This window comes from Streptomyces macrolidinus (assembly GCF_023887685.1).
GTDB classification, from domain to species: domain Bacteria; phylum Actinomycetota; class Actinomycetes; order Streptomycetales; family Streptomycetaceae; genus Streptomyces; species Streptomyces macrolidinus.
Window position 1 is genome coordinate 227,286 of record NZ_JAMWMR010000003.1, and the last position, 57,671, is coordinate 284,956.

Below are 57,671 nucleotides of genomic sequence, written 5' to 3' on the forward strand. Positions count from 1 at the left end.
CGGCTGACCAGCTCGACGGTGACGGCTTCTCGCAGTACGGGGCCATCGACCAGGGGTACACCCTCGCCGGTGAGAAGGCCCTGCACCCGGTCGCGGTCTCGGCGTTCAAGACGGCCAAGATCAAGAACATGTGCCAGTCGGTCGTCACGCCGAACATCCCGGTGCTCGGCTCGGTGAGCCTGGTGCTGAAGGCGGGCGGCGGCAGCACGCCGGTCAAGGCCGAGAATCTCTTCATCGATGTCGAGGACCTCAACGCGGACGCCACGTTCAAGAACATCAACATCGGTGTGTCCGGCGGCGCACTCGCGAACGGCCCCGGCCCCGCGATGAAGCAGAGCGAGATCGACAACAAGCAGGCCAACCCTGCCGGGTTCGCCCAGCAGGCCGAGTCGGCGACGCTGAAGAACGTGAAGCAGACGGCGTGGGCGACCACCGCCGGCACCTTCAAGCTCAGCGGTCTGAAGATGTCGCTGTCCGCGGGCACCAAGGAGTGCTACTAGGCACCCCGGGGCGGGTGAGCGGCCCTGTGGCCGGCTCGCCCGCCCACCCCTTTCGCACCACCAGTACGTCTCACAGCAACACCGTTCCAGGGAGCTGTTTCCATGAGCGCCGAGTCGCCTGGGCAGAACGAGCACTACCTCCGAGTCATCCGGCGGAAGTTCCGTGACTGGAGGGGCACCCGTCCGTTCTGGGCCGGACTCTTCGTCCTGCTGGGCGGCTTCCCGATCATGTACTTCCCGTATGCGAACCTCCAGTTCGGGCATCTCACGCTCGCCATGTCCACCACCGCGGGGGCAGGGTCGCTCATCATCGGCGTGCTGCTCATCGTGCTGGGCATCAGCCTCTGGTTCCAGCGGCATGTACGGACCTTCGCGGGAGTCGCGGCGATTCTCCTGGCGTTGGTGTCCATCCCGGTCTCCAACTTCGGCGGCTTCCTGTTCGGCTTCCTGTTCGCCCTGATCGGCGGCGCGATGGCGGTTGCCTGGGCACCGGGCGAGCCCGAGCCCGAGGCCAAGTACGAGCGCGGAGCCAAGTACGAGCCCGAGCCCGAGCCCGAGCCCGAGGCCCGACCCGCGGCCGTGCCCGTGGAGTCGGCCGGTGACGCCCAGGGCGAAGCCCCCCGGACCGCGCCCGAGGAAGCCGCGGACGGGGTGAGCGAGCCGAACGATCTGTCAGAAACGAGCCCGGCGAACGGGGCGAACGGGAGGCACAGTGCCGGCTGACGAGGTGGCCCGTGGGACTGATGCGGAGACGTCCCGCGTGAGAACCGGGCCGCGCCACGCGGCCCCGAGGAAGCCGCTGTTCACCAGATTCCATATGCCCGCGGGCCGGGCGATAGCCCTGGCCGCGATGCCGACGGCGGTCCTCATGGGCCTCGGACTCAACTCCACGCTCGCCGCGGCCGACGACCACCCGGCGGCCCGGAGCCTGACCGCCGACGAGTACCAGGACTGCGTGGAGGCCCTGGCCGGTTCGAAGGACTCCCCGGACCCGTCCACCACCCCGTCGCCGTCCGCCTCGCCCGAGACGTCGGCCTCCGCCGGTACGGCGGACCAGGCCCCGTCGACCACGGGCCAGGCCCCGGCCACTCCTGACGCGGCGTCGAAGAGGGCGACGGACACGGTCCCCTCGGCGGAGGCGGGCGCGCGCGCCAAGACCGCGCCCACCCCCGACGCGGCCCCCACTCCGACTCCGGATCCGACCCCTTCCGCGTCGGCGAGCGGCGGCAACCTGCTGGACGACATCGGCAACGCGCTCAAGGACGCCCTCACCCCCGGCGGCGCCCCGTCGGAGAGTGCCTCCCCCGAGCCGTCCCCCTCCGCCACCGCGACCGAGGACGGCGCGACCGAGGACGGCGCGAAGGCCGTCGCGGACCCCGCCGAGAGGACCGTCACCGGTACGGCCGACGACACCGCGAAGGACACGGCGGGCACGCCGGACCCGCGGCCCGGAACGGACGCCGAGGCGACCCCCGGCCCGACGGCCGACCCCGGGCAGCCGGATCCGTCCGCGACCCCGGACCCGTCCGCGACCCGGAGCCCGTCCGACAGTGCGAGCCCCTCGGCGGACGAGTGCCCCGTGGCCACGGACGACGAGGGCGGTGTCGAGGACACCGTGGCGCTGCCCGACGACCCCTGGCACCTGGAGGCCAGTTCGCTGCTGCTGAAGGACGCCGACTACCAGGGTGTCGTCCAGGTCCGCACGGCGAACGGGACCGTCAAGAAGGCCCTGAAGTACGTCGTCTCGGGCGGCACCGACATCGGTGACCTGCACCAGATCGTCGACGGTCCCGGCGGCCTGAAGTACCACGTCCAGGCCGGGAAGGGCACGACGTCGACCATCCGCGACGGCGACACCGTGATGTACACGGAGAGCATCTCGGGCAATCTGTTCGGCCTGATCCCGGTCACGTTCAGCCCGGACAACCCGCCGCCGCTGAACATCCCGCTGATCTACTTCACGAAGGTGAAGATCACCCAGGCCGGTCAGTTCGGCGGCACGCTGCATCTGCCCGGCATGCATCAGTACGTCACCGGCGCCAACTGAGCAGCCGACAAGGCCCGTTCGGGAGCCGTACACCGTCGAGGGCGCCCCCTGCGTACAGGGGGCGCCCTCGACGGTCGTCCTACGTCAGTGGTGTTCGCCGCCCAGGTGGTGGACGCGGACCATGTTGGTGGTGCCCGGTACGCCGGGCGGGGAACCGGCCGTGATGACCACGATGTCACCGGAGTTGAACCGCTTGAGCTTCACCAGCTCCTGGTCGACCTGGTCGACCATCTCGTCGGTGCTCTTCACGAACGGCACCAGGTGCGGCTCCACGCCCCAGCTCAACGTGAGCTGGTTGCGCGTCGATTCGTCCGTGGTGAAGGCGAGGACCGGCTGTGTCGCCCGGTAGCGGGAGAGCCGCCGCGCGGTGTCACCGGACTTGGTGAAGGCCACCAGGCCCTTGCCGCCGAGGAAGTCCGCGATCTCGCACGCGGCACGGGCCACCGAACCGCCTTGCGTCCGCGGCTTCTTGCCCGGCACGAGGGGCTGGAGGCCCTTGGAGAGCAGCTCCTCCTCGGCCGCGGCGACGATCTTCGACATCGTCCTGACCGTCTCGACCGGGTACGCGCCCACGGAGGACTCGGCCGAGAGCATGACCGCGTCGGCGCCGTCCAGGATCGCGTTGGCGACATCGGACGCCTCGGCGCGCGTGGGACGGGAGTTGGTGATCATCGACTCCATCATCTGGGTCGCCACGATCACCGGCTTGGCGTTGCGGCGGCACAGTTCGATGAGCCGCTTCTGCACCATCGGCACCTTCTCCAGCGGGTATTCGACGGCCAGGTCACCGCGGGCGACCATCACCCCGTCGAACGCCATCACGACGTCCCGCATGTTCGCCACCGCCTGCGGCTTCTCCACCTTGGCGATGACCGGGACGCGGCGCCCCTCCTCGTCCATGACGCGGTGGACGTCCTTGACGTCGTCGGCGTTGCGGACGAAGGAGAGCGCGACCATGTCGCAGCCCATGCGCAGCGCGAACCGCAGGTCGTCGATGTCCTTCTCGGACAGCGCCGGGACGTTCACCGCCGCGCCGGGCAGGTTGATGCCCTTGTGGTCGGAGATGATGCCGCCCTCGACGACGGTCGTCCTGACCCGGGGGCCGTCGACGTCCAGCACCTTCAACTCGACGTTGCCGTCGTTGATCAGGACCTGGTCGCCCTTGGAGACATCGCCCGGCAGTCCCTTGTACGTCGTCCCGCAGATCGACTTGTCGCCCGGCACGTCCTCGGTGGTGATGACGAACTCGTCACCGCGCACCAGTTCCACCGGGCCCTCGGCGAAGGTCTCCAGACGGATCTTCGGACCCTGGAGGTCGGCGAGGACACCGACGGCCCTGCCGGTCTCCGCCGACGCGCCACGGACGCGGTCGTACCGTCCTTGGTGCTCTTCGTGCGAGCCGTGGCTGAAGTTGAAGCGGGCGACATTCATGCCGGCTTCGATCAGCGCGACGAGCATTTCGTGGGAGTCGACCGCGGGGCCGAGAGTACAGACGATTTTCGAACGGCGCATGGCGCGATCCTATCGGTTTGTTTCGCTTCGGAATATTCCGTCTGACGGGCCAAACAGAGCGATACAAATGGGCGGACGGTCGCTCAGACGTCAGTTCCCTTTCCGGTCGGCTTCCGATCGGCTTGCGGATCAGCTTCCTTTCCGCTTCTCATCGGCTCCCTCGCCTCCGATCAGCGCATAGGTCTGTGTGGCGATCTCCCATTCCTCGTCCGTGGGCACCACCGCGACCGCCACCCGCGCGGACGCGGGCGAGACCAGCCGCGGCTCGTCGCTGCGTACGGCGTTCAGATCGCCGTCCACCGCCAGGCCCAGCCCCTCCAGGCCCGCGATGGCGGCCTGCCGTACCGGCGCCGCGTTCTCGCCCACCCCGGCGGTGAAGACGACCGCGTCCACCCGGCCGAGTACCGCGTAGTAGGCGCCTATGTATTTCCTCAGCCGATGGATGTAGATGTCGAAGGCGAGCCGCGCTTCCTCGTCGCCTTCGTCGATCCTGCGCAGGATCTCCCGCATGTCGTTGTCCCCGCACAGCCCGAACAGACCGCTCGTCTTGTTGAGGAGAGTGTCGACCTCGTCCATGGACATTCCGCCGACACGTTGCAGATGGAAGATGACGGCCGGGTCCAGATCGCCGGACCGCGTGCCCATCACCAGGCCTTCCAGCGGGGTGAGCCCCATGGAGGTGTCCACGCACCGGCCGCCCCTGACCGCGGAGGCGGACGCCCCGTTGCCCAGGTGCAGCACGATGACGTTGACGTCCTCGGGCCGCTTGCCCAGCAGCGCGGCGGTCGCCCGGGACACATAGGCGTGCGAGGTGCCGTGGAACCCGTACCGCCGCACCCGGTAGCGGTCCGCGATCCGCGCGTCGATGGCGTAGCGCGCCGCGGACTCCGGCATGGTCGTGTGGAACGCCGTGTCGAAGACGGCGACCTGCGGCAGATCGGGGCGCAGCGCCATGGCCGTACGGATGCCGGTGAGGTTGGCCGGGTTGTGCAGCGGTGCGACGGGGACGAGCCGCTCGATCTCGGTGATGACGGCGTCGTCGATGAGGGTGGGCTCGGTGAAGAACATGCCGCCGTGCACCACGCGGTGGCCGATGGCGGCCAGGTCCGGTGAGTCGAGCCCGAGCCCGTCCCGGTCCAGCTCCTCCGCGACGGTCTTCAGAGCGGTCTCGTGGTCGGCGATCGGCCCGTTCTGCTCACGGGTCTCGCCCGTGGCGGGCACCGTGTGCGTGATCCGGGACGTCTGCTCGCCGATGCGCTCGACGAGACCCACGGCGAGACGGCTGCGGTCCCGCATGTCCAGGAGCTGGTACTTCACCGACGAGGAGCCGGAGTTGAGGACGAGGACGCGGAACGGGCTCACTGGGCGGTCGCCTTCCCTTGCGGTGCCTGGGCCTGGATCGCCGTGATGGCGACGGTGTTGACGATGTCCTGGACGAGGGCGCCCCGGGACAGGTCGTTGACGGGCTTGCGCAGGCCCTGGAGGACCGGGCCGACGGCGATGGCGCCGGCCGAGCGCTGCACGGCCTTGTAGGTGTTGTTGCCGGTGTTGAGGTCCGGGAAGATCAGTACGGACGCCTGTCCCGCGACCGCGGAGCCGGGCAGCTTGGTCGCCGCGACGGTGGGCTCCACGGCGGCGTCGTACTGGATCGGGCCCTCGATCTTCAGGTCGTCACGGCGCCGGCGCACCAGCTCCGTCGCCTCGCGCACCTTGTCGACGTCGGCGCCGAAGCCGGAGGTACCGGTGGAGTACGACAGCATCGCGATGCGCGGCTCGACACCGAACCGCTCGGCGGTGGCGGCCGACTGGATGGCGATGTCGGCGAGCTGCTCGGCGTCCGGGTCGGGGTTCACGGCGCAGTCGCCGTAGACGAGCACCTTGTCGGCCAGGCACATGAAGAAGACCGAGCTGACGATCTTCGCGTCGGGCCGGGTCTTGATGATCTCGAAGGCGGGCCGGATGGTGGCGGCCGTGGAGTGCACGGACCCCGAGACCATGCCGTCGGCGAGACCCTCCTGGACCATCAGGGTGCCGAAGTAGTTCACATCGGCGACCACGTCGTACGCCAGCTCCACCGTGACGCCCTTGTGGGCGCGCAGTGCGGCGTACTTCCCGGCGAAGGTGTCGCGGAGTTCGGAGGTGGCCGGGTCGATGAGCTGCGCGTCGCCGATGTCGACGCCGAGGTCCGCGGCCTTCTTGCGGATCCGGTCGGCGGGCCCGAGCAGCGTGAGGTCGCAGACGCCGCGGCGCAGCAGCACCTCGGCCGCGTGCAGCACGCGCTCCTCGGTGCCCTCCGGGAGCACGACCCGGCGCCGCGCGGAGCGGGCCTGCTCCAGCAGCTTGTGCTCGAACATCATCGGGGTGACCCGGTCGCTGCTCGGCGCGGACACCCGTGTGAGGAGATCGGCGGTGTCGACGTACCGCTCGAAGAGCCCGAGCGCCCGTTCCGCCTTGCGCGGGGTGGCCGCGTTCAGCTTCCCCTCCAGGGCGAAGAGCCGGGCGGCGGTGGGGAAGCTGTTGCCGGGGACGGAGAGCACCGGGGTGCCGGGGGCGAGCCGGGAGGCGAGGGCGAGGATCTCCTCGCCGGGCACCTCGTCCAGGGTGAGGAGCACCCCGGCGATCGGCGGGTTGCCCGCGCTGTGCGCGGCGAGCGAGCCGATGACCAGGTCCGCGCGGTCGCCCGGGGTCACGACCAGACAGCCCGGGGTCAGGGCGGCGAGGAGGGTGGGCAGCATCGCGCCGCCGAAGACGAAGTCGAGCACGTCCCGCGCGAGGCCCGCGTCGTCGCCGAGCACGACCCTGGCTTCCAGGGCGTGGGTGATCTGGGCGATCGTGGGGGCCGAGAGGGCGGGCTCGTCGGGCAGGACGTGGCAGGGCACCGGGAGCCGGGAGTCCAGACGCTCGGCGATCTTGTCCCGGTCCTCGGCGGCGACCCGGTTGACGATCATGGCGAGGACGTCGCAGCCCAGGCCCGCGTACGCGCGGTAGGCGTTGCGCGTCTCGGCGCGCACCGACTCGGCGCTCTGGCCGCGCCCGCCCACCACGGGTATGACGGCCGCCCCGAACTCGTTGGCGAGCCGGGCGTTGAGGGCCAGTTCGTCGGGGAGCTGGGTGTCGGCGTAGTCGGTGCCGAGGACGAGGACGACGTCGTAGTCGCGGGCCACCCGGTGGAACCGGTCGACCAGCGTCGCGACCAGTTCGTCCGTGCCCCGCTCCGCCTGCAGCGAGGACGCCTCCTCGTATCCGAGGCCGTAGACGGTCGCCGGGTCCTGGGAGAGCCGATAGCGGGCGCGCAGCAGTTCGAAGAGACGGTCCGGCCCGTCGTCGTGGACGAGAGGCCGGAAGACCCCCACGCGGTCGACCTGTCGGGTCAGGAGCTCCATGACTCCCAGCTCCACGACCTGGCGGCCGTCGCCGCGGTCGATCCCGGTCACGTACACGCTGCGCGTCACGCGTGATCTCCGTTTCGTCGCTCGGGGTGGCAGGCCTCGGGCGGGCCCCCGAGGCACTCCACGAAACCGATTCCGGATGCATGTATGGGGTGATGCGTATATGCGGTGCATATGGGGTTGTGGGTCCCGTGGAAATTCTCCCCATACGGGTGAGTGGGACCCTCTTGACAATACCCTTGGCGCTGGTTAGGGCGCCCGTCAGGGCGGCTGTTGTCAGCCCACGCCACCTGCCGCTTGCCGTGAAACAATCGGACTGGGTCACCGAAATCCACAGCGAGCAGGAGAAACAGCACGATGCGCATCGGAGTACTCACCGCAGGCGGCGACTGTCCGGGCCTGAACGCAGTGATCCGGTCAGTGGTGCACCGTGCGGTCACGCATTACCGCGACGAGGTGATCGGCTTCGAGGACGGCTACCGAGGACTGCTCGACGGCCACTACCGAAGCCTCGACCTCGACGCGGTCAGCGGCATCCTGGCCCGCGGCGGCACCATCCTCGGCTCCTCACGCCTGGAGCGCGACCGTCTCCGCGAGGCCTGTGAGAACGCCTCGGACATGATCCGCGACTTCGGTATCGACGCGCTGATCCCGATCGGCGGCGAGGGCACGCTCACGGCGGCGCGGATGCTGTCGGACGCGGGCCTGCCCGTGGTCGGCGTCCCCAAGACGATCGACAACGACATCTCGTCCACGGACCGCACCTTCGGCTTCGACACCGCGGTGACCGTGGCCACCGAGGCCATGGACCGGCTGAAGACCACCGCGGAGTCCCACCAGCGCGTGATGGTCGTCGAGGTCATGGGGCGGCACGCGGGCTGGATCGCCCTGGAGTCCGGCATGGCCGCCGGTGCCCATGGCATCTGCCTGCCCGAGCGCCCCTTCGACCCCACCGATCTCGTCAAGATGGTCGAGGAACGCTTCGCCCGCGGCAAGAAGTTCGCGGTGGTCTGCGTCGCCGAGGGCGCGCACCCGGCCGACGGCACGATGGACTACGGCAAGGGCGAGATCGACCAGTACGGCCACGAGCGCTTCCAGGGCATCGGCACCGCGCTGGCCTACGAGCTGGAGAGACGGCTCGGCAAGGAGGCCCGGCCGGTCATCCTCGGCCACATCCAGCGCGGTGGCACACCGACCGCGTACGACAGGGTGCTGGCCACGCGCTTCGGCTGGCACGCGATCGAGGCGGCGCACCGCGGCGAGTTCGGCAAGATGACCGCGCTGCGCGGCACGGACGTGGAGATGGTGCCGCTGGCGGAGGCGGTGACCGTGCTGAAGACGGTCCCCAAGGACCGGATGGACGAGACGGAGTCGGTCTTCTAGAGCTTCTGGAGCTTCTGAGATTCCGGAGCGTCTCGGGCTTCCGGGGGCCTGTCCTCATCCCTTCATGGCCCCGCCCAGCGCGAACCCCCCGCCCAGTCGTCGTGCGATGAGGACGTACAGCAGGATCACCGGGGTCGAGTAGATGACCGAGAACGCGGCCAGTTGACCGTAGGCGACCATGCCGCGGTTGCCGAAGAACTCGTTGATGCTCACCGACGCGGGCATCTGGTCCGGGGTGAGCAGCAGCATGAAGGGGACGAAGAAGTTCCCCCACATCATCACGAACGAGAAGACGGTCACCACCGCCGCGCCCGGTGCCATCAACGGCAGCACGATCCGTACCAGCGACTGCGCCGAGTTCGCGCCGTCCGTCCACGCCGCCTCCTCCAGCTCCTTCGGCACGCTGTCCATGAAGTTCTTCATCAGCCAGATGGCGAAGGGGAGTTGGGAGGCCGCGAAGAAGAGGACGGTCCCCTGCAAGGTGTCGATCAGGTTCACCCGGACGTACAGGGCGTACACCGGCACCATGATCGCGGTGATCGGCAGACTCGTGGCGAACAGGATGGTCAGCAGGAACGGCCGGTTCAGGCGGGAGGGGAAGCGGGAGAGCGGGTAGGCGGCCAGCGCCGCGCACACCACCGTCAGCAGGGTTCCCCCGCCGCACAGGAGAAGGCTGTTGAGCAGCGGGGTGAACGTGATGTCCGGCTTCAGCACGGCGGTGAAGTTGCCGAGGGTGAGCCCGTCGGGGGCCTTCACCCGCAGATCCGCGTGCGGATCCACCGAGGACAGGATCACCCAGGCCAGCGGCAGCACGAACGCCGCCGCCACGACGAGGAGTCCGGCGTCGGCCGCCAGCCGGCGACCGGTACGGCGGGACGCGAGCGGGGAGGCCATCTCACACCTCCGTACGCAGCAGCCGCAGATACACGAGCGCGAACAGCGAACCGACGAGCAGAAGCAGCAGCGCCACCGCCGTGCCATAGCCGATCATGCTGTTCTGGAAGGCCTGTTCGTACATGAACAGCGGCAGCGTCTGGCTCTTGTTGCCCGGACCACCGCGGGTCATCACCCAGATCAGCCCGAAGACCGAGAGCGTCTGCAAGGTGTTGAGCATCAGGTTCGTGCCGATCGAGCGGCGGATCATCGGCAGCGTGATGTGCCACAACCGACGCGGACCTGACGCGCCGTCGACTTCGACCGCCTCCGTGATCTCCTTCGGGATGTCGTCGAGCGCCGCCGAGTAGACCAGCATCGAGAACGCCGTGCCGCGCCAGACGTTCGCGAACGAGACCGCCAGGATCGGCAGCGTGAACAGCCAGTTCTGGCGCGGGAGATGGAGCCAGTCCAGGATCGCGTTCAAGGTGCCCTCCCGGCGGAAGAACGCGTAGAGCAGGAACCCCGCGACCACTTCGGGCAGCACCCACGCCGTGATCACGATGCCGCCCGTCAGCGTGCGCACCGGCTTCGAGGCGCGCCGCATGAGCGAGGCGAGGGCCAGGCCCAGCGTGTTCTGGCCCACCAGCGAGGACAGGACCGTGAACACCAGGGTCAGCCATACGGCGTTGAGGAACGCCTCGTCCCGGAACGCGGTACGGAAGTTCGCGAAGCCGACGAAGGAGGAGTGGGCCTGCCCGGTCAACTGCAGGTCCGTGAAGGCGATGTACGCGCAGTACGCGATCGGGCCCGCCAGGAACAGGAACAGCAGGACCACCGCCGGGGCGACCGGCAGCGCGCGCGTCAACGAGCGTGCGCGCACGCCTCGTCGGGCGGTACTCATGGGCCGGTCACCTGGTCGCCGGTGGCCGCCTTGAGCGCCTCGTCGTAGTCACGCGCCGCCTTCTCCACCGACGCGTCACCCGTCGTCACCCCCTCCATGGCCTCCTGGATGGCCGTGGAGACCTTGGGATAGGCGGGGTACGCCGGCCGGTAGTGCGTCGTGCTCACCAGGTCCGTGAAGAACTTGATCCCGGGCTGTGCGCTCGCGTACGAAGGGTCCGCGGCCACGTCCTTGCGGACGGCGATACCGGAGCTGGCGATGTACCACGCGCGGGCGTTCGCCTCCGTCTGCATCTGCTCGATGAACCTGAACGCCAGGTCGGGGTTGCCCGCCTTCGCGGGGATCGACCAGGTCCAGCCGCCGGACACGCTCACCTTGCCGGGGGCCTGCCCGTGCTGGGTGGGCATGGCGGCGAGGCCCAACTTCTCGGACCAGTCCGGCCATTCGTGCCCGCTGCCCGGCAACCAGTCCTGCGGCAGCCAGGATCCGTCCAGCGCGATGCCCAACTTCCCCTTGGGGAGCAGCTCACCGCGGACGATCGTCTGGATGTTGGGGTCGAGGGCCTGGGAGACGTCCGGGCCCAACTTCTCCTGGTAGACGGTGCGGACGAAAGCGAGCGCGTCCTTGAAGCCCTGGCCCGCGGTGCGCCACTTCTTGCTCGTCCTGTCGTAGAGCGGGTCGGACGTGCCGTCGCCCGTGCCGTACAGGAGCATCTCGAAGCCCTGCATGGCGGCGGCCTCACCGGCGGGCTTGCCCGTGTAGACGTTCAGGGGCGTGACACCGGGAACCTTCCGCTTGATCGCGCGCGCCGCGGCCAGCACGTCGTCCCATGTCTTCGGCTGCCAGTCCACCGGCAGCCCGGCCTTCTCGAAGATGCCCTTGTCGAACCAGAGGCCGCGGGTGTCGGTGCCGTCCGGGACGCCGTACGTCTTCCCGTCCTCGGCCCGCGCCGCCGTCTTCGCGGTGTCGATGAACTGGTCCCAGTCCTTCCACTTGGCCAGATAGGGGTCGAGAGGCCTCAAGTAGCCGCTGGTGATGTCCGAGTTGATGAGGAAGGTGTCCTCGTAGACCAGGTCCGGGGCGGTCTTCGGGGACCGCAGCATCTGCTGGACCTTGGTGTAGTACTCGGAGTCCGGCGCCTTGATGGGGATCAGCCGGACCTTCTTGCCGGGGTTCGCCTTCTCGAACTGCTTCTTCACCGCGGCGAGATAGTCGTCCGTGACATGGATCGAGTTGTCCGTGGACTGCTTGAAGGACACCTTCACCGTGTTCGCGTCGCTGCCGGAACCGGAGCCGCAGGCACTGAGGGCGGTGGCGGCGAGCGCGAGCGCGACGAGCGCGGTGAGCGGAGCGGAGCGGTAGCGGGAGCGGGAGTTGGCGGCGGTGGAGCGGGAGCGGGCGTCGGTGGGGCGCACGGGCACGACCTCCTACGAGCTCACGTCGTTGTGGCCGGGATGGCTGCTCTGCTCGGTGAACGTAAGAGGGGCGCTCTGGTCAGGTCAATGTGTGTGCGGCGGCTTGTGGGGGCACGGAGGTCGCTCCGCATGGTGGTTCGGGCCCCACCCGTATCAACAGCTCCTGATCCAGCGGTACATCAGCTCAGGCCGCCCCACCTGCCCGTACAACGGACTCCGTCCGGCCCGCCCCGTCTCCACCAGGTGTTCCAGATAGCGCCGGGCCGTGATCCGGGAGATGCCCACGCTCTCGCCGACCCCCGAGGCGGTGAGCCCCTCCTCGGCACCGCGCAGCGCCTCCGTCACCCGCTTCAGCGTCGGCGCGCTCAGCCCCTTCGGAAGCGCCGAGGGACCCGGCGCCCGCAGGGTCGCCAGCGCCCGGTCCACCTCGTCCTGGCCGCTCGCCTCGCCCGCCGTCCCGCGGAACGCCGCGTACCGCACCAGCCGGTCCCGCAGCGTCGAGAACGTGAACGGCTTCAGCACGTACTGCACGACCCCCAGCGAGACACCCTCGCGCACCATCGCCAGATCCCGCGCGGAGGTCACCGCGATGACGTCCGCGTGATACCCGGCCGCCCGCAGCGTCCGCGCGAGATGCAGACCGTGCACATCGGGCAGATGCAGATCGAGCAGCAGCAGGTCCACCTGGATCCGGTCCAGCATGCGCCGCGCCTCCGCGCCCGTGTGCGCCTTGCCGACCGCGACGAAGCCCGGCACCCGGCCGACGTACAGCACATGGGCGTCGGCGGCGACCGGGTCGTCCTCCACGACGAGGACGCGGATGGGCTCGGTCATACGTCACCTCCGTGCGGGGCAGCCCCGGTCACCGGCGCCGCCGCCGGGACCGCCCCCACCGTAGGCAACGGCAGCCGCGCCTCGAACTCGGCCCCGCCTTCGGCCGCCTCCGCCACCGTGAGGGAGCCCTCGTGCCGCAGTACGGTCTGGCGGACCAGGGCGAGGCCCAGGCCACGGCCGCCGGGACCGCTCGCCGCCTTCGTCGACCAGCCGCGCTCGAACACCGCCTCGGCGTGCGCGGGGTCCACCCCGGCCCCCGTGTCCGCGACCCGCAGCACCAGCTCCGGCCCCGCCGAGTACGCCGTCACCGTGACCCGGGCGCCCACCGAACCCTGCGCCGCGTCCACCGCGTTGTCGATCAGGTTGCCGAGGATCGTGACCAGGTCGCGGGCGGGCAGCGACTGTGGCAGCAGCCCGTCGTCGATCCGGCTGTCCGGTGACACCACCAACTCCACGCCCCGCTCGTTCGCCTGCGCCGCCTTGCCCAGCAGCAGGGCCGCGAGGACCGGCTCGTCGACGGCCGCGACCACCTGGTCCGTGAGGGCCTGCGCCAGCTCCAGCTCGGCGGTGGCGAACTCGATCGCCTCCTCCGTACGCCCCAGCTCGATCAGCGAGACGACCGTGTGCAGACGGTTCGCCGCCTCGTGCGCCTGCGAGCGCAGCGCCTGTGTGAAGCCCCGCTCCGAGTCCAGCTCGCCGATCAGCGACTGCAGCCGGGTCACATCGCGCAGGGTGACGACGGTGCCGCGCTGCTCGCCGCCGGAGACCGGGGACGTGCTGACCATCAGGACGCGTGTCGCCGTCAGATGCACCTCGTCGGCCCGTGGCGCGGAGGACAGCAGCGCGCTCGTCAGCGGCATCGGCAGGCCGAGGTCCGCCACCGAGCGGCCCACCACCTCACCGCTCACCCCGAGCAGCTCCCGGCCGCCGTCGTTGATCAGGGCCACCTGGAACCGGCCGTCCAGCATCAGCAGCCCCTCGTGCACGGCGTGCAGCGCGGCCTGGTGGTAGTCGTGCATACGGCTCAGCTCGGTCGCGTTCATACCGTGCGTGGAGCGGCGCAGCCGCGCGTTGATCACGTACGTGCCGATGCCGCCCAGCAGCAGGGCGCCGCCCGCGACCACGACCAGGGTCGTCACCTGCTCCTGGAGCTGGGCCGACACCGCCTCCACCGTGATGCCCGCGCTCACCAGGCCGACGATCCGGCCGTGGTCCCGGATGGGTGCGACCGCCCGGACGGACGGGCCCAGCGTCCCGGTGTACGTCTCGGTGAAGGCCTCGCCCTTCAGCGCGTCGGCGGTGTGACCGAGGAAGCGCTCGCCGATCAGCGAGGGGTTGGGATGGGTCCAGCGGATGCCCTGCGGATTCATGATCGTGACGAAGTCCACGCCCGTGTTCCGCTGCACCTGCAGCGCATACGGCTGGAGCGTGCGCGTCGGGTCGGGGGTGCGGATCGCCGCCCGTACCGAAGGGGAGTCGGCGAGCGAGCGGGCCACCGCCATCGCCTGGCGCCCGGCCGCGCTGCGGGCCTGGTTGTGGTCGTTGACGAAGGTGAAGAGCGCGTATCCGGCCACCAGCACCGCGATCAGTACGGCCTGCATCGCGAAGAGCTGGCCGGCCAGGCTGCGGGGTCTTCGGGGGTGGGGCACACGCATGAGTCAAGTCTGCCTCGCCGTTCTGGCTGGTTATGTCGGTGTGAACTAAATGAACAGAAGCGTGACCGCCTTCACATGGCGGGAGATAGTCGCCCCATCCCCCCAGGAGCGCTCCGCTTCCCGGCCTGCCGGGAACGCGCTTCTGGTCTGCCGGGAACGCGCCTTCTGGTCATCGGGAGGCACGTCTTCCGGTCTTCCGGGAGTACGCCTCCCGGTCCCCCCGGGAGCATGTCTCCCGGTTTCCCCCGGGCGTGAGCCGCACGCCTGACGATCCGACGACGACGTCGAGGAGGGCAGCCGTGTCCAGCACACCCCAGGCGGCACCTGCCGCGCCCGCAGCCAAGCGGGACCGCACCCACTATCTCTACATCGCGGTGATCGCCGCCGTGGTGCTCGGAATCGCCGTGGGCCTTCTCACGCCGGACTTCGCCAAGGAGCTGAAGCCGGTCGGCACGGGATTCGTGAACCTGATCAAGATGATGATCTCGCCGATCATCTTCTGCACGATCGTGCTGGGCGTCGGTTCCGTGCGCAAGGCCGCGCAGGTCGGCAAGGTGGGCGGGCTCGCCCTCGGCTACTTCATCACCATGTCGTTCGTCGCGCTGGCCATCGGCCTGGTCGTCGGCAACCTGGTGCACCCCGGCAGCAGCATGCACCTCACCGAGGCGGTCAAGGGCGCGGGCCAGGCCCAGGCGGAGGCGGGGTCGGAGGGCCCGGTCGACTTCGTCCTCGGCATCATCCCGACCACGCTCGTGTCGTCGTTCACCGAGGGCCAGGTCCTGCAGACCCTGCTGGTCGCCCTGCTCGTCGGCTTCGCGCTCCAGGCCATGGGCCGCAAGGGCGAACCGATTCTGCGCGGGGTGGAGCACATCCAGCGGCTGGTCTTCCGCGTCCTCGCCATGATCATGTGGGTCGCCCCGATCGGTGCCTTCGGCGCCATGGCCGCCGTCGTCGGTGAGACGGGCCTCGACGCCCTGAAGGCGCTCGCCGCGATCATGTTCGGCTTCTACGTCACGTGTCTGCTGTTCGTGATCGTGGTGCTCGGCGCCCTGGTCCGGCTGGTCACCGGCGTCAACATCTTCCATCTGCTGAAGTACCTGGGCCGCGAGTTCCTGCTGATCCTGTCGACGTCGTCGTCCGAGTCCGCGCTGCCCCGGCTGATCGCGAAGATGGAGCACCTCGGCGTGAGCCGCCCGGTCGTCGGTATCACCGTGCCGACCGGCTACTCCTTCAACCTCGACGGCACGATGATCTACCTGACCATGGCCTCGCTGTTCATCGCCGACGCCATGGACCAGCCGCTCTCCATCGGCCAGCAGATCACACTGCTGATCTTCATGATGATCGCCTCCAAGGGTGCGGCCGGTGTCACGGGCGCGGGTCTCGCGACCCTCGCCGGTGCCCTGCAGTCCCACAAGCCCGCGCTGGTCGACGGCGTCGGCCTGATCGTCGGCATCGACCGCTTCATGAGCGAGGCCCGCGCCCTCACCAACTTCGCGGGCAACGCCGTCGCCACCCTGCTCATAGGCACCTGGACCGGCGGCGTCGACAAGGAGCGCGTGCGCCGGGTGCTCGCCGGTGAACTGCCCTTCGACGAGAAGACCCTGCTGGACGACTCCGAGGACGACCACGACGCGGCGTCCGAGAAGGAGCTGGCCAAGGCCTGAGCCTTCCCTGCGCGTTCGACCCCTCCGGCGGCGGAGACATCTGCCGCCGGAGGGGTCTTTCCGTTATTGAGCAAGGGAGTTGGGGAGCGGCACGGTCACCGCGTACGCAAGTCGCTGAGCTTCGCCACCAGTTCGGTGGCGCGTGAGGCGGGCACCCCCGCCGTGGTCAGCAGTGTGACCGCGGCGGAGGGGCCCGCCTCACGCGCGCTCAACAGGCCCTCGTTCACCGCCTCCATCAGCGCGAACAGCATCTGCTCGTGCACGTACGCCAGCGCGGGCGGCGGCAGCGGCGACGCGAACACGCCCTGCTCCAGACCACGGGTCAGGACGTCGGCACACGCCTCGCGGACCGGCGCCAGCCGCTCGCTGATGCCCTGTACGGTGACGCTGCGCTGGGCGAGGGCGACCAGGATCCGATAGCGGTCGGCGACCTCCCACACCCCGAGCGTCGAGCGGGCGACCGCCTCCGCCGGGTCCTCGATCCCCTCGCGGCCCGCCGCGTGCGCCGCCGCGACGGCCTCCACCGCGCCGTCGACAAGCGTGCTGATCAGCGCCTCACGGCTCGGGAAGTGCCCGTACACCGTGCGGCGTACGACGCCCGCGGCCCGTGCGATCTGGTCCATGGACGCGTCCGGGTCGCGCAGCAGCTCGGCGAGCGCGACCTCCAGGATGCGGCGGTGGTTGGCACCGGCCCGGCTGGCGTTACCCGTGGTCATGGCTGCCATTGTGCACGCCCTCTCGTCGCGTCCCCATGCCTCCCCAGGACCTCCACTTCCTTGATTTGCACAGTACTGTGCAACGTCGTACATTGCACATCGTTGTGCAATTGCACGGTGCTGTGCAAGTCGAAGCGACGTACCTGCCGGGAAGCGCCGCACCTGCCGGACCGCGCGGCCCGTACCTGCCGGAACGAGCAGCCCGTATCTGCTGGAACGCGCACCCGTGCACGCCGGAACTAGCGAAGAGAAGAGGAAGGGACCCGCACCCATGCGTCTCGTCATCAAGGAACCGGTCGAAAGGACGGGTCGGCCCTACGCCCGGCGCTGGTGGGCGCTGCTCGTCCTGTGCCTGAGCCTGCTGATCATCGTGATGGCGAACACCGCCCTCACCGTCGCCGCGCCCGACATGACCCGCGACCTCGGCCTCTCCAGCGCCGACCTCCAGTGGGTCATCGACGGCTACACCGTCCCGTACGCCGCCCTGATGCTGCTGCTCGGCGCGATCGGCGACAAGTACAGCCGCCGTGGCGCGCTCGTCCTCGGTCTGCTGGTGTTCGCCGGCGGCTCCGTCTTCGGCTACCTCGCCGACAGCTCCGACACCGTCATCGCCGCGCGTGCGGTCATGGGCGTGGGCGCCGCGCTGATCATGCCCGCCACGCTCTCCCTGCTCGCCGCGACCTTCCCGCGCGCCGAGCGCGCCAAGGCGATCACCCTGTGGACCGCCACCGCCGGACTCGCGATCGCGGCCGGTCCGGTCGTCGCGGGCGCGCTGCTGAAGGACCACGGCTGGGCCTCGACCTTCCTGATCAACGTGCCGATCGCCACTGTCGCGCTGGTCGCCGCCTTCGTCCTGGTCCCGCCGTCCAAGGCCGGTCACCACGACCGCATCGACTACGTCGGCGGTCTGCTCTCCGTGGTCTGGGTCGGCGCGCTGGTCTTCATGATCATCGAGGGTCCGCACTTCGGCTGGGACGCCAAGGCGATCACCGCCGCGATCGTCGCGGGCGCGGGCCTGCTGGCCTTCGTCCTGTGGGAGCTGCGCCACCCGCGCCCCATTCTCGATGTCCGCCGCTTCACCAACCGCCGCTTCGCCGGGGCCAACCTCGCCGTCGCGCTGTTCTTCCTGGCCGTCTTCGGCGCCTTCTACTACCTCACGCAGCACCTCCAGTTCGTCCTCGGCTACGACGCCCTGGCGACCGGCGTACGCATGCTGCCGCTGGCCGGCGCGGTCTTCGTCGGCTCGGCGCTGACCGGGTACCTCACCCCGCGGGTCGGTATGAAGTGGACGGTCAGTGCTGGCATGGTCGGCGGCACCGTCGCCCTCGCCCTGCTGACCCAGGTGGACGCCTCGTCCGCGTACGGCGACCTCGTGGCGCCCCTGGTGATCCTCGGCCTGGCCATCGGGCTCGCCCTCTCGCCCTGCACCGACGCGATCATGGGCGCCTTCCCGGAGTCCGAACTCGGCGTCGGCGGCGCCGTGAACGACACCTCGCTGGAGCTGGGCGGCTCGCTCGGCATCGCGATCCTCGGTTCGCTGCTCGCCACCTCGTACTCCGACCACCTCTCGGACGCCACCACCGGAAGCAAGCTCCCGGCGAGCGCTCTGGCCACCGCGCAGGACTCGGTCGGCGCCGGGTACGCCGTCGCGCAGGGCATCGGGGACAAGGCCCGGCAACTCGCGACGCAGGCCGCCCAGGCGACCGACCCCCAGCAGGCCGCGCAGCTCAAGGCGCAGGCGGGTCAACTCGCGCAGGGCGCCCAGCAGATGAAGGACGCGGTCGGCGCGTCCTTCGCGGACGCCGTCGCCCACACCAGCCTGATCGGCGCCGTGATCCTCGGCGTGGGCACGCTCGTCGTGGCCCTGCTGCTGCCCCGTGGCAACAAGGCCAACGCCATGGCGGAGCTGGTCACGGAAGAGACGAAGGAGACGGACAAGGCGAACGAGCGGGCGACCGTGGGCTGAGCCACGACTCGTCGTCGGACGCACGCGCGCCCCCGCTTCGGACGGTCCGGTCCGAGGCGGGGGCGCGCGTATGTGTGCTACGAGGCTTACCGCTTACGCCTGTTGGGCCGTCCGGCGGTGGTGACCGTCGCAGTCACGTCCGCCGTACGTCTTCTTGTGGCCGCCGTGCTGCTTGCGGCAGTGCTCCTTCTTCTCCTTCGCCTTCTCCACCTTGACCGTGACGGTGGCGGTGGCCGTGTTGCTGGTGACCCGGTTGCCGTTCGGCTCGATCGCCGTCGCGTGCGCGGTGTTGGTGACCGCGCAGCGCATGACCTGGTGCTCGGCCTTGCCGTGGTCCCCGCCGCGCTCCTCGGCCTTCTTGCACGGGGTGACATCGGACCGGGTGATCGTGTGCGTGCCGGTGCACGTGGTGCTCTCACCGGGCGCGAGGGAGGTCGCCTCACAGGTCACGCGCGCGACCAGATCGTCCGTGACCGTCACGTCGTTCAGCGTGATGCTGCCGGTGTTGGTGACCGTGTAGGCGTACTCGACCTTGTGCCCGACGCGGAACGGGCCCTTCGAGACGACCCGCTTGGTCAGGGTGAGTTCGGCCGCCGGTGCCGCCTCGACGGTGATGGTGGCGGTGGCCTCGTTGCTGGTGACCTTGGCGCCCGCCGCTGTGTTCGCCGTAGCGAGCGCCGTGTTGGTGACCTGGCCGGTCCGGGTGAGCCTCTGGCTGCCGTGGCAGAGGGTGCTCACGCCGGGCTGCAGGGTGGTCTCGTCACAGATGATGCCCGAGACCAGGTCGTCCGTGACCGCGACGTTGATCAGCGGGACATCACCGGTGTTGGTGACCCGGTAGACGTATGCGACCGTGTCCCCGACGTGGAACGGGCCGGACGACTCCACCCGCTTGTCCAGGCGGAGGGAGGTCGACGGGGCCTGCTCGACGGTCACCACGGCCACTTCGGACACGGAGGCCGGGCAGTCGGCGTTCCCTTGGTACCGGGCGGTGATCCGATGCGTGCCCAGGCCCAGGTCCGTCGTGGTGACCCTCGCGTTGCCCTGCGCGTCCAGCGTGGCGGTGCCGATGAGGGTGTCGTCGTCGAAGAACTCGACGGTGCCCGTGGGCGTGCCGGTGGTGCAGGTCACGTGCGCGGTGAGGGTGACCGGCTCGCCGGGGGCGGCCGTGGTCGGGGTGGCGGTGAGCGTGGTGGTGGTCTCCGCCCGTACGGCGAGCGCCAGGCTGTGCCCGTACCCTGCGGCGACGGCGGTGGCGCGGACGTCCGGGGGAAGGAGCATCTCGACCGGCGTGAGGCGGTTGACGGCGGTACCGTCCCCCAACTGCCCGAAGATGTTGTACCCCCAGCCGAGGATGCGGCCGTCGGACGTGACCGCGAGACTGTGGTACGAACCGCCGGTGACGGCGGTGACCCGCGTGCCCGCGGGGAGGAGCACCTCGACCGGCGTGCTGCTGTTGACGGTGGTGCCGTCTCCCAGCGCCCCGTTGATGTTGAGGCCCCAGGCGAGGACGCGACCGTCGGACGTCAACGCCAGACTGTGCTGGCCGCCGCCCGCGATGGCGGTGATCTGGACGCCGGCGGGAAGGAGCGTCTCGACCGGTGTGAGGCGGGTGGTGAAGGTACCGTCCCCCAACTCACCCTCGGTGTTCAGGCCCCAGCCGAAGATACGGCCGTCGGACGTCAACGCCAGACTGTGATAGCCGCCGCCCGCGATGGCGGTGACCTGGACACCGGCCGGAAGGTGTACCTCGACCGGTGTGTTCGTGTTGGTGGTGGTGCCGTCCCCCACCTGCCCGCGGTCATTGAGACCCCAGGCGAGGACGCGACCGTCGGACGTCAACGCCAGACTGTGATCGAAGCCGACGGAGATGGCCGTGGCCCGGGTGCCCGCGGGAAGGTGCACCTCGACCGGTGTGCTGGTGTCGGTGTTGGTGCCGTTCCCCAACTGTCCCCAGAAGTTCGCCCCCCAGGCGAAGACGCGGCCGTCGGAGGTCAACGCCATACTGTGCACTTCGCCGCCCGCGACCGCGGTGGCCCGGACGCCTGCGGGAAGGTGCACCTCGACCGGCGTGCTGCGGTCGACGGTGGTGCCGTCCCCCAACTGCCCGTGGTTGTTGAATCCCCAGGCGAGGACGCGGCCGTCGGAGGTCACCGCCAGACTGTGGAAGTCACCGGCGGCGATGTCGGTGAGCTGCGTACCGGCGGGAAGGTGCACGTCGACGGGCGTGGTGGTGGCGGTGGTGGTGCCGTCCCCCAACTCGCCGTAGACGTTCCACCCCGTGGCCAGAGCGACGTCGGCCGGCGGGGACTGCTGCGCGCTTGCGGACGGGGCGGCCAGCCCGGTCAGGCAGAGCGCCGCGACCAGCGTGGCCACCATCGTCGTCAGTGCGCCGCGCGCACGGCCTCCCGGCCGCGTGCGCGGTGTGCGCGGGACGTCAGACGTACCCGGTGTGCTTGCGGTACCCGGTGCGCTGGATGTTCTCGGAGTTCTCGATGTTCTCGGAGTTCTCAGGGAATCGAAAGTGAATCTCACGCCCCTCTCCTACCGACCCCGCGCACAACCCCTGGGCCGACACCCCGGACCACCAGCCGAAACCCCCCGGCCGGCGCTACCCCGCGCCGCCGCTCGAGGAGTTGGCGCGGCCGGTCAGCGGGCGTGCGCGCAGAGCTCGTCCACCCTGCTCCCCGATGGCATCGACTCCTTCTCCTTCTCGGTGAGTTCGCGGCCCGCGAGAGCGCACACGCGGCCGGTCCAGTCCTCCGGGGCGAGGGAGATCAGCCGGGCGTCGCCGCTGTCGACGTAGGCGAGTCGTCCACCGGTTATCAACACACCGCCCCAAGGAGAAGAAGGAGCACTGCCACAAGCACCACCACAACCGGGATGACTGCCACGGCCATCCAACCCCCGAACCTTCTTGCGGTCGTCGGTCGTCTCTTACCCCGATGCACTACCCTGCGGCGCCGATCAACGGCCGCCGTACGGCCGTCACATGAAGCACGAAGGAAGGCACGGGGGAATGGCGATCGACTGGGACCGGCGCACCTGCGCACGCAAGGGCCATGTGACCTACGCACCGGACGACCCTCGGTTGCGCATCCGCCTGCACGCCACGACCGCCCTCGGGGAGGTGTGGCGCTGCCTGCGCTGCGGCGACTTCGCGCTCGGCGAGCCGCACGGCGCGGGACCGGCGGAGGACGCGCCGCTGGTACCGCGCGGCAAGGTGCTGCGTGACCTGTTCGTCCTGCGCTTCCTGGCGATCGAGCGGGCGTTGCGCGGGGTGTTCATCGTGCTGGTCGCGGTGGCGGTGTGGAAGTTCAGCAACAGCCAGGACGCGGTACGCCGCCTGTTCAACGAGTACCTGGACGTCCTCCGCCCCGTCTTCCGGCACTTCCACTACGACCTCGACCATTCACCGGTGGTCGGCACCATCCAGAAGACCTTCGGGTACAAGCACTCCACCCTGCTGCTGGTGGCCACCCTGCTGCTGGCGTACGCGCTGATCGAGATCATCGAGGCGGTGGGCCTCTGGTACGCCAAGCGCTGGGCGGAGTACCTGACGGTGGTCGCCACGGCCGCGTTCCTCCCGCTGGAGATCTACGAACTCAGCGAGCACGTCAGCGCCGTGAAGATCACCACGCTGACGCTCAACATCATCGCGGTCCTCTATATCGCCCTCACCAAGCGGCTGTTCGGCCTGCGCGGCGGGCGCAAGGCGTTCGAGGAGGAGCGGCACAGCGAGTCGCTGCTGGAGGTGGAGGAGTCGGCCGGGGTACTGGTCCGAGAGCAACCTGCCCGGTCCGCTTCAGGAGCACGAAGGAGCCCGTGATCCCCGCCATGCGCAAGCCCCGACCGCCGTCCGGCAAACACGTGCTCAACGTCCGCAAGCCCTACTTCGACCTGATCGCGACCGGTACCAAGACGATCGAGATCCGCGTCGGCTACCCCAAGATCCGCCACATGGCAGCCGGAGACAGCCTGCGCTTCGTCTCCGGCACGGACTCCCTGCACACCTGCATCACCGAGATCAAGGAGTACGGCTCCTTCGAGGAGATGCTGGCTGCGGAGGACAACGTGGCGATCGGTGAACCTGGCCTGAGCCGCGGGGAGTTGCTGACAGTGTGCCGCGACATCTACCCACCGGAGAAGGAGGCGCTCGGCGTCTTCGCCATTCATGTGGCTCTGCTGCCGCGGTAACGGGGTGCTTCTCCGACGAGGCGAGGCATGGCCACGCTCTCGCGAATCACCTCGTCACTGAGCCGGAGGGCTCGGAGCAGGCGGGCGGACTGCGGCGCGGGCAGGTGGCCGCTCCGCAGTGCGCAGGTGCGGAGGAGGTCGCGGGCGGCCTGAGCTTCCTTGGGCTCCAACAGGTCGGTGACGCGGGGGTCGGCCAGGCACTCGCGGGCGGCGTAGCCGTCGGTCGCGGTGATGGTGCGGCGGTGGAGTTCTTGGGCGATGCGATGTGCCGCGGTGCCGTCCGGCTGGTCGAGGAGATCCAGGATGGTCAGGCCGAGGCGGATGTCGAAGACGGTCGTGCCAGGGGTGGTCCGGCGTTGGACGTAGGTGTCCACCAGTTCGGAGAGCAGGTCGTCGGCGGGCTGATGGATGATCCGACGGCACATCACCGCCAGGCAGGAGGTGACGGCGTTCTCCCAGGGCTCGCCGGGTGTCGTCCGGGCCACGAGGTCTGCCGCGTGGGCCGGGTCACGGCCGAGCGCGGCGACTACGGCGACCTGTCGGCCGTCGAGCATCCGTTGCCCGATGCCGTTGTGCTTCTCGATGTGGGCCAAGGCGTCGTTCCAGCGGCCCGCGGTGGTCAGGGTGCGGGTGCCGTCGGCCAGGATCACCCGCCACAGCCACGCGCGCACCTCGTGACGGTCGGCGTCGCTGATGGTCAGGTCCGCGGGTATCCGGATGCCCTCGAACCGGGCGTCGGTGCTGTCGCTGATGGCGTGGTAGAGCGCGAGGAGACGGTGCCGACCGTCGTCGGTGTTGCCCGCGCGAATCTGAAGGCGGGCAAGGTTGACCACGGGTTCGAGTGCCCGGATCGCGGCCATGCCAGGGAGGGGCGTGGCGTGAAGGTAGGCGGCGGCGTGTTGGTGGCACCACTCCCGCGCGAGGTCGGGGAGGCCGAGGTCGGAGGCGATGAGCGCAGCCTGGTTGTAGACCGCGGATGCCAGGCCCTGGTCCGCTGTGGCCGCTGCGGTGTCGGAGAGTTCGGCCAAGGCATGGACGCGTCGCGCGAGGGGCAGGCAGGTGGGCCGGAAGCGGGAAACGAGGGGGAAGCGCTGGGCTGCGGGGCCATGCGGGTCCATGAGATCTCCCCAGAGGTGAACGGCGTGGGGCGCCCGCGGTCGGGCGACGGGCACCCCACGGTCATGGGCTACTGCCAGGTGACGCGGACGCGGTTCATCGGTGTGTCGAGGAGGAACACTCCGGGTCGCTTCTCGACCGCGGGTGCATCGGACGGAAGGATCTCGAACGTTGCCTCACGGCCGCGGAAGTCGCGGTCCCAAGTGCGGATGGCGTCGGCGACCTTCGCGGCCAGTTCCTCGCTGCCGGGGCCGTGGCCGATGACGCCGAACTCCCAGAGCCTGCCCCCCTCGGGGGTCTTCTCGTCCAGTAGACGCCGGGTGAGGTAGGTGACCGCGCCCTTGTCCACGGCGGCCGTGGACGACGGGTACGGGTCCTCGGTGAGCACCGTGCCCTTGGCGGTCTGCGGGAACAGCATCCGGATCAGTCCGGAGGGCAGGGAGCAGGAGACGAACAGCTCCATCCACTCCGGGCTCTCCATGGCGCGGACCTTCATGCCGGTCCATTCCTCGGTCCGCGGCTGATCCAGGACACCGGTGAGGGCGTCGGTGTCGATGTACTGCCCGGCCGGAGCCTGGAGCCGTACGGTGCCGTCCGCGCTGAGCGGGACGACGCGCCGGTCGTCGTCGGCGATGCCACGCCGCAGCGGCATGAACGTGTTCATCACGCTGCCGGACGACGTCCACCGGCCGTCGCGCTGCTCGTAGACGACGGAACGCGAGACGCTGCCCTTGAGCCGCTGGGGGGTGACGAGTCGGCCGCCGGGGGCGAGTTGTTCGAGCCAGGCGTGCGGGATGCCGTGCGCGCCGACGGTGGCGATGATCCGGTCGTACGGCGCACCCTCGCCGTGGCCGAGGGCTCCGTCACGGGTGAGCGCCTCGACATTGGTGACGCCGGCGGCGGCGAGGTGGGCGCGGGCGCCCTCGGCCAGGTCGTCATCGACGTCGATGGTCGTGACGTGCCCGTCGGGGCCGACGAGGTGAGCGATCAGGGCGGCGTTGTATCCGGTACCGGCGCCGAGTTCGAGGATGCGCTCGCCGGGCTGGGCCTGGAGCTGTTCCAGCATGAGGGCGACGACGCCGGGTTGGGAGGCGCAGGAGATCGACGTGCCGTCGGTGTCGTACTTGATGTGCACCGGTGCGTCCGCGTAGGCGTCTTCGAGCGGCGCGTCGGGGACGAACAGATGCCGGGGCACCGTGCGCAGAGCGGTCTCGACGGCGGTGGTGCGGGCGTGGCCGTTGGCCCGGATCTGGTCTACAAGGGCGTTGCGGAGCCGTTCGGCGTCGGTCTCGTACGTCGTGTGCATGTCGGTGATCACCGCGCTGACGCTATCGATCCCGGAGCTGGCTGCGGCCGTTGACGCGGTGTTGCCACTCGATCCCATGACTACCTCTCGTGCGATGTGAGACAGGGTGCGCTGGTCCGCGGAAGGCAGACCGGCGCGGTTGGCGTGGAAGATGACGTGGTGGGCGATGACGGCGCGCAGACCACGGGTCAGCTCGCCCTGGGCGGTGAGGTGAGCGAGGGCGGTGCCCGCCCGCTCGAAGGCGGCGATCCATTCCGCGTGGCCGTCGAGCGGCCCGCCGACGCGGCAGAGGCTGCGGGCTTCGGTGGACATCAACGTTCGCATCGCCGACAGCAGGGTGGGGGGCGGTTCCAGGGCCGGGGCGTCGGTGGTGGGTCGCAGCGCGGCGACCTTGCTCCGGGCGTCGGCGCGCAGGTGCTCGCCGAGCGGATCCGTCCGATCGGCAAGGTCCGGGCCGCGGTGCTGACGGCGCTGGAGGGATCGCAGGACGGCGCGGCGGGTCCCTGGCCGACCGGCACACCCGCCACCGAGGAGACCGTGGCCACGGCCGGCGCGCTGGCCGGTGGCGCACCGGTCGGCAGCCATCACCTGCTGGAGGCGATGCTGCGGACGGAGAACAGCATGGCGGCCAGGGTGCTGCGCGAACTCGGGGTCGACCCGGACGCGGTCGCCGCCAAGATCGACGAACTGGATCCGGAGGCGACCGCCGACGCCAACCCGGAGGAAGCCGCCGCGCGCAAGATGGACCTTCGGCTGGTCGACGACGAGGTGCACCTGATCCTCCGGGACCCGGCCACGGTCGCGCTCGCCAAGAAGGTCACCGAGTTGTCCGACGGCCCGATCCAGGGCGTCGGCCCGGTCGCGGGCATGTTCGTCCCGCTCTGGCAGTCGACCAACCAACTGCTGTCCCAGGTACGGGACATGCTCGAACCCGAGCCCGAACCCGAAGAAGAGGACGAGTCCACCGCTCACAAGCTGACCAAGGCCGTGCGCACGGCCCTCGTACCCCGGCTCCGCCGCTGAACCAGCCGATCAGCGGGCCGGTGTCGCTCGCGTCGGCTCCCCGCCGACAGCCGCCCGCGCGCACCGCAGGAGGAGAGGGCCGGTCCTGGTCAGGCCCCGGCGACCGCCTCGTCCAGACGTGTCCTCTCCTCCTCGGTCAGTGCGAGGTCCGCCGCCCTCGCCGAGTCGAGGATCGTCTCCGGGCGGCTCGCGCCCGGGATCGGGATCACTGTCGGTGACTGCGCCAACAGCCAGGCCAGGCAGAGCTGTTGGGGACTGATGCCCCGGTCCTGGGCGATCTCGTGGAACGCGCCGAAGCGCACCTCGCCGCGCAGCCTCGACGGACCGTCCAGCGAGCTGCGGGAGATACCGCCGAGCGGGCTCCACGGCAGGAACGCCAGGCCCAGTTCGGCGCACAGCCGCAGCTCGGGCTCGGCGGTGCGGACCGCGGGGGAGTACTGGTTCTGCACCGAGACCAGGCGGTCGCCCAGGATCTCCCGGGCCTGACGGATCTGCGCGGTGTCCGTGTTGGACAGGCCCGCGAGGCGGATCACGCCCTCGTCCAGCAGTTCGCGCAGCGCGCCGACGGACTCCTCGAACGGCACCTCGGGATCCGGCTTGTGCACCTGGTAGAGGCCGATCGCCTCGACGCCCAGCCGCTTCAGCGAGGCCTTCGCCGCCGCCTTGAGATGGGCCGGGGAGCCGGTGATGGTCCACGTGCCGTCCGCCGGTCGGCCCCGGCCGCCCTTCGTCGTCACGAGCACATCGGAGGTGTCGCCGCCGTAGGTCGCCAGCGCCTTGGCCACCAGGTGTTCGTTGTGGCCGGGTGCGTCGCCGGGCAGGTGGTAGGAGTCCGCGGTGTCCAGCAGTGTCACGCCCGCGTCCAGCGCGGCGTGCACCGTGGCCAGGGCGCGCCGCTCGTCGGGGCGGCCCTCGATGGACAGCGGCATCGCGCCCAGCCCGATCGCGCTCACGCGCAGGTCGCCAAGTGTGCGGTGGCGCATGGTCAGATGTCCTCTCCCGGCGTTTCGGCCGCGGTCCTCGACAGCCGATGCCGGTCGTACGAGGCGAGCGGGCGATGGCTGTTGATCGCAATTCTCCTGGCGTATCGGCCAGGGCTGAAGGGGAAGACATGGGCGTTCCGGCCGCGGCACCGAAAGAACCACGGCATCTGCGCGCTGCCGCCGACGAAACATCGGTGGCCTTCGACGCGTTGGACCGGCAGATCCTCCAACTCCTCCAGACCGAGGGCCGGATCAAGCTGAGCGAGCTGGGGCGCCGGGTGCGGCTCAGTCCGGCGGCGGTGACCGAGCGGGTACGGCGGCTGGAGGCCGCGGGTGTGATCACCGGGTACGGGGCGCAGGTCACCCCGGCCCGGCTCGGCTATGGCATCCAGGCCTTCATCCGGGTCAACCCGCACGGCGGCTACACGCTCAAGCATCCCCGCACTCTGGAGCTGCTGGAGCGTCCCGAGATCATCGAGGTCCACCACGTGGTCGGCGAGGACTGCTGGATTCTCAAGGTCGCCGTCACCGACACCGGCCACCTGGAGGACGTCCTGGAGCAGACCTCGGCGCTCGGCCGTACGACCACGTCGATCGTGCTGTCCTCCCCGGTGCCCCGTAAGCCGCTGCTCCCGCCGGCCTTGCCTTGACGCCGACGTCAACGCCTACGGTCGTACCCATGCGAATCGGCGAGCTGGCCGCGCGGGCCGGGACCACGACCCGGGCGCTGCGGTACTACGAGTCACGGGGGCTGCTGCCCGCGCGGCGGGACGCCCAAGGGCACCGCACGTACGACGAGCGGGACCTGAAGCTGCTGCGGCAGATCCGTACGCTGCGCGACTTCGGGTTCGACCTGGAGGAGACGCGGCCCTTCGTGGAGTGTCTGCGGGCCGGGCATCCGCAGGGTGACTCGTGCCCGGCCTCGCTCGTGGTCTACCGGCGCAAGCTGGACGAACTCGACGCGCTCATCGGCGAGTTGCAGGCCGTACGGGAGCAGGTCGGGGCTCAGTTGGCGCGCGCCGAGAGCGCGCGGGACGAGCTGGCCGCCGAGGCGCTGGTTCCGGGTGGTCCGGAACCCGTGTGCGAGCTGGGAGGGCATGAGCGGTGATCAAGCAGATCGCTGGTGTGGGCGATGTGACGGACGAGGACTTCGAGGCGGAGGTGCTGCGGGCGGAGCTGCCCGTGCTGGTGCAGTTCACGGCGGAGTGGTGCGGGCCGTGTCGGCAGTTGGCCCCGGTACTGGGTGAGATCGCCGCGGAGGAGGGCGGTCGACTGAAGATCGTGCAGTTGGATGTGGACCGGAATCCGAAGACCACGATCGAGTACGGCGTACTGGGCACGCCCACCCTCATGGTGTTCCGCGACGGTGAGCCCGTGCGGTCGATGGTGGGCGCCCGGCCCAAGCGGCGTCTGCTGGAGGGGCTCGCCGACGTGCTCTGAGACGACGCGAGCAGTACACGAGAAATCCCCCGAGCAATTGCGCTCGGGGGATTTCTTTGCGTATATTCGATAGTTCGCGACTTCGAATGGCATGCGTCGCGGAGAAGTTCAGTAGTCACAGTATATCCGCGCAGGAGCAGAATTGTCAAACGCCGACAACGCCGAATTCCAGGACGACGAATTGCGCCGGGAGCAGGAATTCATCGACGGGCTGTACGCGCGTGTGGACGCGCTGCGCGGTGACACCGAGGACTCCGTCACGGACGCGCTGGCGCAGGGCGACACGCCCATGCAGGCCCGGCTGGAGCGGGACATCCTCGTCGCCGAGCGCTCGGGGCTGCTGGCCGCGCTGAACGCCGTCGACGGTTCGCTCTGCTTCGGCCGTATCGATCTCACCTCCGGTGCGAGCCACCACATCGGCCGCATCGGGCTGCGCGCCGACGACACGGAGCGCACGCCGATCCTGATCGACTGGCGCGCCGATGTCGCCCGCCCCTTCTACCTGGCCACCGGGCACACCCCGATGGGCCTGCGCAGGCGTCGGCACATCGCCTCCGAGGGGCGCCGGGTCACGTCCCTGCACGACGAGATCCTCGACCTCGGTGACCGCGAGCGCACCGGCCACGAGGACCCCTCCGGCGACGCGGTGCTGCTCGCCGCGCTCAACTCGGCGCGCACCGGCCGGATGAGCGACATCGTGCAGACCATCCAGGCCGACCAGGACCGCATCATCCGCGCGCCCCACCGAGGCGTGCTGGTGGTGGAGGGCGGTCCCGGCACCGGCAAGACAGCCGTCGCGCTGCACCGGGCGGCCTATCTGCTGTACGAACACCGGGAGTTGCTCGCCCGCCGGGCCGTCCTCATCGTCGGGCCGAACCCCGCCTTCCTCGGCTACATCGGCGAGGTGCTCCCCTCGCTCGGCGAGACGGGCGTCCTGCTGTCCACGGTCGGTGAACTGTTCCCCGGGGTGAAGGCGACCGCGACCGACACCCCCGAGGCCGCCGCCGTGAAGGGCCGCGCCGACATGGCCGACGTGCTCGCCGCCCTCGTACGGGACCGGCAGGCGCTGCCCGACCCGGTGATCGCGATCGAGCACGACCGCGAGGTCCTGATGCTGGACGAGGGTCTCGTGAACGTCGCCCGCGAGCGCACCCGCGCGGCCAAGCTGCCGCACAACGTGGCCCGCGAGCACTTCGAGGGGCATGTCCTCAACACGCTGACCGACCTGGTCGCCGAGCGGATCGGCACCGACCCGTACGACGGCACCAACCTCCTCGACGCCAGTGACATCACGCAGATCCGCGACGAACTCGCCGAGAACCCCGAAGTCTGGTCCGCCATCGACCAGTTGTGGCCCCGGATCACCCCGCAGCGGCTGGTCGCCGACTTCCTCGCCGACCCCGAGGGGTATGTCTCCGACGAGGACGCCGCCGCCATCCGCCGCCCGGTCACCCGCGCCTGGACCACGGCCGACGTGCCGCTCCTGGACGAGGCGGCCGAACTCCTCGGCGAGGACGGCCGGTCGGCACGCGCCGCCGCCGAACGGCAGCGCGCGGAACAGGTGTTGTATGCGCAGGGCGTGCTGGATGTGTCGTACGCGTCCCGGACCTACGAGTTCGAGGACAAGGAGGACGGCGACCCGGACGCCTCGGAGGTGCTGTCCGCGCACGACATCATCGACGCGGAGCGGTTCGCCGAGCGGCACGAGGAGGCCGACCACCGCAGCGCGGCCGACCGCGCGGCGGCCGACCGCACCTGGGCGTTCGGGCACATCATCGTCGACGAGGCGCAGGAACTGTCGCCCATGGCCTGGCGGTTGCTGATGCGGCGCTGCCCGACCCGCTCGATGACCCTGGTCGGTGACCCGGCGCAGACCGCCGAGGCCGCCGGGGTCGGCTCATGGGAGCGGATCCTCGCGCCGTACGTCGAGGACCGCTGGGAGCACACCCGTCTCGGCGTCAACTACCGCACCCCCGCCGAGATCATGGACGTCGCCGCGAGCGTGGTGCGCGCGGTGAACCCCGGCTTCCGGCCGCCGAGTTCGGTACGGTCCACGGGCGTACGGCCCTGGGCGCGCGCCACCGACGACCTGCCCGCGGCCGTGGCCGAGGCGGTGAAGGAGATGACCCCGTCCCCCAAGCTCTCGACTTCGCTCGAGCAGGGAGGTGCCCCCATGGGCCGGCTCGCGGTGATCGCGCCGCGCGCACTGCACCGCTCGCTCGCCGCGCGACTGGACGGGGTGACGGCGGGCGCGGAACCGGATCTGACCCGGAGCGTGGTGCTGCTCGACGCGCGCCAGTCCAAGGGGCTGGAGTTCGACTCCGTCCTGGTGGTCGAGCCCGGCCGGTGCGGGACGAGCGACCTGTACGTGGCGCTGAGCCGGGCCACGCAGCGGCTGGGCGTGCTGTACACCGGCGACCTGCCGAAGCCGCTGGCGGACGCCCTCGCCTGAGGTCGCCATCCCTGAGGTCGCCACCGACCGGCCCCGCACGCCCGTCGGCGAGGCCGGTCGGTGGGCGGAGGCCGAGGTCAGGGGCGCCGGACCTGGAGCAGCTTGTCCGGCGAACCGGCGCCGGCCCCCGCGATCTTCACGGTGGCCGCCTGCCGGACCAGGGCGCCGCGCACCTGCGCCGGGGTGGCCCCCGGGTGAGCGGCGAGATACAGCGCCGCCGCGCCCGTGGCGTGCGGTGTGGCCATCGACGTACCGGAGGCGGTGGCCGTGCTCGTGTCGCTCCTCGACGAGTCGGAGACGATGGCCGCACCAGGGGCGAACAGGTCCACTGCAGGGCCCCAGTTGGAGAAGCGCGCGCGGGCGTCCTTGCGGTCGGCGGCGCCCACGGTGATGGCCTGGTCGACGCGGGCCGGGGAGTAACGGCTCGCCGGAAGAGCGTCGTTGCCTGCGGCCACCCCGTAAGTGACGCCGGAGGCTATGGAGTTGCGTACGGCGGCGTCCAACTGCGCGTTGGCAGGGCCGCCCAGGCTCAGGTTCGCCACGGCGGGCTTCTTCGCGTGTCGGGTCACCCAGTCGATGCCCGCGATCACCTGCGCGGTGGTTCCGGCCCCCTTGTCGTCCAGGACGCGCACGGCGACGACCTTCGCCTGTTTGGCGATGCCGTAGGTGGTGCCCGCGATGGTTCCGGCCACATGGGTGCCGTGCCCGTTGCCGTCGGCGGCGGTTCTGTCGTTGTCCACGAAGTCCCAGCCGTACGCGGCCCGCCCGCCGAAGTCCTTGTGGGTGATCCGGATGCCGGTGTCGATGACGTACGCCGTGACCTTCGCGCCCCCCGGTTCGGGCCAGGCGTAGCCGTGGTTCAGCGGGAGTCTCGGCTGGTCGACGCGGTCCAGGTTCCACGGCGGGGCCATCTGGACGTGGTCGAGCCGGACGGTGGTGTCCTGGACGACCGAGGCCACGCGGGGGTCGGCCGCGAGACGCCGGGCCTGCTGTGGACCGACGCGCACCGAGAACCCGTTGAGCACCTTCCCATAGGTGTGGCTGATTCTCGCCCCGTACGTCTCGGCGAGGTCCCGACCCGTGGCCGCCGGGTCCTTCGGTTCCCCCTTGAGTGTCACGATGTAGCTCCCGCTGACGGCGCCCGGAGCGTCGGCGCCGAGAACGGTCCCGACCGGGGCGGCTTGCGCGGGCTGGGCGACGGCCGAGAGTGCCACGACCGCACAGGCCGCGGTGACGCCGCTCGCCCAGCGCAGACACGCGCTTCTCATCGAAGCCATGACTGGAGTCCCCCTCCTCGACTCGGCGCATCCCGGCCGGGGTTCACCGTCCCTGGCCCACGCACGACCGGCACGCCGCTTGGCAGCCTCTCGTGCGGACCGAACCACCACAAGACCACCGAGGAGGGCGGAATCGGCCATATCGGCGAGGGGGAACACGGGAATGGTTGCGTGGAGTTTCGGACGGATCGGGGGCGGGCCGCGGGCGGGCGCGGCGCGGCGGTCAGAGCGAGTCGTCCGCCGCCTCCTCGCACAGCTTGCGCAGGACGTTGCCGCAGCGTCGGGCGTATGCGTGCTGCAGGCCGCGGGTCGCCGGGCCGCCCGCTCGGGCGTACCACTTGGCCGGGCGGCTGAAGGCGTTGATCGTCAGCCAGACCGTGCCGTCACCCGTACGATCCACGAGGAACGCCTCCTCGCCGCACTCCGGGTGACCCTTCAGCGTGCCGTACGCCCAGCCGACGCGGCGGTGTTCCTCCACGGTCCAGACCACGCGGCAGGGGGCCTTGACCATGCCCGCGAGGACGATCGTGACCTCGACCCCGGGGGCCGCCCGGTCCTTGTCGGCCAGGACGCCCACGCCCAGCGCCCGGTGCAGCTCCCAGGTGAGCAGCGCCTCGGCCGCCCGCCGGAACACCGCCTCGCCCTCGCCGATCCGTGCGCGCACGTGCAGCGGGTGGAACCCCTCGGGACAGTGGCCGGGCTCACGGGTGGCGCCGACGTCGTTGTAGGTGAACTCAGCCGAAGACATGGGCCCCAGCGTAAGGCGACCCCCGGCGGGCGCTTGCCCGCCGGGGGTCGTCGTGTCCGCTCTGCACGGACTGTGTCGCTACGGCCAGTTGACGTACTGGCCGACGGTTCAGCTCACGTTGACCGCGGTCCAGGCGGCGGCCACCGCGTTGTACTCGGTGCTGCCGGAGCCGTACAGCGCCGACGCCGCGCTCAGGGTCGCCGTACGGGCGCCCTTGTAGTTCGTGGTCGACGTCATGTACGTGGTCAGCGCCTTGTACCAGATCTGCAGCGCCTTGGCCCGGCCGATGCCGGTGACCGTGGAGCCGTTGTACGTCGGGGAGTTGTACGACACCCCGTTGATCGTCTTGGCGCCGCTGCCCTCGGCCAGCAGGTAGAAGAAGTGGTTGGCGATGCCGGACGAGTAGTGCACGTCCTTGTTGCCGGCGCTGGAGGACCAGTAGTCCAGGGACGCGCCGTCCTTGCTGGGCTTGTCCATGTAGCGCAGAGGGCTGCCGTCACCGTTGATGTTGATCTTCTCGCCGATGAGGTAGTCGCCGACGTCGGAGGAGTTGTTGGTGGCGAACTCCACGCCGGTGCCGAAGATGTCCGAGGTCGCCTCGTTCAACCCGCCGGACTCACCGGAGTAGTTGAGGTTGGCGGTGGCGGAGGTGACGCCGTGGCTCATCTCGTGACCGGCGACGTCCAGCGAGGTCAGCGGGTGGGTGTTGCCCGAGCCGTCGCCGTATGTCATGCAGAAGCAGCTGTCGTCCCAGAACGCGTTGACGTAGCCGCTGCTGTAGTGGACGCGGGAGTAGGCCGCGGTGCCGTTGTTCTTGATGCCGTTGCGGCCGAAGGTGTTCTTGTAGAAGTCCCAGGTGGCCTGCGCCCCGTAGGCGGCGTCGGCGGCGGCCGTCTGGTCCGAGCTGGAGCTGGAGGCCGACCCGGTGCCGAACACGTTGGTGGTGTTGGTGAACAGCGTGCCGGTGCCGGAGGTGCCGCGCGCCAGGTTGTACGTCTTGTGGCCGCCGCGCGAGGTGTCGTAGAGCTGGTACGACGAGCCCGACAGGTTGGTGCCGAGGGTGACCGTGCCGGAGTACAGGGTCTTGCCGGTGCCCGTGCCGGTCTCGATGGCCTGGTACTCGTGGAGCTTCTTGCCGGTGGCCGCGTCGGTGATGACGTGCAGCTCGTTGGGGGTGCCGTCCTCCTGGAGGCCGCCGACCACGGTCTCGTAGGCGAGGACGGGCGTGCCGTCGCCGGCCCAGATCACCTTGCGGGGCGCCTTGTCGGCGTCGGTACGGGTCGAGCCCGCGTCCTTGGCGGCGGTCAGCGCCTGGTTCTCCGCCTTCGAGGCGGCGACCTTCGGCGTGAGCGAGGCGACCTTGATGGTGGCCTTCGTCGCCCGGGTCACGCCCTCGGTCTTGTCGGCCTTCTCGTGGACGACGAGGTCGCCGCCGAGGACCGGGAGGCCGTCGTAGGTGCGCTCGTAGCGCGTGTGGACCGTGCCGTCGACGTCCTTGACGACGTCCTTGACGACGAGCTTCTCCTTGGCGCCGAGGCCTATCCGGTGGGCCGTGTCGGGCGCCGCGGTCTGGGCGTCGGCGATGAGGGAGGAGCGCGCCGACGCGGAGAGCGCGGTCGGGGCGGCGGCGAGGGGCTTCGCCGCGGCGGCCGGGGCCGCCGTGGTCTGGGCGGAGGCGGCACCGGCGGTCAGACCGGTGGTGAGCAGGGCTCCGGCCGCGACGGCGGTGGCGATGGCCAGGCTGGTGCGGTGGTGACGCGCGTTGGGGGGAGTCACGCAAGCTCCTTCTGTGGGGGTCCGTCAGGCGTGGGGGCCCGAGGGAAGGGTGAAGTTTGCGGTGCGGGTTGTCGTGCGGGGGAAGCCTGGCATTAACGGCGCGTACATGTCAGGACCCTGAAGTGATGTTGGCTGAAACTCGCCTGTCCACTTCGTGTTTCCGCCATGTGAACGGGCGTCGTTCCGGGGGCCAAGCCCCCCGGAACGACGCCCTGTCCTCGTGTTCGAGCCGCCTAGCGGAAGGTCTTACGGGAAGGTCACCTTCCAGCCATCGATGTAGCCGGTGTCACCGGAGTACATGTCCTGCACCTTGAGCTGCCAGGTGCCGTTGGCGGGAGCGGTGGAGGCGTTGACCGTGTAGGTCTCGTGCACATCGTCCGCGGAGTCGGAGATGTTGTTGTTCTTCAGCCGGTACGTGGTCCCGTTCGGGGCGACCAGGTCGATCCGGAGGTCACCGCGCCAGGTGTGCACGATGTCGACCGAGACCTGGAGGTTCGACGGGGCGTTGCCGGTCACGCCGGAGACGTTGATCGACGAGGTGACCGCCGAACCGCCGTCCGGGATCGAGACGTTGGCCGAGTTCTCGAACACGGTGCCGCCGGGGGTGCCGCCACCACCGGAGCGCGCGCCGACCGCGACGGCCGCCCAGGCGTCCGCCACCGCGTTGTACTCGTTGCTGGAGGTGCCGTACAGCTCACCCGCCGCCGCGAGCGTGCCGGTGCGGGCCGCCGCGTAGTTGGTGGTGGACGTCCACTTGGTGGTCAGCGCCCGGTACCAGATCTGGAGCGCCTTGTCCCGGCCGATGCCGGTGACCGGAAGCCCGTCGTAGGTAGGCGAGTTGTAGCTGACGCCGTTGATGACCTTGACGCCGCTGCCCTCGCTTAGCAGGTAGAAGAAGTGGTTGGCGATGCCGGACGAGTAGTGCACGTCCTTGTTGCCGGCGCTGGAGGACCAGTAGTCCAGGGAGGCGCCGTCCTTGCTGGGCTTGTCCATGTAGCGCAGCGGGGTGCCGTCGCCGTTGATGTCGATCTTCTCGCCGATGAGGTAGTCACCGGGGTCCGACGGGTTGTTGGCGTAGAACTCCATGCCTGTGGCGAAGATGTCGGACGTGCCCTCGTTCAACCCACCGGACTCACCGGAGTAGTTGAGGTCGGCGGTGGCGGAGGTGACGCCGTGGCTCATCTCGTGACCGGCCACGTCCAGCGAGGTCAGCGGGTCGTTGTTGCCCGAGCCGTCGCCGTACGTCATGCAGAAGCAACTGTCGTCCCAGAACGCGTTGACGTACGAGTTGCCGTAGTGGGTGCGCGAGTAGGCGCCCACACCGTTGTCCGCGATGCCGTTGCGCCCGAAGACGTTCTTGTAGAAGTCCCAGGTCTCGGCGGCGCCGTAGTGCGCGTCGGCACCCGCGGTCGCGGCGTTGGAGTTGGTGCCGTCGCCCCAGGTGTCGTTCGTCTGCGAGAACAGCGTGCCCGTGCCGGACGACCCGTGGTTGAGGTTGTACGTCTTGTGCCCGCCGCGCGCGCCGTCGGTCAGCGTGTAGTTCGAGCCCGACTGCGTGGTCGTCAGCGAGACCTGGCCGCTGTAGCGGGTGTTGCCGATACCGGTCTTGACGCCCTGGTAGCGGTACAGCTCCTTGCCGGTGGCGGCGTCGGTGATGACGTGCAACTGGTTGGGCGTGCCGTCGTCCTGGAGCCCGCCGACCACCGTCTCGTACGCGAGCACGGGGGTGCCGTTGGCCGCCCAGATCACCTTGCGGGGGGCCTGGTCCGCGTCGGTCCGGGTGGAGCCCGCGTCCTTGGCGGCGGTCAGCGCCTGGCTCTCCGCCTTCGAGGCGGCGATCTTCGGGGTGAGCGAGTCGACCTTGATGGTCGCCTTGGCGGCCTTGATGACCCGCTGGGTCTTCCCGGCCTTGTTCGTGTCGACGATCAAGTCACCGCCGAGGACGGGGAGTCCGGCGTAGGTGCGCTCGTAGCGTGTGTGCAGCGTTCCGTCGGCGTCCTTGACGACGTCACGGACGACCAGCTTCTCCTGGGAGCCGAGGCTGATGTCCCGGGCGGTGGCCGCCTTCGCCGCGTCCGCGTCGCGGATCAGCTCCGTGCGTTGCGAGGGAGTCAGCTTCACGGCGGCGTGGGCGGAGTTGAGCTTCCCGGCCGTGGGCGCGGCCGGCGCGGCGCTCGCGGCGCCGGACTGGACGGCTGCGGCCAGCAGGGCGGAGACGCCGACGAGGGCGACCGCGGCGGCGCGACGGGAGGGAGTGTGGGAGGTGTGTCTGCGAGAGGAACTGCGTCTCAACACTGACTCCTTCTGCGTGGCCGCGCACTGGCGCGGCCGGGGGGTACCGGACGGAAGGTGGACCGTCCGGGCAGAACAAGCGGAACGCGGAACCAGGAGCACGAGCATGGCCTGCTACGGCACAGCCGTGGCACTGTGGGGTGGCTGTGGAGCGGGCCGTGGGGAAGCGTGCCAGGAGAACCGGGTGATTGTCAGGTCTGCGTCAACAGATTGGCTGGAAAGGCTCCGTTGCCCGGATGGTCATGTTCGTTATACGGACTGTTCACCGAAGGCGCCCGATGCGGACTGTCCGCCGAAGGCGCCCGGTCTTGCCGCTTCGGTCCGCGGTGCCCGTACCGCCCGCGTCATCGGCACCGGCCGGGCGGCCTGTTGCGGGACCCGTACGGTGATGCGCGTCGCGAGGTGACGCGGTTCGGTATTGGACTGCCGACTCTGCATTCGAATGCAGCCTCTGCATTCGACGGCCTTCTCTGTGTTCGGTGGCCTTCTCTGCATTCGACTGCCGCCCCTGTATTCGAGCAATGGCCCTTCCATGTTTCGCGTGCGCCTGCGCTCCGTTGACATGTGCCGAAGGCGCCTGAAAGGCTCGTCGCCGCGCGCGTGACTTCGGAATTCACTCGCAGTCAGTCTTGATAAGAATACGGGGAGATGAAATGAAGATCGGTCGTGTTCTGTCTGCCGCTGCCGTGTCCGGCTCTCTCTTGTTGTCCTCCATGGCCGCCTCCACCACGGCGTCGGCAGATGTCCGGGGCGCCGTTCCGGCAAGTGACATGCATGTCCTGAGCAACGAGCAGTTCGCCACGCTGTCCGCCTCGCGATCGCTGCCGCTGCCCGCCTCCTCGGGCCTTTCGGACGGGCCCTCGTCCGCGGCGCGATCGGCCCTGGCGAACCATTGGAACCAGCGCGTGAAGGTGTGGAGCAAGGATGCGAACGGCCTGAGGATTCCCACCCGCTTCGGAAACGGAGAACTGGGCTGGAGTCACTTCTCGCGCCCGCACAACATCACCAATACGAAGGTGATCAAAGTGATCACCAGCGAGCATCCGGAACGGCAGACCCCGGAGGAGAGGCGGGGCAATCCGCATCGCCTCAAGTACGGCGGGGTGTTGGTCGACGGTCGCGGCCGTGTACTCGCCCGGCTCCGGGCCTGGGTGCAGAACGCGAAGAAGACGCAGGACGGGCGATTCTCGGTCACGGACGGCAGCGGTATCGTCGGCGTCATCACCGCCTACTGCACGGGGCGGCCAGGAAACAAGTGCCCGGATGCGGTGAACCGCGCATGAGGATCGTCCCCACAGCGCCCGACGAGTGGCACCCCCACATCACCGTGGCAGGTCCCGAGTACGAGGGCTTGCTGTACTGGCTGCGCAGCTTCGTCGCGGTACCGCTGACCGGCGACGCCCTGGTGTTGCGCGGTGTCCTGCCTCCCCGCGGCACGGACGGCGGCCCCCGAGTGGCGCTGTGGAACGGGCGCGACCTGTCCTCGTCGGTCGCCTTCGACATCGCCCTCACCGATGCCGAAGGCGACCTGCTGGACCCCCTTCTGCACATCCTCGCGCTGCGCCGCCTGGCGGCCGACCACGCCGCCGGCCGACTCGCCGCACCTGCCGGGACGGACGGCTTCGGCATCCCCGTACACGACATGCGGCAGCGGTACGCGGAGATCGCCGCAGCATGCCGCCCCACGATCAGCGATGCCCTGGACCTGCCCCTGCGCGCCCTGACCGCGCAGGTGCAGGACCTGGAGGACTGCGCTCTGTGGGGCTTCGTCCTGGCGGACGACGCGACCGGCCGGTACTACGTCCGTGTCCCCGGCGAAATCAAGCCAGAAGAGATCATGGTCGGCGTCGACGTGCGGCTGCGTGACCGTACGGGGACGCCGAAGCGGCACGTGGGGATGCTCGACGTCTACCTGCCGAGCCTCGCCTACGACCGGGACCTGACGCGCCACCGGGTCGCGGACGGCGACGGGTACTGCGACATGGTCTGCGACGTGACGGAGTTCGTCGGCGGGCCCGAGGAATGAGGCAAGGTGGTGCGGACGACAGGTCCCAGAGGTGCGGGACCCCGTCCGCTCACGCCAGACTGTCCCGCCACGCCCGGTGCAGATCCGCGAACCTCCCCTTGTCCTCGATCAGTTCGGCCGGGCTGCCGTCCTCCACGATGCGGCCGTGTTCCATGACCAGGACCCGGTCGGCGATCTCCACCGTCGACAGGCGGTGGGCGATCACCACGGCCGTACGGCCGCGCAGCACCGTCACCATCGCTCGCTGCACCGCCTGTTCGCCCGGGATGTCCAGGGAGCTGGTCGCCTCGTCCAGGATGAGGACCGCCGGGTCGGCCAGCAACGCCCGTGCGAAAGAGACCAGTTGGCGCTGGCCCGCCGAGATGCGCCCGCCTCGCTTGCGGACGTCCGTGTCGTAGCCGTCCGGCAGAGCGCTGATGAAGTCATGCGCGCCGATCGCCTTCGCCGCACGCTCGATGTCCTCGCGGGTCGCGTCCGGGCGGCCGATCGCGATGTTCTCCGCGACCGTGCCCGAGAACAGGAACGCCTCCTGGGTCACCATCACCACCCCGCTGCGCAGCGCGGCCATGGAGAGGTCACGCAGGTCGACGCCGTCCAGCAACACCCGGCCGTGGGAGGGATCGTAGAAGCGGGCCAGCAGCTTGGCGAGGGTGGACTTGCCCGCGCCCGTGGAGCCGACCACGGCGACGGTCTGCCCGGCCGGGAGGGTCAGCGCGAAGCGGGGCAGCACCTCGCCCCCGGTGCGATAGCCGAAGCTCACGTCGTCGAACACGACCTCGCGGCCCGGCAGTTCCGTACGGCGCGCGGGAAGCTGCCGGGGCGCCGCGGGCTCGGGGACCGAGGGCTTCTGGGCGAGCAGACCGGCGATCTTCTCCAGTGAAGCCGCCGCCGACTGGTAGGAGTTGAGGAACATGCCGAGCCGGTCGATCGGGTCGTACAGCCGCCGCAGATACAGCACCGCCGCCGCCAGCACGCCCAGTTCCAGCGTGCCGTCCGACACCCGGTAGGCACCCCACAGCACCATGCCCGCGACCGCCGTGTTGGCCACCAGCCGGGAGCCGGTGACATAACGGGCCATCTCCAGCAGCGCGTTGCCGTTGGTGGTCTCGTGACAGCGGTTGAGCGTACGGAAGTCGGCGTCGTTCGCGGCCTCCTGGCGGAAGGCGCGCACCGGACGGATGCCGTTCATGGTCTCCACGAACTTCACGATCACCGCCGCGATCGCCGTGGACCGCTCCCGGTAGACCCGACCGGCGCGCCGCTGGTAGAGCCGTACCAGCAGATACAGCGGCCCGAAGGACGCCACGGCGACCACGCCGATGCCCAGATCCAGCCACAGCAGCATCGCCGCGATGTAGACGAAGGACAGGATGACCGTGACCAGCTCCTGGAGCCCCTCGTCCAGCAGCTCGCGCAGCGACTCCACGTCCGTGGTGGAGCGGGAGATGAGCCGGCCCGAGGTGTACCGCTCGTGGAAGTCCACGCTGAGCGCCTGCGCATGGCGGAAGATCCGGCCGCGCAGGTCCAGCAGGACGTCCTGGTCGACCCGGGCCGCGGCGACGATGAACGCCCACTGCAACGCCCCGGAGGCCAGCGCGCACAGCAGATAGCCGACGGCCACCGCGATCAGCGGCCCGTGGTCGTCACGGCGCAGCGCCGGTACGGCGGTGTCGATCGCGTACGCCACCAGCAGCGGGCCCGCCTGCACCGCCGCCTGCTGGAGCAGCAGCAGAAGCGTGGTGCCGGCCACCCGCGCCTTCATGGGCGCGAGCAGCGAGCGCAGCAGGGCGGCCGTGGCGCCCGGAGCGGAGGGCAGGACGTCCCGGTCGAAGGGGTCGTCGGCAGCCCGGGGGCGCGGCGCGTCCTGGGCGTCCCCGGTGGCGGGGGCGGACGTCGTGGGAGCCGTCATCGGTCGTCGTCCTCTTCTTCCTCCGTGGGCCGGCCCGACATGAGGAGGGCGTACTCGGCGTTGGTGCGCAGCAGTTCGTGATGGGTGCCGACGGCGGCGATCCGCCCGCCGGAGAGCAGGGCGACGCGGTCGGCCAGCAGCACCGTGGACGGGCGGTGGGCCACGATCAGGGCGGTGGTGCCCTGGAGCACCTGGCGCAGCGCGGCCTCCACGGCCGCCTCCGTGTGCACGTCCAGCGCGGACAGCGGATCGTCCAGGACCAGGAAGCGGGGGCGGCCGACGACGGCGCGGGCCAGCGCGAGGCGCTGCCGCTGGCCGCCGGAGAGGCTGAGCCCCTGTTCGCCCACCTGGGTGGCGGGACCGTCGGGCAGGGCGTGGACGAAGTCGGCCTGGGCCACGGCGAGAGCGCGGTGCAGCTCGTCCGTGCCCGCGTCGGTGCTCGCGCCCATGAGGACGTTGTCGGCGACGCTCGCGGAGAACAGGGTGGGCTCCTCGAAGGCGACGGCGACCATCGCCCGCAGCTCCTCGCGGCGCAGCTCGGTGATGTCCTGCCCGTCGAGGGTGATACGGCCCTCGGTCACCTCGTGCAGCCGGGGGATGAGCGCGGTGAGCGTCGTCTTGCCGCTGCCGGTCGCGCCGACCAGCGCCATGGACTCGCCGGGGCGGATGTGCAGGTCGATGTCGTCGAGGAGCGGTGTGGAGTCGGCGGGGGCGTCGGGGAAGCGGAAGCGGACGTTCTCGAAGCGCAGGCCCGTACCGGAGGGCCCGGCGGTGGGGACGGCGGGCGCGGCGGGTGTGACAGAGGCGGTGGGTGTGACGAGGGCAGCGGATGTGACGGGGGCGGCGGGTGTGGCGGGGGTCGTCTCCGTCTCCGGCCGCGCGTCCATCACCTCGAAGTATCGTTCCGTCGCCGTGGCCGCCTCCTGGCTCATCGCCAGCAGGAAGCCGATCGACTCCACCGGCCAGCGCAGGGCGAGCGCCGTGGAGAGGAAGGCGACCAGCGTGCCCGTCGACAGCGAGCCGTCCGAGACCTGCACGGCTCCCACCACGAGCGTCGCCCCGATGGCCACCTCCGGCAGAGCCATGATGACCGCCCAGATGGTCGCGAGCAGCCGGGCCTTGCGCAGCTCGGTGCCGCGCAGCTTCCCGGACAGCTCGCGAAACGCCCGCGCCTGGCTGCGGTGGCGGCCGAACCCCTTGATGATGCGGATGCCGAGCACACTCTCCTCGACCACCGTCGTCAGATCCCCGACCTGGTCCTGCGCCTGCCGGGCCGCGTGCGCGTACCGCTTCTCGAAGACCGCGCTCAGGGCGATCAGCGGCACGGCGGGCGCCAGCATCACCAGCCCCAGCGTCCAGTCCTGGAGCAGCATGATGACCACGCCGACCAGGATCGTCACACCGTTGACGAAGAGGAACGTCAGCGGGAAGGCGAGGAACATGCGCAGCAGCATCAGGTCCGTCGTGCCCCGGGAGAGCAACTGACCGGACGCCCACCGGTCGTGGAAGGCGATCGGCAGCCGCTGCAGATGCCGGTACAGATCTGCCCGCATCTCCGCCTCGACATGCGACAGCGGACGCGCCACCAGCCAGCGCCGCAGCCCGAACAGCAGTGCCTCGGCGACCCCGAGCAGCAGCAGATACAGCGCGCCCCGCCACACACCGGCAAAGTCGCGCTCCGCGATGGGCCCGTCCACCATCCACTTCAGTACGAGCGGGATCACCAGCCCCATACAGGAGGCGACGACCGCGACGAGCGCGGCGGTGACCAGGCGCGCGCGCACCGGTCGTACGAACGGCCACAGGCGCAGCAGCGTACGGACGGCCGAACGCTCGTCCGGACGGGGCCGTTCAGCAGGAGCTTCAGCGGAGGCAGGTGTCGTGGGCATCACCAGCGAGCCTACGGACTGACACGCACCGCGCCCACCGAGTTTTGGCCGGATCCCCGTCCACCGCTGGTCCTACGACCTGCGACTTCGGCGGCCCGAACGCCCGTGCCCGCACCCGGGGTCGTAGCGTCGCATCAGCCGATCGGCCGATGCCGCTTCGAGCGCCTCGGGCGATGTGCGCCGACCGCGGTCGGCGGGACGCTGCTGCCATGTCCGTCATCGAAGTCAGCGAACTGCGCAAGTCCTACGGCGGCCGGGCCGTCGTCGACGGCGTCTCCTTCGCCGTCGAGGAGGGCGAGATCTTCGGGATCCTCGGCCCGAACGGCGCAGGCAAGACCACCACCGTCGAGTGCGTCGAGGGCCTCAGGGTCCCCGACGCGGGCCGGGTCCGCGTCACCGGCCTCGACCCGATCGCCGACCACGAGCAGGTCACCCGCGTGCTCGGCGCCCAGCTCCAGCAGAGCGAACTCCAGGCCAAGCTCACCGTGCGCGAGGCGCTCGAGCTGTACGCCACCTTCTATCCACGCCCGGCCGACTGGCGGCCCCTGGCCGAACGCCTCGGTCTCACCGAGAAGCTCACCACCCGCTTCGCCAAGCTCTCCGGCGGCCAGAAGCAGCGGCTGTTCATCGCGCTCGCCCTCGTCGGCAACCCCCGCATCGTCGTGCTCGACGAGCTGACCACCGGGCTCGACCCGCGCGCCCGCCGTGACACCTGGCAGCTCATCGAGGACGTCCGGGCGGGCGGGGTCACCGTCCTGCTCGTCACGCACTTCATGGAGGAGGCCCAGCGGCTGTGCGACCGGATCGCCGTCATCGACCGGGGCCGTATCGCCGCTCTGGACACCCCTGAGGGACTGATCCGGCGCTCGGCGGGCGCCACCGTCGTCAGCTTCCTGCCGTCCGCGCCGCTGGACGAGCGGGAGTTGGACGCCCTGCCCGAACTGGCCTCCCTCGCCGCGAAGGACGGCCGCATCACGCTCTCCGGCACCGACGCGACCGTCAACGCCGTCATCACGCTCCTCGCCCGCCACCACATCACCGCCCACCAACTCCGTGTCACCGACGCCACGTTGGACGACGCGTTCCTGGATCTGACGGAGGCAACCGCATGAGTTCCCCGGCCCTCGACACCGCCGTACTGCGCACCGAGGTGCGCCTCTTCCGCCGTGAACCGGGCGCGATCTTCTGGATCCTGCTGTTCCCCACCCTGCTGCTGGTGATCCTCGGCTCCATCCCGTCCTTCCGGGAGCACGACGACTCGCTCGGCGGCCTGCGACTCGTCGACACCTACGTTCCGATCGCGGTACTGCTCGGCCTGATCCTCGGGGGTGTGCAGGCCATGCCGCAGACCCTCACCGGCTACCGCGAACGCGGCATCCTGCGCCGGATGTCCACCACCCCGATCCGCCCCGTCACCCTGCTCGCGGCGCACATGGTGGTCTTCGCGGGCGCGGCCCTGGCCTCGGCGCTGCTCTCCCTTCTCGTCGGGCGGCTCGCCTTCCATGTGCGCCTGCCCGAGCAGCCGTTCGGGTACGTGGTCGCCCTGGTGCTCGCCGTACTGGTCGCCCTCTCGCTGGGCTCGGTGATCTCCGCGCTGTCCCGCACCACGAAGATCGCCGGTGCGCTCGGGAGCGCGGTGCTCTTCCCGATGATGTTCTGCGCGGGGTTGTGGGTGCCGGTGCAGGCCATGCCCCACCTCCTCGCCCGGATCGTCGGCTACACCCCCTTCGGCGCCGCCGCCCAAGCCCTGGACCAGGCCGCCGCCGGGCACTGGCCGGCCCTGACCCACCTCGGCGTGCTCGCCGGGTGGACGGTGCTGCTCACCACCGTGGCCGCGCGCCGGTTCCGCTGGGAGTGAGCCCGGCGTGCCGGACACTGGGGCCATGAGGATCGCCGAATGGAAGCCGCGCCGGGCCACCTTCGCCGACTGGGGGCCGTACGCCTTCCTCGGCGTGGGTGTCCTGACGGCGGCCGGCTCGGCCACGCTGGTCGGCATGTCCCGGGACGCGCTCTACGGGTCCGCGGCCCTGGTGGTGGCCGCCCTGGTCCTGGAACTGGGCCGGGGACGGGTGATGCCGAGGCAACCGCAGCACGGCAGGGCGAACACCTTCTTCTACTTCGGACGGTGGGCGATCTCGTTCGTTCTCACCTGGCTCAACCCGTTCTTCGCCTTCTACGCCCTCACCGGCTACTACACGGCCGTCTACCAGTTGCCTCGCCGACTGGTGATGCCCGGTCTGTGCCTGACGGCCGTCACCATGACCGGCAGCGAGATCGGCGGCATGCCACCCCACGGGCTGGTCCTGTGGTTCGGGTTCGTCGTGGTGTTCGGCGTCAACATCGGCATCGTCGCCCTCTTCACCCGGTTCGCCGAGCAGGAGCAGATCCGCGCCACCGCCCAGGCCGAGACCATCGCCGAACTGGAGCGCACCAACACGGCCTTGCAGCAGGCCCTCGACGAGAACGCCGCCCTGCACGCCCAACTCCTCGTCCAGGCACGGGAAGCGGGCGTCGCCGACGAGCGCAGGCGGCTGGCCGCCGAGATCCACGACACCCTCGCCCAGGGCCTGACCGGGATCATCGCCCAGCTCCAGGTGGTCGCGAACGAGGCCGATCTGCCCACGGCCCGCGTCCACTTGGAGCGTGCCGCCACACTGGCCCGGCACAGCCTCGGCGAGGCCCGCCGCTCCGTGCACAACCTCGCGCCGGTCGCTCTCGACGCCGACGGTCTGCCCGAGGCGCTGAAGAAGACGGTGGCCGAATGGGGCGAACGCACCGGTGTCCGGGCCGACTTCACCGTCACGGGCCTCACCGAGCACCTGCACGACGAGGTCTCGGCGACCCTGCTGCGGATCGTCCAGGAGGCCCTGTCCAACGCCGCCCGTCACGCCCGCGCCACCCGCGTCGGTGTCACCCTGTCCTTCATGGGCGACGAGGTCACCCTCGACATCCGCGACGACGGCCGCGGCTTCGACCCCCTCGACGTTCCGGCCCGCAGCCGCGCGGGCGGCTTCGGCCTGGACGGGATGCGCGCCCGCGCCGAACGCATCGCGGGGTCCTTCACCATAGAGTCCGAACCGGGGCACGGCACGGCGATCTCGGCTCGCGTACCGTTGGTGCGCCATGACCGATGAAGCCACGACCGACGACGCCACGACCGGCGACGCCGTGACCCATGATGCCGCGACCGTGATCTCCCTGCTGATCGTCGACGACCACCCCGTCGTCCGGGACGGTCTGCGCGGCATGTTCGAGTCCGCGCCAGGATTCACCGTGCTCGGCGAGGCGGCGGGCGGTGTCGAGGGGGTGGCCAAGGCCGCCGCGCTGGACCCGGACGTGGTCCTGATGGACCTGCGGATGCCGGGCGGCTCCGGGGTGGACGCCATCCGGGAGCTGACCCGGCGCGGTGTCCGCGCCAAGGTGCTCGTCCTGACGACGTACGACACCGACTCCGACACGCTGCCCGCGATCGAGGCCGGTGCGACCGGCTATCTCCTCAAGGACGCCCCGCGCGAGGAGTTGTTCACCGCCGTGCGCGCCGCCGCCGAGGGCCGTACGGTCCTCTCCCCGGCCGTGGCCTCCCGGCTGGTCTCCGCGGTCCGCGCGCCCGCCCGCGGCAACGAACCGCTCTCGGCGCGCGAGCGCGAGGTCCTGGCGCTCGTCGCCAAGGGCACCTCCAACCGCGAGATCGCGCGCGAGCTGTTCATCAGCGAGGCCACCGTGAAGACCCACCTCACCCACCTCTACGCCAAGCTCGGCGCCAAGGACCGCGCGGCGGCGGTCGCGGTCGCCTACGACCGGGGGATCCTCGGCTGAGCGCGTCCCCGGCGGACGTACGACCGAGTGTCCCCAGCGGCCGTACGACCGAGTGTCCCCGGCGGACGTACGACACGGATGCGCGGGGGCGCACATCGGCGCGGCACCGCGCACTCCTCCACGAGGCCCGAGTCGGGACTGAGTTGTGACAATCACGGGGATCCTTGAAGGCGGGGCGTGTGATTGATTTGTCCTCATGCGCGCGCGAGTCGCGCAGGTGTGCGGGCCTGATCAGGCCGTGCGAGGGGAGACAGAATCGTGAACGGGCGACCGATATCGGGGGCGTCGGTTGACGCGCGGGGGAGAGCGGCTACGGGACACGGCGGCCGGCGCGGCCGTACCGGACTGTCGGCGCTGATACTCGGCGCGGTGCTGGTCACCGCCACCGCGTGCGGCGGAAGCGGGGGTTCGGGCTCCGGCGGCGAGGACAAGGGCTCGGGCAAGACCGAGTCCAAGCAGTCGCAGGCCGTCGTCACCATAGCTCCGAAGAACGGCGCCGACGCCGTGAACACCAGCGGTGCGCTCGAAGTCACCGCCGCCAAGGGCAAGTTGACCGAGGTCGAGGTCAAGGACGCCAAGGGGCGCGAGATAGCCGGGGCCATCACCGGCGGGGGTGCCACCTGGACCCCCTCGACCCATCTGGCCGCGGCCACCACCTACAAGGTCCACGCCGTCGCCAAGGACGCCGCCGGGCTCACCTCCACCGCGGAGTCCTCCTTCACCACGCTCACCCCGAAGAACACGTTCGTCGGCCACTACACCCCCGAGAACGGCTCCACGGTGGGGGTCGGCATGCCGGTCTCGATCCGCTTCACCCGGGGCATCACCCACCCCGAGGCCGTCGAGAAGGCCATCACCGTCAAGACCGAACCGGCCGTGGAGGTCCGCGGCCACTGGTTCGGCAACGACCGCCTCGACTTCCGGCCGAAGGAGTACTGGAAGCCCGGCACCAAGGTCACCGTGAAGCTCGACCTCGACGGCGTCGAGGGCCGCCCCGACGTCTACGGCGAGCAGAACAAGACGGTGCGCTTCACCATCGGCCGCAACCAGGTCTCCACCGTCGACGCCAAGACCCACAAGATGGTCGTGCGGCAGGACGGCAAGGTCGTCAAGACCATCCCGATCACCACGGGCAAGCCGGGCTACGACACCTGGAACGGCCAGATGGTCATCAGCGAGCGGCTCACCGTGACCCGGATGAACGGCGAGACCGTGGGCTACGGCGGTGAGTACGACATCAAGGACGTGCCGCACGCCATGCGCCTGACCGAGTCCGGCACCTTCATCCACGGCAACTACTGGGGCGGCGGCACCTTCGGCAACGTCAACTCGAGCCACGGCTGCATCGGCCTGCGCGACGTGAAGGGCGGCTACAGCTCGTCCGTCCCGGCCGCCTGGTTCTTCAACCACTCGATCACCGGCGACGTCGTCATCGTCAAGAACTCCCACGACAAGACGGTCGCGCCCGGCAACGGGCTGAACGGCTGGAACATGTCCTGGGAGGAGTGGACCAAGTAGGAACCGGTGACGGTTCGCCCCTCGGGCCCGGTGTTCCGCTCGCACCGCTGTGAGCGAGCACACCGGGCCCGATCCCGTTAGTCCCCGTTAACCTTCCTGGCATGACTGTGCATCTCGAAGTCGCCGAAGGCGTGGGTGTGATCCGGCTGGACCGCCCGCCCATGAACGCCCTGGACGTCGCCACGCAGGACCGCCTCAAGGAACTCGCCGAGGAGGTCACGCGCCGCGAGGACGTGCGCGCCGTGGTCATCCACGGCGGGGAGAAGGTGTTCGCGGCGGGCGCGGACATCAAGGAGATGCAGGGCATGGACCACGCCGCGATGGTCGTGCGCTCCCGCGCCTTGCAGGACTCCTTCACCGCCGTCGCCCGGATCCCCAAGCCGGTCGTCGCCGCCGTCACCGGCTACGCCCTCGGCGGAGGCTGCGAGTTGGCGCTGTGTGCCGACTACCGCATCGCCGCCGAGAACGCGAAGCTGGGGCAGCCGGAGATCCTGCTCGGTCTGATCCCGGGCGCGGGAGGCACCCAGCGGCTGGCACGGCTGATCGGCCCCTCCAAGGCCAAGGACCTCATCTTCACGGGCCGGATGGTGAAGGCGGACGAGGCGCTGGCGCTGGGGCTGGTCGACCGGGTGGTCCCGGCCGAGCAGACGTACGCCGAGGCCCACGCCTGGGCCGCGAAGCTCGCCCAGGGCCCGGCGATCGCGCTGCGCGCCGCCAAGGAGGCGATCGACGCGGGGCTGGAGACGGACATCGACACCGGCCTCACGATCGAACGGAACTGGTTCGCGGGCCTGTTCGCCACCGAGGACCGCGAGCGCGGTATGCGCAGCTTCGTGGAGGAGGGCCCCGGCAAGGCGAAGTTCGTCTGAGCCGACGGACGCGCGAACCGGTGCGCGAAGCCCCCTTGACCCTCTTGCAGTTGACGCGATGTCTCACCCGCTGTCCCCCGAAGGAGCGGTTCGCGGAAGCGTCGCGCCACCCGTGACCCCGTCGCGTCGCGGCCGTTCGAAGAGCGTCGCCAACTGACCTGTCTCCGCAGGTCAGTTGGGGCGCCGACGCGACAAGGTTGCCGTAGGCATATGTCAACCGGACGCGACGCAATACGCCACCCCAGGGGCAGTTTTCTTCCGTAACGCCTCCACGCGCCACCCCAGCCGGTCATCATGGGGGCATGGCGGGGCTGGAGGGTGTGGAACAACCGCGGCGGCACAAGGGTGCGACCGCGGCACGCTGGTCACCTGCGGTGGAGGATGAACAGGCGCTCAGAGCACTGGAGTTGCTCGGCAGCCCCGCCGACGCGGAGGTGCGCCTGCCGTCCCGCCCGGAGTCCGCGGCCACCGCGCGCCGACTCGCCCAGGTCGTGATCCTGCGCCAGTGGGGCCTCTCCCCGAAAATGACCGAGGACGCCGTCCTGCTCGTCTCCGAACTCGTCGGCAACGCCGTACGGCACACGGGCGCCCGGGTGTTCGGGCTGCGGATGCGCCGCCGCCGGGGCTGGATCCGTATCGAGGTGCGCGACCCCTCCCGCGGGCTGCCCTGTCTGATGCCGGTCCAGGAGACGGACCTGGGCGGGCGCGGCCTCTTCCTCGTCGACAAGCTCGCCGACCGCTGGGGCGTCGATCTGTGGCCCCGCGGCAAGACGACATGGTTCGAGATGAGAGTCGCCGACCGCTGAACCGGCCGCGTGAATGTGTTGCGTGAACGTGTCGCGTGAACCGGCCCCGCGGCAGCCCTCCGAGTCGCCCGCCGGCCGCGGCTCCCGGGTCCCCGCGCCCGTACCGCCCGCGACCCTTACCCTCCACTAACGGTCAAATCGCCGGATTTCACCCCGGCGCGTCCTTAAATAGTGCGAGTGACCACCCCCGCCCCTCCCCCCGAACAAGGCCCCGCGGCCGATGTGGGCCCGTACGCGATGCCCGACCGTCGCTCGGCGCTGCGCGCGGGCGCCGGGCTCGCCGTCGCCGGTGCCCTCGTCACCGCCTGCTCCTCCGGTGACTCCGACGCCCAGTCCGCCGCCCGCGCCAGCGGCCCCGCGCAGTCCGCCGCCACCCCGTCCACCCGGGCCGCCGCCCCCGCGCCCCGCGCCTTCCCGCGGCAGCCCACGCAGATCACCCACGGCCCCCGCGACCGCCCCCGTGTGGCCCTCACCTTCCACGGACAGGGCGACCCCTCCTACGCCCGGTCGATCCTCGAAACGGCCGAGAAGAAGGGCGCGAAGCTCACCGTGCTCGCGGTCGGCACCTGGCTCGACGCACACCCCGGCCTCGCCCGCCGCGTTCTCGACGGCGGCCATGACCTCGGCAACCACACCCAGCACCACATCGGCATCAACACCCTGCCCGACAAGGAAGCCCTCGCCGAGATCCGGGGCTGCGCCGACAAGCTGGACAAGCTGACCGGTTCCATCGGCACCTGGTTCCGCCCCTCCCGCGCCCCGCGCGCCACCCCGCGCGTCGAACGCCTGGCCCGCCGCGTCGGCTACCCGCACGTCCTGTCGTACGACGTCGACTCGCTCGACTACACCTCGCCCGGCGCCCCCGCGATCACCCGCAAGGTCATCGGCGAGATCCGGGGCGGATCCGTGGTGAGCCTGCACTTCGGGTACGCGGACACGGTCGCCGCCTTCCCCACCCTCCTGCACGAACTCGACCGCCGCGGCTTCACCGCGGTGACCACCACGGAGCTGCTGAGCTGATGCCCCCCACCACCCTCGCCCGCGTACTGATCGCCGGCGCCGCCCTCACCGCGCTCGCCGCGTGCAGCGGCGGAAGCCCCACCAAGAGCCACGCCTCCAAGTCCCCCAGCGCCCCCGCGACTTCGCAACAGAAGACCGTCCAGGGCCTCACGGGCATGCCCCCGGTGCTCGACCCCGAGGACGTCTACGCGGCCGACCGTCCGGGCCGGCTCTCCCCGGTGGTCAAGGACTTCCCGTCCCTCGTCTACGTCCCCAACACCAACTCCAACACCGTGTCGGTCATCGACCCGAAGACGTACAAGGTCGTCCGGACGATCCCGGTCGGCGTCCAGCCGCAGCACGTCGTCCCCTCCTGGGACCTGAAGACGCTGTGGGTCAACAACGACAAGGGCAACAGCCTCACCCCCATCGACCCGAAGACCGGCAAGGTGGGCAAGGCCGTCGACGTGCACGACCCGTACAACCTGTACTTCACGCCGAACGGCAGGTACGCGATCGTCATGGCCTCGCTCGACCGCCAACTGGTCTTCCGGGACGCGCACACCATGAAGGTCGCCAAGTCCGAACCCGCGACCTGCTACGGCGTCAACCACGCCGACTTCTCGCTCGACGGCCGCTACTTCATCGTCTCCTGTGAGTTCAGCGGCGAACTGCTCAAGGTCGACACCGAGAAGATGAAGGTGATCGGCAAGCAGAAGCTCCCGTTCCACGGCGCCATGCCGCAGGACGTGAAGGTCGCCCCGGACGGCAAGAAGTTCTACATCGCCGACATGATGGCCCACGGCCTGTGGATCGTGGACGGCGACAGCTTCGGCAAGCCCACCTTCCTGCCCACGGGCAAGGGGGCGCACGGCCTCTACGTCAGCCGTGACTCGCGCGAGATGTACATCTCCAACCGTGGCGAGGGCACCATCTCCGTCTTCGACTTCCCGAAGAACCGGCTGGTCAAGAAGTGGCGTCTGCCGGGCGGCGGCAGCCCCGACATGGGCGGTGTCTCCTCGGACGGCAAGGTGCTGTGGCTGTCGGGCCGCTACAACTCCGAGGTGTACGCGATCGACACCACCAGCGGCAGGCAGCTCGCCCGGATCAAGGTGGGCAGCGGCCCGCACGGCCTCGCGGTCTACCCGCAGCCCGGCCGCTACTCCCTGGGGCACACGGGCATCTTCCGCTGACGTGTCCGTCGGAGCACCCACTGACGTGTCCGCTGACGTAAAGGGAACGACCAACACGCCGCCGAACGAGTGATGATCCGCGGTCCGTCGGCGCGCAGCCGCGAGGGTGTTGCCATGACCACAACTCGCCTGCGCCGACGGGCTGTCGTACTCGCCGCGTCCCTGGCGGCGCTCTTCGCGACCACCGCCGCCACCGCTCCCGCCGCCCCTTCGGCCCCCGCAAAGGCCTCGGCCCCCGCGAAGGCCGAGATCGGCTGCCCCTGGTTCGCCGACCCGCTCACGGCAGCCGCCGACCACCGGGTGGACCTCGACCGCATCACCCCGCGGCCGGTCTGGCGCACCACCTGCGGCACGCTCTACCGCAGCGACAGCCGCCCGCCGTCGACCATCTTCGCCGAGGGCTTCCAGCCCAGGGACGTCGTGAACGGCCAGTACGACGTGGAGAAGTACGTCCTGGTCAACCAGCCCTCGCCGTACGTCTCGACCTCCTACGACCACGACCTGTACAAGACCTGGTACAAGTCGGGCTACAACTACTACATCGACGCACCCGCCGGTATCGACGTCAACAAGACCATCGGCGACACCCACAAGTGGGCCGACCAGGTCGAGGTCGCCTTCCCCGGCGGTATCGCCCGCCAGTACGTCATCGGGGTCTGTCCGGTCGACAAGGCCACCAAGACGGAGAAGATGAGCGAGTGCCAGAGCAACCCGAACTACCGGCCCTGGCACTGAGGTTCAACGCGCCATGAGCAGGGCCTCCGCCCCCACCGGCCGGTAACCGGCGGCCTGGAACGCCCGCAGGCTGCGGGCGTTCCCCGGGGCGATCTGGGCCCACACGGGCTCGGTGGCCAACTGCCGGGCCGCCGAGGCGAGCGCCCGCCCCAGCCCCCGGTGCCGGGCCCCCTCCGCCACCTCCACCGCGGCCTCCAGCCGCCCGGCGACCCCGCGCCCGAGGACGAGTACACCGCCGTCCGCCGCCCATACCCGTACGTCGTCCCGGCGGGTGCGCGCCCGCACGACCCGGGGATGCTCGGGGTCATCGAACTCCCGTAGGGCGAGAGGCGGTTCGCCGGGCAGCGGGGCGGCGACGGTGAGTACGTCGGTGGTGTCGTGCGCCCGGCCCGTGCGCTCGATGAACGCGGCCAGGAACAGCGGGTTCATCGAGGCCGCGAGCGCGTCGCAGTCGAGCGAGCCGAGCGACTTGCGCACCCATCGGGGGTCCTCGTCCGTGAAGACGACCGTGTGTGCGGTGAGGGCGAGCACCCCGGCGTCGCGGTGCGCGTGCTGCCGTACGACCGTGAGGCCGCCGTCGGCGGGAGGAAAGACCCCGCGGGCCGCCGCGTCCAGGATCTCCCGCAGGCTGTCGGGCATGAGGTTGCCCCCTCTTTCGCTCGTGTCTCCGCTTGAGTCTCCACCCGCTGGAAGCCCCAGACTCGCAGACATGAACGACGACGGCACCGACCTGTTCACGATCGGCGACCTGGCGCGCGCCACCGGGCTGACGGTGCGCACCATCCGCTACTGGTCGGACGAGGATGTCCTGCCCCCGGTGGCCCGCTCCTCGGGCGGCTACCGGCTGTACGACGCCACGTCCGTCGCCCGCCTGGAACTGATCCGCACTCTGCGTGAACTGGGCCTCGGTCTGAACGACGTACGCGCGGTGCTGGCGGGCGAGACCTCGGTCGCGGAGGTGGCGGCCACCCATGTGGCGGCCCTGGACGTACAGATCCGGTCGCTGAAGGTGACCAGGGCGGTGCTGTCGACCGTGGCCCGACGTGGCTCGAACGCGGAGGAGATGACCCTGATGAACAAGCTGGCACGGCTGTCGGCGGCCGAACGGCAGCGGATGGTGGAGGACTTCGTGGAGGAGACACTCCACGGACTCGACACCATCGACCCGGAGATCCGGAACCGGATGCGTGGCTCGGCGGCCGAACTGCCCGAGGACCCGACGCCCGAACAGGTCGACGCCTGGGTGCAGTTGGCCGAGATGTTGCAGGACCCCGAGTTCCGGGCGCAGATGCGCAAGGCGGCGGAGTTCAACGCGGCCGACCGGGGGCCGGGTGCTCCCTCCGGAGAGTCCCTGTGGCTCGTCAGGCGTCTCGTCGAGCTGGCGGGCCGGGCCCGCGGGCAGGGCATCGCACCCGAGGCCCCCGAGGCGGACGCGGTGCTGCGGGAACTGTTCAGCCACGCCGTCCCGGCCGCTGTACTGGAACGCCTGGAGACGGCCTTCGACGAGCGGCTCGCCCGCTACCGCGAACTGCTGTGCATCGTGAAGGACCAGCCCGCGCCTCCGCACACCGAGGACTTCGCCTGGTTGCTCGCGGCACTGCGGGCACGGGCGTAACGGCTCGGGCGCAGCGGGTGGTTCAGACCCTCCCCAGAGGCACGTGCGGCCCGGCGGGCAGCTCTATGCCCACCGGGTCGCCCGGCCGCACCACACCGCCCGTCACCACGATGCCCATGATCCCGGCCTTGAAGCGGGGCCGCCCGTCCTCGCCCCGCTCGATGACCTGCTTGAGCAGTCCCTTGGCGAAGCCGTCGATCTGGGCACAGGGGTTGCGCAGCCCGGTGACCTCCACGACGGCCTCGTCCCCGAGATGCAGCCGGGTTCCCCGGGACAGGCCGAGCAGATCGATCCCGCGCGTGGTGACGTTCTCCCCGAGCTGCCCGGCGGCCACCTCGAACCCGGCCATCCGCACCTCGTCGAACAACTCCCCGTGGATGAGGTGCACTTGGCGCAGATTGGGCTGCGTGGGGTCCTGCCGCACCCGGGACCGGTGCTTGACCGTCTCCCCGGCGTGCACATCCCCTTCCACACCGAGCCCCGTGAGCAGCCGGATGCTCTCCCGGTTCGGCTTGGTGAAGCTGTACACCCCGTTGCTGCTGACCGCTCCGACCGTCCCGCTCATGCTGTGAAGCCCCTCTCCGGTGCGACTGCCCTTTCGATGACAGGCCGATCGTAAGTCGGGGACTCACGCCCCCAGTTCGGCCAGGCGTGCCCGTACCCGCTCCAGACCGGCCGGGTCCTCGTGGTCCTCGTAGCACTTCTCCGCGGTGCGCAGGTCCGCCGCCTCCTCGGCCGGGCGGTCGCCGAGGCGATGGCAGCGGGACCTCAACTCGGCGGCGTCGGCGAGCTGGAGTCCCGCCCCGGCCGCGTTCATGGCCTCGACCGCCTTGTCCAGGCACACCCGCGCGAGGTCGGCGTCGCCCGCGTCCAGGTGCGTCTCGCCCAGACTCATGTAGACCCGCGCCTCGTTGTAGGAGTCACCACCGCCGGACAGCTCACGGAACTTCACCAGCGCGCCGTTGAGCCCCGCGAGCGCGGCGGAGAAGTGCCGCTGCCGGGCCTGCGCGCGGCCGATGTGGTGCTCCAGAAGGGCCTCGGCACGCGGTACGTCCCGCCACCCGTCCTCGCCCTCCCGGATCCGGCGCAGGACCTCCCGCGCCTCCTCGAAGCAGTCCTGGGCCTCCGCATACCGCCACTGCTTGAGACGGAGCAGCCCCAACGCCTCGACGGCGCTAGCCCGGCCGCGATGGTGACCGCAATCCCCGTCCGCGGCCACCGCCCCCGCGAGGGCGGCCTCGGCATCGTCGGGTCGGCCGACTCCCATGTATCCGAAGGCGAGTTGCACCAGCATCCGGCCCACCGCGCGCGGGTCACCGAACTCCGCCGCGCGCCGCCGGGCGGCCTCGACCCCGAGCAGATGCGTCTCGATCCACTGCGCGTGGAAGCCGAGCATCAGATGCAGGCCCCACATGGCCTCGCACAACTGCCATACGAGATCGTCGAATCCATGGTGGTCGGCCGCCCTGATGACGGCCGCCAGGTTCTCCCGCTCCCGCCGCAGCTCCGCGAGCGCCCGCTTGCGGTCCGCCGGATCGGACGACTCGGGCAGGACACGTCCCGTATAGGCGGGGCCGAGCCGCCAACGCAGCGGCAGGACACGGAAGTCCGCGTCCGCCGCGAACCGAAGATACGCGACGGCCACCCGCCGGACCGCGGTGGCCATACGACCATGCCCGTCCTCGGCGATCGCCAACTCCCGTGCGTGCGCCCGCCCGAGGTCGTGGAAGCGGTAACGCTCCTCCTCGACCTCCTCCAGCAGATGCACCCGCGCCAACTGCTCCAGCAGCTCCCGGGCTTCGCCCTCACCGACGCCCGCGGCCTGCGCGGCGCACAGGACGGTCACGGTCGGCCAGGCCCACACCGCGAGCGCGCGGTAGAACGCGGCGCACTCCGGGGTCAGTTCACGGTACGAGACATCCTGCGCGCGACGCACCGGGTCGACGGGGGCGTTCGAGGTGTCAGGGCGTGCGTTCGGCATGACTTCGCCTTCCCGGCCTCGGCCGTGGATCCGTTCGGACAACTGCCGCGCCACGCGCTCCCAGCCCAGATGCTCCCGGACGGCGAGTCCGGCGCCCGTGGTGCACACGGCGAGAGGGATGCCGCCGGTTCCCTCCGCCACGGCCCGGACGACCTCGTCCGGCGCCGCCGACCGCTCGTTCCCGGCGATGCGCCGGAGCAGCCGGACGGAGTCCGCGGTCGACAGCGGGCCGAGGGGCAGCGGGCGGGCTCCGTACTCGGCCACGAGACGGCCCGGCCGGTGCCTGCTCGTCACCAGGACGAGGCTGCCGGGCGAGGCCGGGAGCAACGGGACGACCTGAGCGTCGTCATGGGCGTTGTCCAGGACGACGATCAACCGCCGGTCGGCCGTGCAGTCGCGGTACAGATCCCGCTGGCGCGCCTCGTCGCCCGGCACCATGGTGGGCGGCACACCGAGCCGCTCCAGGAACCGCGCGAGCACGTCGGAGGGCGCGAGCGCCGTACCGGCCGACGCGCCCTTCAGGTCCGCGAACAGGACCCCGTCGGGGAAGCGGTCGCGCAGTTCGTACGCGCACTGGACGGCGGCGGCGGTCTTGCCCATGCCACCCGGCCCGATGAGGGCGACCACCGTCGACGCGCTCGGCGGGCGGTCCTCCTCGTCCAGCAGCGCCGTGATCGCGGCGAGCACGTGCTCACGGTCGGTGAACGCGGCGGTCGCGGGCGGCAGCATCTGCGGACGGGAGGCGCCCTGTGCCACGGCCGGGACCGCGCGCGGCGCGAGCCACGACGCCTCACGGACCCACTCCGCGACCTCGCGGGCGAACTCCGGTGATCTGCGGGCGGCT

The 57,671-nt window shown here is 70.4% G+C and carries 48 protein-coding genes and 1 pseudogene (2 of these 49 cut by a window edge); 26 read left to right on the plus strand and 23 right to left on the minus strand.

From position 1 onward, the window contains the following. From NGF19_RS05110 to NGF19_RS05120, 3 genes are all read left to right on the plus strand, one after another. Positions 1-500, plus strand: partial view of a DUF6230 family protein gene (locus NGF19_RS05110; protein WP_252422462.1) — the 3' portion only. Its footprint begins 151 nt before the window's first position; 500 of the gene's 651 nt are visible here — the last part of the coding sequence; the start codon falls outside the window, past its left edge; its stop codon occupies positions 498-500. A 102-nt stretch (positions 501-602) separates the two neighbouring features. Further along, a complete protein-coding gene (locus NGF19_RS05115) occupies positions 603-1,223 on the plus strand; it encodes a DUF6114 domain-containing protein (RefSeq protein WP_252422464.1) in 621 nt (206 codons plus the stop codon). A 37-nt stretch (positions 1,224-1,260) separates the two neighbouring features. Continuing rightward, complete coding sequence (locus NGF19_RS05120) at positions 1,261-2,547, plus strand: hypothetical protein (protein ID WP_308288448.1); 1,287 nt, start codon at positions 1,261-1,263, stop codon at positions 2,545-2,547. An 84-nt stretch (positions 2,548-2,631) separates the two neighbouring features. Here the strand turns inward: NGF19_RS05120 and pyk are convergent, their stop codons facing one another. From pyk to pta, 3 genes are all read right to left on the minus strand, one after another. Next, the gene (pyk, locus tag NGF19_RS05125) at positions 2,632-4,059 is read right to left on the minus strand and encodes a pyruvate kinase (RefSeq protein WP_252422467.1); all 1,428 of its coding nucleotides are present in this window, start codon (positions 4,057-4,059) and stop codon (positions 2,632-2,634) included. A 129-nt stretch (positions 4,060-4,188) separates the two neighbouring features. Then, the gene (locus tag NGF19_RS05130) at positions 4,189-5,421 is read right to left on the minus strand and encodes an acetate kinase (protein ID WP_252422469.1); all 1,233 of its coding nucleotides are present in this window, start codon (positions 5,419-5,421) and stop codon (positions 4,189-4,191) included. After that, positions 5,418-7,511, minus strand: a complete 2,094-nt coding sequence (gene pta, locus NGF19_RS05135; RefSeq protein ID WP_252422470.1) for a phosphate acetyltransferase — start codon at positions 7,509-7,511, stop codon at positions 5,418-5,420. Before pta ends, NGF19_RS05130 begins: the two co-directional genes overlap by 4 nt. A 294-nt stretch (positions 7,512-7,805) precedes the next feature. Between pta and NGF19_RS05140 the strand changes: the two genes are divergently transcribed. Then, on the plus strand, positions 7,806-8,831 hold the full coding sequence (locus NGF19_RS05140) for an ATP-dependent 6-phosphofructokinase (RefSeq protein ID WP_252422471.1): 1,026 nt from the start codon (positions 7,806-7,808) through the stop codon (positions 8,829-8,831). Between the two features lie 54 nt (positions 8,832-8,885). Here the strand turns inward: NGF19_RS05140 and NGF19_RS05145 are convergent, their stop codons facing one another. From NGF19_RS05145 to NGF19_RS05165, 5 genes are all read right to left on the minus strand, one after another. Further along, positions 8,886-9,725 carry a carbohydrate ABC transporter permease gene (locus tag NGF19_RS05145; protein ID WP_252422472.1) on the minus strand — a complete coding sequence of 280 codons (840 nt, stop codon included), beginning with the start codon at positions 9,723-9,725 and terminating at the stop codon, positions 8,886-8,888. Position 9,726: 1 nt separating this feature from the next. Continuing rightward, complete coding sequence (locus tag NGF19_RS05150; RefSeq protein ID WP_252422473.1) at positions 9,727-10,608, minus strand: carbohydrate ABC transporter permease; 882 nt, start codon at positions 10,606-10,608, stop codon at positions 9,727-9,729. Continuing rightward, positions 10,605-12,023, minus strand: a complete 1,419-nt coding sequence (locus NGF19_RS05155) for an extracellular solute-binding protein (protein WP_252422474.1) — start codon at positions 12,021-12,023, stop codon at positions 10,605-10,607. Before NGF19_RS05155 ends, NGF19_RS05150 begins: the two co-directional genes overlap by 4 nt. Before the next feature lie 153 nt (positions 12,024-12,176). After that, positions 12,177-12,857, minus strand: coding sequence for a response regulator (locus tag NGF19_RS05160; protein WP_252422475.1), 681 nt, complete (start codon positions 12,855-12,857; stop codon positions 12,177-12,179). Next, positions 12,854-14,512, minus strand: coding sequence for a sensor histidine kinase (locus NGF19_RS05165; RefSeq protein ID WP_252422476.1), 1,659 nt, complete (start codon positions 14,510-14,512; stop codon positions 12,854-12,856). Before NGF19_RS05165 ends, NGF19_RS05160 begins: the two co-directional genes overlap by 4 nt. A gap of 299 nt (positions 14,513-14,811) precedes the next feature. Here NGF19_RS05165 and NGF19_RS05170 point away from each other — a divergent pair, with 299 nt between their 5' ends. Continuing rightward, entirely contained in the window at positions 14,812-16,179 is a 1,368-nt protein-coding gene (locus NGF19_RS05170; RefSeq protein WP_308288449.1) for a cation:dicarboxylate symporter family transporter, read from the plus strand. Positions 16,180-16,274: 95 nt separating this feature from the next. On the opposite strand, the gene NGF19_RS05175 is transcribed toward NGF19_RS05170, so the two are convergent. Then, positions 16,275-16,904, minus strand: coding sequence for a TetR/AcrR family transcriptional regulator (locus NGF19_RS05175; RefSeq protein WP_252422478.1), 630 nt, complete (start codon positions 16,902-16,904; stop codon positions 16,275-16,277). A 262-nt stretch (positions 16,905-17,166) separates the two neighbouring features. Between NGF19_RS05175 and NGF19_RS05180 the strand changes: the two genes are divergently transcribed. After that, positions 17,167-18,861 carry an MFS transporter gene (locus NGF19_RS05180; protein WP_252422481.1) on the plus strand — a complete coding sequence of 565 codons (1,695 nt, stop codon included), beginning with the start codon at positions 17,167-17,169 and terminating at the stop codon, positions 18,859-18,861. A 93-nt stretch (positions 18,862-18,954) separates the two neighbouring features. Here the strand turns inward: NGF19_RS05180 and NGF19_RS05185 are convergent, their stop codons facing one another. Together NGF19_RS05185 and NGF19_RS05190 are read right to left on the minus strand one after the other, a co-directional pair. Beyond that, positions 18,955-21,240, minus strand: coding sequence for an RCC1 domain-containing protein (locus NGF19_RS05185; protein ID WP_252422484.1), 2,286 nt, complete (start codon positions 21,238-21,240; stop codon positions 18,955-18,957). A 270-nt stretch (positions 21,241-21,510) separates the two neighbouring features. Then, complete coding sequence (locus NGF19_RS05190) at positions 21,511-21,693, minus strand: hypothetical protein (protein WP_252422485.1); 183 nt, start codon at positions 21,691-21,693, stop codon at positions 21,511-21,513. Between the two features lie 187 nt (positions 21,694-21,880). On the opposite strand from NGF19_RS05190, the gene NGF19_RS05195 reads away from it, so the two are divergent. Both NGF19_RS05195 and NGF19_RS05200 read left to right on the plus strand, forming a co-directional pair. Then, positions 21,881-22,690, plus strand: a complete 810-nt coding sequence (locus NGF19_RS05195; protein ID WP_252422486.1) for a DUF2127 domain-containing protein — start codon at positions 21,881-21,883, stop codon at positions 22,688-22,690. Next, positions 22,687-23,058: an ASCH domain-containing protein gene (locus NGF19_RS05200; protein WP_252422487.1), complete on the plus strand. Its 372-nt coding sequence runs from the start codon at positions 22,687-22,689 to the stop codon at positions 23,056-23,058. Before NGF19_RS05195 ends, NGF19_RS05200 begins: the two co-directional genes overlap by 4 nt. On the opposite strand, the gene NGF19_RS05205 is transcribed toward NGF19_RS05200, so the two are convergent. Then, entirely contained in the window at positions 23,034-24,176 is a 1,143-nt protein-coding gene (locus tag NGF19_RS05205) for a hypothetical protein (RefSeq protein WP_252422488.1), read from the minus strand. The two genes, NGF19_RS05200 and NGF19_RS05205, sit on opposite strands and share 25 nt — an antisense overlap. A 68-nt stretch (positions 24,177-24,244) precedes the next feature. Continuing rightward, positions 24,245-25,879 (minus strand): annotated as a pseudogene (fxlM, locus tag NGF19_RS05210) (methyltransferase, FxLD system); the annotation flags it as partial. A gap of 138 nt (positions 25,880-26,017) precedes the next feature. Here fxlM and NGF19_RS05215 point away from each other — a divergent pair. Next, positions 26,018-26,503, plus strand: coding sequence for a Clp protease N-terminal domain-containing protein (locus NGF19_RS05215; protein ID WP_308288450.1), 486 nt, complete (start codon positions 26,018-26,020; stop codon positions 26,501-26,503). 89 nt (positions 26,504-26,592) lie between these two features. On the opposite strand, the gene NGF19_RS05220 is transcribed toward NGF19_RS05215, so the two are convergent. After that, positions 26,593-27,486: an aldo/keto reductase gene (locus NGF19_RS05220; RefSeq protein WP_252422489.1), complete on the minus strand. Its 894-nt coding sequence runs from the start codon at positions 27,484-27,486 to the stop codon at positions 26,593-26,595. 128 nt (positions 27,487-27,614) lie between these two features. On the opposite strand from NGF19_RS05220, the gene NGF19_RS05225 reads away from it, so the two are divergent. The 4 genes from NGF19_RS05225 to NGF19_RS05240 all read left to right on the plus strand — a co-directional run bounded on the left by NGF19_RS05225 (position 27,615) and on the right by NGF19_RS05240 (position 31,378). Beyond that, a complete protein-coding gene (locus NGF19_RS05225; RefSeq protein WP_252422490.1) occupies positions 27,615-28,136 on the plus strand; it encodes an Lrp/AsnC family transcriptional regulator in 522 nt (173 codons plus the stop codon). Positions 28,137-28,165: 29 nt separating this feature from the next. Beyond that, positions 28,166-28,594, plus strand: a complete 429-nt coding sequence (locus NGF19_RS05230; protein ID WP_252422491.1) for a MerR family transcriptional regulator — start codon at positions 28,166-28,168, stop codon at positions 28,592-28,594. After that, positions 28,594-28,926, plus strand: coding sequence for a thioredoxin (trxA, locus tag NGF19_RS05235; RefSeq protein WP_308288452.1), 333 nt, complete (start codon positions 28,594-28,596; stop codon positions 28,924-28,926). The genes NGF19_RS05230 and trxA overlap by 1 nt, the downstream gene beginning before the upstream one ends. Before the next feature lie 124 nt (positions 28,927-29,050). Continuing rightward, on the plus strand, positions 29,051-31,378 hold the full coding sequence (locus NGF19_RS05240) for a HelD family protein (RefSeq protein ID WP_252422649.1): 2,328 nt from the start codon (positions 29,051-29,053) through the stop codon (positions 31,376-31,378). 77 nt (positions 31,379-31,455) lie between these two features. Here NGF19_RS05240 and NGF19_RS05245 read toward each other — a convergent pair whose 3' ends face one another. From NGF19_RS05245 to NGF19_RS05260, 4 genes are all read right to left on the minus strand, one after another. Further along, on the minus strand, positions 31,456-32,655 hold the full coding sequence (locus NGF19_RS05245) for a S8 family peptidase (protein ID WP_252422492.1): 1,200 nt from the start codon (positions 32,653-32,655) through the stop codon (positions 31,456-31,458). A gap of 223 nt (positions 32,656-32,878) precedes the next feature. Then, a complete protein-coding gene (locus tag NGF19_RS05250) occupies positions 32,879-33,403 on the minus strand; it encodes a DUF1990 domain-containing protein (protein ID WP_252422493.1) in 525 nt (174 codons plus the stop codon). A 108-nt stretch (positions 33,404-33,511) separates the two neighbouring features. Next, the gene (locus NGF19_RS05255) at positions 33,512-35,179 is read right to left on the minus strand and encodes a M4 family metallopeptidase (protein ID WP_252422495.1); all 1,668 of its coding nucleotides are present in this window, start codon (positions 35,177-35,179) and stop codon (positions 33,512-33,514) included. Between the two features lie 246 nt (positions 35,180-35,425). Next, on the minus strand, positions 35,426-37,471 hold the full coding sequence (locus NGF19_RS05260) for a M4 family metallopeptidase (RefSeq protein WP_252422497.1): 2,046 nt from the start codon (positions 37,469-37,471) through the stop codon (positions 35,426-35,428). A gap of 653 nt (positions 37,472-38,124) precedes the next feature. Between NGF19_RS05260 and NGF19_RS05265 the strand changes: the two genes are divergently transcribed. Together NGF19_RS05265 and NGF19_RS05270 are read left to right on the plus strand one after the other, a co-directional pair. Next, on the plus strand, positions 38,125-38,754 hold the full coding sequence (locus NGF19_RS05265) for a hypothetical protein (RefSeq protein WP_252422499.1): 630 nt from the start codon (positions 38,125-38,127) through the stop codon (positions 38,752-38,754). After that, complete coding sequence (locus tag NGF19_RS05270; RefSeq protein WP_252422502.1) at positions 38,751-39,497, plus strand: hypothetical protein; 747 nt, start codon at positions 38,751-38,753, stop codon at positions 39,495-39,497. Before NGF19_RS05265 ends, NGF19_RS05270 begins: the two co-directional genes overlap by 4 nt. A 49-nt stretch (positions 39,498-39,546) precedes the next feature. On the opposite strand, the gene NGF19_RS05275 is transcribed toward NGF19_RS05270, so the two are convergent. Both NGF19_RS05275 and NGF19_RS05280 read right to left on the minus strand, forming a co-directional pair. Beyond that, positions 39,547-41,406 carry an ABC transporter ATP-binding protein gene (locus NGF19_RS05275; RefSeq protein WP_252422505.1) on the minus strand — a complete coding sequence of 620 codons (1,860 nt, stop codon included), beginning with the start codon at positions 41,404-41,406 and terminating at the stop codon, positions 39,547-39,549. Then, positions 41,403-43,295, minus strand: a complete 1,893-nt coding sequence (locus NGF19_RS05280; protein ID WP_252422506.1) for an ABC transporter ATP-binding protein — start codon at positions 43,293-43,295, stop codon at positions 41,403-41,405. Before NGF19_RS05280 ends, NGF19_RS05275 begins: the two co-directional genes overlap by 4 nt. Positions 43,296-43,504: 209 nt before the next feature. Between NGF19_RS05280 and NGF19_RS05285 the strand changes: the two genes are divergently transcribed. From NGF19_RS05285 to NGF19_RS05330, 10 genes are all read left to right on the plus strand, one after another. After that, the gene (locus NGF19_RS05285) at positions 43,505-44,407 is read left to right on the plus strand and encodes an ABC transporter ATP-binding protein (RefSeq protein WP_252422507.1); all 903 of its coding nucleotides are present in this window, start codon (positions 43,505-43,507) and stop codon (positions 44,405-44,407) included. Then, positions 44,404-45,153, plus strand: a complete 750-nt coding sequence (locus tag NGF19_RS05290) for an ABC transporter permease (protein ID WP_252422508.1) — start codon at positions 44,404-44,406, stop codon at positions 45,151-45,153. Before NGF19_RS05285 ends, NGF19_RS05290 begins: the two co-directional genes overlap by 4 nt. A 25-nt stretch (positions 45,154-45,178) precedes the next feature. Then, entirely contained in the window at positions 45,179-46,429 is a 1,251-nt protein-coding gene (locus tag NGF19_RS05295; RefSeq protein WP_252422509.1) for a sensor histidine kinase, read from the plus strand. Further along, on the plus strand, positions 46,419-47,111 hold the full coding sequence (locus tag NGF19_RS05300; RefSeq protein ID WP_289734384.1) for a response regulator: 693 nt from the start codon (positions 46,419-46,421) through the stop codon (positions 47,109-47,111). Before NGF19_RS05295 ends, NGF19_RS05300 begins: the two co-directional genes overlap by 11 nt. A gap of 258 nt (positions 47,112-47,369) precedes the next feature. Further along, positions 47,370-48,629, plus strand: a complete 1,260-nt coding sequence (locus tag NGF19_RS05305; RefSeq protein ID WP_252422510.1) for a L,D-transpeptidase — start codon at positions 47,370-47,372, stop codon at positions 48,627-48,629. Between the two features lie 101 nt (positions 48,630-48,730). Further along, a complete protein-coding gene (locus NGF19_RS05310; protein WP_252422511.1) occupies positions 48,731-49,498 on the plus strand; it encodes an enoyl-CoA hydratase/isomerase family protein in 768 nt (255 codons plus the stop codon). Between the two features lie 302 nt (positions 49,499-49,800). After that, entirely contained in the window at positions 49,801-50,304 is a 504-nt protein-coding gene (locus tag NGF19_RS05315) for an ATP-binding protein (protein ID WP_252422512.1), read from the plus strand. Positions 50,305-50,541: 237 nt separating this feature from the next. Continuing rightward, positions 50,542-51,324 carry a polysaccharide deacetylase family protein gene (locus NGF19_RS05320; protein WP_252422652.1) on the plus strand — a complete coding sequence of 261 codons (783 nt, stop codon included), beginning with the start codon at positions 50,542-50,544 and terminating at the stop codon, positions 51,322-51,324. Beyond that, a complete protein-coding gene (locus NGF19_RS05325; protein WP_252422513.1) occupies positions 51,324-52,496 on the plus strand; it encodes a YncE family protein in 1,173 nt (390 codons plus the stop codon). Before NGF19_RS05320 ends, NGF19_RS05325 begins: the two co-directional genes overlap by 1 nt. A gap of 114 nt (positions 52,497-52,610) precedes the next feature. Then, positions 52,611-53,231, plus strand: coding sequence for an ADP-ribosyltransferase (locus NGF19_RS05330; RefSeq protein ID WP_252422514.1), 621 nt, complete (start codon positions 52,611-52,613; stop codon positions 53,229-53,231). Positions 53,232-53,234: 3 nt separating this feature from the next. Here NGF19_RS05330 and NGF19_RS05335 read toward each other — a convergent pair whose 3' ends face one another. Continuing rightward, a complete protein-coding gene (locus tag NGF19_RS05335) occupies positions 53,235-53,870 on the minus strand; it encodes a GNAT family N-acetyltransferase (protein ID WP_252422516.1) in 636 nt (211 codons plus the stop codon). Between the two features lie 70 nt (positions 53,871-53,940). Here NGF19_RS05335 and NGF19_RS05340 point away from each other — a divergent pair, with 70 nt between their 5' ends. Next, positions 53,941-54,846 (plus strand): helix-turn-helix domain-containing protein, encoded by a 906-nt coding sequence (locus tag NGF19_RS05340; protein WP_252422517.1) that lies wholly within the window; start codon positions 53,941-53,943, stop codon positions 54,844-54,846. A gap of 22 nt (positions 54,847-54,868) precedes the next feature. Here NGF19_RS05340 and NGF19_RS05345 read toward each other — a convergent pair whose 3' ends face one another. Both NGF19_RS05345 and NGF19_RS05350 read right to left on the minus strand, forming a co-directional pair. After that, the gene (locus tag NGF19_RS05345) at positions 54,869-55,411 is read right to left on the minus strand and encodes an MOSC domain-containing protein (protein WP_252422519.1); all 543 of its coding nucleotides are present in this window, start codon (positions 55,409-55,411) and stop codon (positions 54,869-54,871) included. Positions 55,412-55,474: 63 nt separating this feature from the next. Continuing rightward, a protein-coding gene (locus NGF19_RS05350) for an NB-ARC domain-containing protein (protein ID WP_252422521.1) crosses the window boundary here: on the minus strand, positions 55,475-57,671 show its 3' portion. It continues 233 nt past the right edge of the window; 2,197 of the gene's 2,430 nt are visible here — the last part of the coding sequence; its start codon lies off the right edge, out of view — the gene reads right to left on this strand; the stop codon is at positions 55,475-55,477.

What these genes read in the sequence shown, in the direction of transcription:
- NGF19_RS05245 (WP_252422492.1), bottom strand. Translation starts at nt 32,655, where the DNA reads ATGGCTTCGATGAGAAGCGCGTGTCTGCGCTGGGCGAGCGGCGTCACC.
- NGF19_RS05320 (WP_252422652.1), top strand. Translation starts at nt 50,542, where the DNA reads ATGCCCGACCGTCGCTCGGCGCTGCGCGCGGGCGCCGGGCTCGCCGTC.
- NGF19_RS05205 (WP_252422488.1), bottom strand. Translation starts at nt 24,176, where the DNA reads ATGGACCCGCATGGCCCCGCAGCCCAGCGCTTCCCCCTCGTTTCCCGC.
- NGF19_RS05225 (WP_252422490.1), top strand. Translation starts at nt 27,615, where the DNA reads ATGGGCGTTCCGGCCGCGGCACCGAAAGAACCACGGCATCTGCGCGCT.
- NGF19_RS05175 (WP_252422478.1), bottom strand. Translation starts at nt 16,904, where the DNA reads ATGGCAGCCATGACCACGGGTAACGCCAGCCGGGCCGGTGCCAACCAC.
- NGF19_RS05180 (WP_252422481.1), top strand. Translation starts at nt 17,167, where the DNA reads ATGCGTCTCGTCATCAAGGAACCGGTCGAAAGGACGGGTCGGCCCTAC.
- NGF19_RS05300 (WP_289734384.1), top strand. Translation starts at nt 46,419, where the DNA reads ATGACCGATGAAGCCACGACCGACGACGCCACGACCGGCGACGCCGTG.
- NGF19_RS05185 (WP_252422484.1), bottom strand. Translation starts at nt 21,240, where the DNA reads ATGGTGGCCACGCTGGTCGCGGCGCTCTGCCTGACCGGGCTGGCCGCC.
- NGF19_RS05335 (WP_252422516.1), bottom strand. Translation starts at nt 53,870, where the DNA reads ATGCCCGACAGCCTGCGGGAGATCCTGGACGCGGCGGCCCGCGGGGTC.
- NGF19_RS05275 (WP_252422505.1), bottom strand. Translation starts at nt 41,406, where the DNA reads ATGACGGCTCCCACGACGTCCGCCCCCGCCACCGGGGACGCCCAGGAC.
- NGF19_RS05140 (WP_252422471.1), top strand. Translation starts at nt 7,806, where the DNA reads ATGCGCATCGGAGTACTCACCGCAGGCGGCGACTGTCCGGGCCTGAAC.
- NGF19_RS05325 (WP_252422513.1), top strand. Translation starts at nt 51,324, where the DNA reads ATGCCCCCCACCACCCTCGCCCGCGTACTGATCGCCGGCGCCGCCCTC.
- NGF19_RS05280 (WP_252422506.1), bottom strand. Translation starts at nt 43,295, where the DNA reads ATGCCCACGACACCTGCCTCCGCTGAAGCTCCTGCTGAACGGCCCCGT.
- NGF19_RS05145 (WP_252422472.1), bottom strand. Translation starts at nt 9,725, where the DNA reads ATGGCCTCCCCGCTCGCGTCCCGCCGTACCGGTCGCCGGCTGGCGGCC.
- NGF19_RS05330 (WP_252422514.1), top strand. Translation starts at nt 52,611, where the DNA reads ATGACCACAACTCGCCTGCGCCGACGGGCTGTCGTACTCGCCGCGTCC.
- pyk (WP_252422467.1), bottom strand. Translation starts at nt 4,059, where the DNA reads ATGCGCCGTTCGAAAATCGTCTGTACTCTCGGCCCCGCGGTCGACTCC.
- NGF19_RS05165 (WP_252422476.1), bottom strand. Translation starts at nt 14,512, where the DNA reads ATGCGTGTGCCCCACCCCCGAAGACCCCGCAGCCTGGCCGGCCAGCTC.
- NGF19_RS05150 (WP_252422473.1), bottom strand. Translation starts at nt 10,608, where the DNA reads ATGAGTACCGCCCGACGAGGCGTGCGCGCACGCTCGTTGACGCGCGCG.
- NGF19_RS05270 (WP_252422502.1), top strand. Translation starts at nt 38,751, where the DNA reads ATGAGGATCGTCCCCACAGCGCCCGACGAGTGGCACCCCCACATCACC.
- NGF19_RS05195 (WP_252422486.1), top strand. Translation starts at nt 21,881, where the DNA reads ATGGCGATCGACTGGGACCGGCGCACCTGCGCACGCAAGGGCCATGTG.
- NGF19_RS05265 (WP_252422499.1), top strand. Translation starts at nt 38,125, where the DNA reads ATGAAGATCGGTCGTGTTCTGTCTGCCGCTGCCGTGTCCGGCTCTCTC.
- NGF19_RS05340 (WP_252422517.1), top strand. Translation starts at nt 53,941, where the DNA reads ATGAACGACGACGGCACCGACCTGTTCACGATCGGCGACCTGGCGCGC.
- NGF19_RS05315 (WP_252422512.1), top strand. Translation starts at nt 49,801, where the DNA reads ATGGCGGGGCTGGAGGGTGTGGAACAACCGCGGCGGCACAAGGGTGCG.
- NGF19_RS05345 (WP_252422519.1), bottom strand. Translation starts at nt 55,411, where the DNA reads ATGAGCGGGACGGTCGGAGCGGTCAGCAGCAACGGGGTGTACAGCTTC.
- NGF19_RS05230 (WP_252422491.1), top strand. Translation starts at nt 28,166, where the DNA reads ATGCGAATCGGCGAGCTGGCCGCGCGGGCCGGGACCACGACCCGGGCG.
- NGF19_RS05250 (WP_252422493.1), bottom strand. Translation starts at nt 33,403, where the DNA reads ATGTCTTCGGCTGAGTTCACCTACAACGACGTCGGCGCCACCCGTGAG.
- NGF19_RS05290 (WP_252422508.1), top strand. Translation starts at nt 44,404, where the DNA reads ATGAGTTCCCCGGCCCTCGACACCGCCGTACTGCGCACCGAGGTGCGC.
- NGF19_RS05285 (WP_252422507.1), top strand. Translation starts at nt 43,505, where the DNA reads ATGTCCGTCATCGAAGTCAGCGAACTGCGCAAGTCCTACGGCGGCCGG.
- NGF19_RS05115 (WP_252422464.1), top strand. Translation starts at nt 603, where the DNA reads ATGAGCGCCGAGTCGCCTGGGCAGAACGAGCACTACCTCCGAGTCATC.
- NGF19_RS05160 (WP_252422475.1), bottom strand. Translation starts at nt 12,857, where the DNA reads ATGACCGAGCCCATCCGCGTCCTCGTCGTGGAGGACGACCCGGTCGCC.
- NGF19_RS05295 (WP_252422509.1), top strand. Translation starts at nt 45,179, where the DNA reads ATGAGGATCGCCGAATGGAAGCCGCGCCGGGCCACCTTCGCCGACTGG.
- NGF19_RS05310 (WP_252422511.1), top strand. Translation starts at nt 48,731, where the DNA reads ATGACTGTGCATCTCGAAGTCGCCGAAGGCGTGGGTGTGATCCGGCTG.
- NGF19_RS05220 (WP_252422489.1), bottom strand. Translation starts at nt 27,486, where the DNA reads ATGCGCCACCGCACACTTGGCGACCTGCGCGTGAGCGCGATCGGGCTG.